The sequence below is a fragment of the Kitasatospora sp. NPDC059747 genome, assembly GCF_042732955.1.
In the GTDB taxonomy this organism is placed as follows: Bacteria; Actinomycetota; Actinomycetes; order Streptomycetales; family Streptomycetaceae; genus Kitasatospora.
Map to the genome: position 1 here is coordinate 20,035 of NZ_JBHWGV010000052.1, position 42,703 is coordinate 62,737.

At 73.9% G+C, this 42,703-nt stretch carries 41 protein-coding genes and 1 pseudogene; 14 read left to right on the top strand and 28 right to left on the bottom strand.

Going from position 1 to position 42,703, the window contains the following annotated elements:
* Positions 1-343: 343 nt before the first annotated feature.
* The 3 genes from ACFV4G_RS22770 to ACFV4G_RS22780 form a co-directional block, all read right to left on the bottom strand.
* Positions 344-1,537: a helix-turn-helix domain-containing protein gene (locus ACFV4G_RS22770; protein WP_380443197.1), complete on the bottom strand. Its 1,194-nt coding sequence runs from the start codon at positions 1,535-1,537 to the stop codon at positions 344-346.
* Between the two features lie 227 nt (positions 1,538-1,764).
* On the bottom strand, positions 1,765-3,213 hold the full coding sequence (locus ACFV4G_RS22775) for an amino acid permease (RefSeq protein WP_380443199.1): 1,449 nt from the start codon (positions 3,211-3,213) through the stop codon (positions 1,765-1,767).
* Between the two features lie 245 nt (positions 3,214-3,458).
* Complete coding sequence (locus ACFV4G_RS22780) at positions 3,459-3,680, bottom strand: hypothetical protein (protein ID WP_380443201.1); 222 nt, start codon at positions 3,678-3,680, stop codon at positions 3,459-3,461.
* 98 nt (positions 3,681-3,778) lie between these two features.
* Between ACFV4G_RS22780 and ACFV4G_RS22785 the strand changes: the two genes are divergently transcribed.
* Positions 3,779-4,762: a Ku protein gene (locus ACFV4G_RS22785; RefSeq protein ID WP_380443275.1), complete on the top strand. Its 984-nt coding sequence runs from the start codon at positions 3,779-3,781 to the stop codon at positions 4,760-4,762.
* Positions 4,763-4,853: 91 nt separating this feature from the next.
* Positions 4,854-5,138, top strand: a complete 285-nt coding sequence (locus ACFV4G_RS22790; RefSeq protein ID WP_380443203.1) for a hypothetical protein — start codon at positions 4,854-4,856, stop codon at positions 5,136-5,138.
* Positions 5,139-5,171: 33 nt separating this feature from the next.
* On the opposite strand, the gene ACFV4G_RS22795 is transcribed toward ACFV4G_RS22790, so the two are convergent.
* Complete coding sequence (locus ACFV4G_RS22795) at positions 5,172-6,560, bottom strand: NADP-dependent succinic semialdehyde dehydrogenase (protein ID WP_380443205.1); 1,389 nt, start codon at positions 6,558-6,560, stop codon at positions 5,172-5,174.
* A 145-nt stretch (positions 6,561-6,705) separates the two neighbouring features.
* On the bottom strand, positions 6,706-6,987 hold the full coding sequence (locus ACFV4G_RS22800) for a DUF6158 family protein (protein WP_380443207.1): 282 nt from the start codon (positions 6,985-6,987) through the stop codon (positions 6,706-6,708).
* Positions 6,988-7,183: 196 nt separating this feature from the next.
* Between ACFV4G_RS22800 and ACFV4G_RS22805 the strand changes: the two genes are divergently transcribed.
* A complete protein-coding gene (locus tag ACFV4G_RS22805) occupies positions 7,184-8,182 on the top strand; it encodes an adenosine deaminase (protein ID WP_380443209.1) in 999 nt (332 codons plus the stop codon).
* A gap of 65 nt (positions 8,183-8,247) precedes the next feature.
* Here ACFV4G_RS22805 and ACFV4G_RS22810 read toward each other — a convergent pair whose 3' ends face one another.
* From ACFV4G_RS22810 to ACFV4G_RS22825, 4 genes are all read right to left on the bottom strand, one after another.
* Positions 8,248-8,862: a vitamin K epoxide reductase family protein gene (locus ACFV4G_RS22810; RefSeq protein WP_380443211.1), complete on the bottom strand. Its 615-nt coding sequence runs from the start codon at positions 8,860-8,862 to the stop codon at positions 8,248-8,250.
* The gene (locus tag ACFV4G_RS22815) at positions 8,859-9,650 is read right to left on the bottom strand and encodes a DsbA family protein (RefSeq protein WP_380443213.1); all 792 of its coding nucleotides are present in this window, start codon (positions 9,648-9,650) and stop codon (positions 8,859-8,861) included. The genes ACFV4G_RS22810 and ACFV4G_RS22815 overlap by 4 nt, the downstream gene beginning before the upstream one ends.
* A gap of 130 nt (positions 9,651-9,780) precedes the next feature.
* Positions 9,781-10,443, bottom strand: coding sequence for a hypothetical protein (locus ACFV4G_RS22820; protein ID WP_380443215.1), 663 nt, complete (start codon positions 10,441-10,443; stop codon positions 9,781-9,783).
* 129 nt (positions 10,444-10,572) lie between these two features.
* Positions 10,573-11,016: an SRPBCC family protein gene (locus tag ACFV4G_RS22825; RefSeq protein ID WP_380443217.1), complete on the bottom strand. Its 444-nt coding sequence runs from the start codon at positions 11,014-11,016 to the stop codon at positions 10,573-10,575.
* 148 nt (positions 11,017-11,164) lie between these two features.
* On the opposite strand from ACFV4G_RS22825, the gene ACFV4G_RS22830 reads away from it, so the two are divergent.
* Positions 11,165-12,034: an Fpg/Nei family DNA glycosylase gene (locus tag ACFV4G_RS22830; protein ID WP_380443219.1), complete on the top strand. Its 870-nt coding sequence runs from the start codon at positions 11,165-11,167 to the stop codon at positions 12,032-12,034.
* An 83-nt stretch (positions 12,035-12,117) separates the two neighbouring features.
* On the opposite strand, the gene ACFV4G_RS22835 is transcribed toward ACFV4G_RS22830, so the two are convergent.
* Complete coding sequence (locus ACFV4G_RS22835; RefSeq protein ID WP_380443221.1) at positions 12,118-12,978, bottom strand: SAM-dependent methyltransferase; 861 nt, start codon at positions 12,976-12,978, stop codon at positions 12,118-12,120.
* A 346-nt stretch (positions 12,979-13,324) separates the two neighbouring features.
* Between ACFV4G_RS22835 and ACFV4G_RS22840 the strand changes: the two genes are divergently transcribed.
* The 4 genes from ACFV4G_RS22840 to ACFV4G_RS22855 all read left to right on the top strand — a co-directional run bounded on the left by ACFV4G_RS22840 (position 13,325) and on the right by ACFV4G_RS22855 (position 17,314).
* The gene (locus tag ACFV4G_RS22840; RefSeq protein WP_380443222.1) at positions 13,325-14,143 is read left to right on the top strand and encodes a polysaccharide deacetylase family protein; all 819 of its coding nucleotides are present in this window, start codon (positions 13,325-13,327) and stop codon (positions 14,141-14,143) included.
* Positions 14,144-14,305: 162 nt separating this feature from the next.
* A complete protein-coding gene (locus tag ACFV4G_RS22845) occupies positions 14,306-14,629 on the top strand; it encodes a hypothetical protein (RefSeq protein ID WP_380443225.1) in 324 nt (107 codons plus the stop codon).
* A gap of 131 nt (positions 14,630-14,760) precedes the next feature.
* Entirely contained in the window at positions 14,761-15,633 is an 873-nt protein-coding gene (locus tag ACFV4G_RS22850; RefSeq protein WP_380443227.1) for a sulfurtransferase, read from the top strand.
* Between the two features lie 142 nt (positions 15,634-15,775).
* Entirely contained in the window at positions 15,776-17,314 is a 1,539-nt protein-coding gene (locus tag ACFV4G_RS22855) for a M1 family metallopeptidase (protein WP_380443229.1), read from the top strand.
* Positions 17,315-17,528: 214 nt separating this feature from the next.
* On the opposite strand, the pseudogene ACFV4G_RS22860 reads toward ACFV4G_RS22855, so the two are convergent.
* From ACFV4G_RS22860 to ACFV4G_RS22915, 12 genes and pseudogenes are all read right to left on the bottom strand, one after another.
* A pseudogene (locus ACFV4G_RS22860) lies at positions 17,529-18,311 on the bottom strand (aminoglycoside N(3)-acetyltransferase); the annotation flags it as partial.
* A gap of 59 nt (positions 18,312-18,370) precedes the next feature.
* Entirely contained in the window at positions 18,371-18,844 is a 474-nt protein-coding gene (locus tag ACFV4G_RS22865; protein WP_380443277.1) for a GNAT family N-acetyltransferase, read from the bottom strand.
* Positions 18,845-18,855: 11 nt separating this feature from the next.
* Positions 18,856-19,149, bottom strand: coding sequence for a hypothetical protein (locus tag ACFV4G_RS22870; protein ID WP_380443231.1), 294 nt, complete (start codon positions 19,147-19,149; stop codon positions 18,856-18,858).
* Positions 19,146-19,865, bottom strand: coding sequence for a hypothetical protein (locus tag ACFV4G_RS22875; protein WP_380443233.1), 720 nt, complete (start codon positions 19,863-19,865; stop codon positions 19,146-19,148). The genes ACFV4G_RS22870 and ACFV4G_RS22875 overlap by 4 nt, the downstream gene beginning before the upstream one ends.
* A gap of 34 nt (positions 19,866-19,899) precedes the next feature.
* Positions 19,900-21,000 (bottom strand): alkene reductase, encoded by a 1,101-nt coding sequence (locus tag ACFV4G_RS22880; RefSeq protein WP_380443235.1) that lies wholly within the window; start codon positions 20,998-21,000, stop codon positions 19,900-19,902.
* 50 nt (positions 21,001-21,050) lie between these two features.
* Complete coding sequence (locus tag ACFV4G_RS22885; RefSeq protein WP_380443237.1) at positions 21,051-22,400, bottom strand: condensation domain-containing protein; 1,350 nt, start codon at positions 22,398-22,400, stop codon at positions 21,051-21,053.
* A gap of 126 nt (positions 22,401-22,526) precedes the next feature.
* Complete coding sequence (locus tag ACFV4G_RS22890; protein WP_380443238.1) at positions 22,527-23,474, bottom strand: PfkB family carbohydrate kinase; 948 nt, start codon at positions 23,472-23,474, stop codon at positions 22,527-22,529.
* Positions 23,475-23,541: 67 nt separating this feature from the next.
* Positions 23,542-24,309 carry a CPBP family intramembrane glutamic endopeptidase gene (locus ACFV4G_RS22895; RefSeq protein WP_380443240.1) on the bottom strand — a complete coding sequence of 256 codons (768 nt, stop codon included), beginning with the start codon at positions 24,307-24,309 and terminating at the stop codon, positions 23,542-23,544.
* Between the two features lie 7 nt (positions 24,310-24,316).
* Positions 24,317-26,869, bottom strand: a complete 2,553-nt coding sequence (locus ACFV4G_RS22900; protein WP_380443242.1) for an MMPL family transporter — start codon at positions 26,867-26,869, stop codon at positions 24,317-24,319.
* On the bottom strand, positions 26,866-27,801 hold the full coding sequence (locus tag ACFV4G_RS22905) for a class I SAM-dependent methyltransferase (RefSeq protein WP_380443245.1): 936 nt from the start codon (positions 27,799-27,801) through the stop codon (positions 26,866-26,868). The genes ACFV4G_RS22900 and ACFV4G_RS22905 overlap by 4 nt, the downstream gene beginning before the upstream one ends.
* Positions 27,802-27,896: 95 nt before the next feature.
* A complete protein-coding gene (locus ACFV4G_RS22910) occupies positions 27,897-28,502 on the bottom strand; it encodes a hypothetical protein (RefSeq protein ID WP_380443248.1) in 606 nt (201 codons plus the stop codon).
* On the bottom strand, positions 28,499-29,749 hold the full coding sequence (locus tag ACFV4G_RS22915; RefSeq protein ID WP_380443250.1) for an aminotransferase class I/II-fold pyridoxal phosphate-dependent enzyme: 1,251 nt from the start codon (positions 29,747-29,749) through the stop codon (positions 28,499-28,501). Before ACFV4G_RS22915 ends, ACFV4G_RS22910 begins: the two co-directional genes overlap by 4 nt.
* 638 nt (positions 29,750-30,387) lie before the next feature.
* On the opposite strand from ACFV4G_RS22915, the gene ACFV4G_RS22920 reads away from it, so the two are divergent.
* The 3 genes from ACFV4G_RS22920 to ACFV4G_RS22930 all read left to right on the top strand — a co-directional run bounded on the left by ACFV4G_RS22920 (position 30,388) and on the right by ACFV4G_RS22930 (position 31,980).
* A complete protein-coding gene (locus ACFV4G_RS22920; protein WP_380443252.1) occupies positions 30,388-30,960 on the top strand; it encodes a TetR/AcrR family transcriptional regulator in 573 nt (190 codons plus the stop codon).
* 215 nt (positions 30,961-31,175) lie between these two features.
* A complete protein-coding gene (locus tag ACFV4G_RS22925; RefSeq protein ID WP_218200045.1) occupies positions 31,176-31,508 on the top strand; it encodes a multidrug efflux SMR transporter in 333 nt (110 codons plus the stop codon).
* 28 nt (positions 31,509-31,536) lie between these two features.
* Entirely contained in the window at positions 31,537-31,980 is a 444-nt protein-coding gene (locus ACFV4G_RS22930; RefSeq protein WP_380443254.1) for a DUF5360 family protein, read from the top strand.
* A 55-nt stretch (positions 31,981-32,035) separates the two neighbouring features.
* Here ACFV4G_RS22930 and ACFV4G_RS22935 read toward each other — a convergent pair whose 3' ends face one another.
* From ACFV4G_RS22935 to ACFV4G_RS22945, 3 genes are all read right to left on the bottom strand, one after another.
* Positions 32,036-33,382, bottom strand: coding sequence for a hypothetical protein (locus ACFV4G_RS22935; protein WP_380443256.1), 1,347 nt, complete (start codon positions 33,380-33,382; stop codon positions 32,036-32,038).
* 280 nt (positions 33,383-33,662) lie between these two features.
* Complete coding sequence (locus ACFV4G_RS22940; protein ID WP_380443258.1) at positions 33,663-35,231, bottom strand: hypothetical protein; 1,569 nt, start codon at positions 35,229-35,231, stop codon at positions 33,663-33,665.
* A gap of 293 nt (positions 35,232-35,524) precedes the next feature.
* The gene (locus ACFV4G_RS22945; protein ID WP_380443260.1) at positions 35,525-36,337 is read right to left on the bottom strand and encodes a class I SAM-dependent methyltransferase; all 813 of its coding nucleotides are present in this window, start codon (positions 36,335-36,337) and stop codon (positions 35,525-35,527) included.
* Positions 36,338-36,545: 208 nt separating this feature from the next.
* Between ACFV4G_RS22945 and ACFV4G_RS22950 the strand changes: the two genes are divergently transcribed.
* On the top strand, positions 36,546-37,055 hold the full coding sequence (locus tag ACFV4G_RS22950) for a DinB family protein (RefSeq protein ID WP_380443261.1): 510 nt from the start codon (positions 36,546-36,548) through the stop codon (positions 37,053-37,055).
* Positions 37,056-37,241: 186 nt separating this feature from the next.
* Complete coding sequence (locus ACFV4G_RS22955; RefSeq protein ID WP_380443263.1) at positions 37,242-38,384, top strand: NADH:flavin oxidoreductase; 1,143 nt, start codon at positions 37,242-37,244, stop codon at positions 38,382-38,384.
* A gap of 160 nt (positions 38,385-38,544) precedes the next feature.
* Here ACFV4G_RS22955 and ACFV4G_RS22960 read toward each other — a convergent pair whose 3' ends face one another.
* The gene (locus ACFV4G_RS22960; RefSeq protein WP_380443265.1) at positions 38,545-39,153 is read right to left on the bottom strand and encodes a hypothetical protein; all 609 of its coding nucleotides are present in this window, start codon (positions 39,151-39,153) and stop codon (positions 38,545-38,547) included.
* A gap of 154 nt (positions 39,154-39,307) precedes the next feature.
* The gene (locus tag ACFV4G_RS22965; RefSeq protein WP_380443267.1) at positions 39,308-40,963 is read right to left on the bottom strand and encodes a CehA/McbA family metallohydrolase; all 1,656 of its coding nucleotides are present in this window, start codon (positions 40,961-40,963) and stop codon (positions 39,308-39,310) included.
* Positions 40,964-41,390: 427 nt separating this feature from the next.
* Here ACFV4G_RS22965 and ACFV4G_RS22970 point away from each other — a divergent pair, with 427 nt between their 5' ends.
* Positions 41,391-42,104: a polysaccharide deacetylase family protein gene (locus tag ACFV4G_RS22970; RefSeq protein WP_380443269.1), complete on the top strand. Its 714-nt coding sequence runs from the start codon at positions 41,391-41,393 to the stop codon at positions 42,102-42,104.
* 49 nt (positions 42,105-42,153) lie between these two features.
* On the opposite strand, the gene ACFV4G_RS22975 is transcribed toward ACFV4G_RS22970, so the two are convergent.
* Positions 42,154-42,537 carry a barstar family protein gene (locus ACFV4G_RS22975; protein WP_380443271.1) on the bottom strand — a complete coding sequence of 128 codons (384 nt, stop codon included), beginning with the start codon at positions 42,535-42,537 and terminating at the stop codon, positions 42,154-42,156.
* Positions 42,538-42,703: the final 166 nt, after the last annotated feature.

Consider the following 42,703-nt stretch of genomic DNA (forward strand, 5'->3'; position numbering starts at 1 on the left):
CGAGACACACACACCTCGCCACCCCCCCCCCCCCAGCGCGCGGCCCCCCGCCCCCCCTCGCACGGGGGGGGGGGCCGCCGGGCGGGCGCCCGCCCCCCCCCCCCCGCGCCCCCGGCGCGTGCGGAAGAAGGGGAGGGAGTGGGCCAAGAGGGGGTGCGGGCCCGGCGGTCTGCCGGGGCGGTGAGGGCGTGGGTCTGGTCGGGTGCGGCCCGTTGGCGTGGGTGGTCCCCGAGCGGGGCGTGCGGGCGTGGTGGTCTGCCGGGGCGGTGAGGGCGTGGGTCTGGTGGGGCGCGGCCCGTTGGCGGGGGTGGCCCCCGGGCGGGGCGAGGGCGGGCACCCCGGTTCAGTGGGTCGGGACGCGCGACAGCAGGCTGCGGGCCTGTCGGGCCTCGTGGGCGGTGCGGCCCATCGGGGTGGGCGGCAGGTGGGCGAGGAGGGCGGTCGCGGCCTCCGGCTCGCCCGCGTGGGCGTGGGCGGTGGCCAGGCGGGCCGTGACGAGGGCGTGGTCGTGGGGGTGGGTGGAGGGCGGCAGCTGGGTGAGCGCGGTGCTCAGGTGGGCCGCGGCGCTGCGGGCGTGGGACGGGCGGCCGAGGCTCGCGGCGAGGTCGCGGTGGCACGTGCCGTGGGCGACGGTCAGGACGAGGTGGGCGCGCGCGAGCCACGGGCTCGGTTCGCCCGCGCGCAGGGCCGCCGCGGTCAGCCGCTCGGCGTCGGCGAGGGCGCGCAGGGCGTCGGGGGCGGCACCGGCGCGGCCGTACGCGTGGGCCTCGGCGAGGGCGGCCCAGGCCTGGACGCCGGGCCGGGCGGGCAGGAGGAGTGCGGCGGAGCGGGCGGCGCCGGCGAGGGCCAGGGCGGTCGTGGGGTCGCCGTTCCACCAGTGCACCGAGCTCTGCCGGGCGAGCAGGTCGGCGACGGCGGCCCGGTCGTCGGCGGCGCGGGCCCAGGCGAGCCCGCGGCCGTACCAGGCGAGGGCGCGGGTGGGGCGGTCGCCGTCGAAGTGGGCCCAGCCGGCGAGCTCGGCGTAGCGGGCGGCGAGGGCGAGGACGCGGGCGTCCGGCCGCCAGCCGGCCAGGATGCGGGCGTGGTGTTCGAGGACGGCGGTGAGGTCCTCGCCGCCGATGTGGCCGAGGGCGGCGCGGTAGACGGCCAGCAGGCCGCTCTGGACGTCGAGGGCGGCCGCGTCGGGCCGGACGGCGCCGGCGGCCCCGGGCGCGCCGAGCGGGCCGAGTGCGCCGAGGTGTTCGCGTTCCTGCCGCACGGGCTGCCAGAGCTCGGTGAGTTCGCCGCCGGTGCCGAGCAGTGCGTCGGCGCGGACGGCGAGTCCGGGCGGCGGCCAGCGGCGGGCGTTCTCGATCCGGCTGATGAGGGAGTCGTCGTAGCCGAGCCGGCGGCCGAGTTCGGCCTGGCTGAGGCCGTGGACCGCGCGCCAGTGCCGCAGCCGGTGGCCGAAGCGCAGCCGGGCGGAGACGGGGATGGGGACCGGGATGGGGACAGGGGAGGGGGAGGGAGCAGGCGAGGGAATGCGGGGGAGCGGCACGGGGCCTCCCGGTGACGGTGGGGGTGCGCTCCGAGGGGGAAGCGCCATGCCGGGGTATCCCCATTGACGTAGACCCGTCAAACGAGTCGCCGTTCAACGCTGCCGTTCAAGGCCGCCGCTCAGGCCGCCACTCAAGCGAGGGGCGGAGCCCCTGGAACGCGGACCGGGCCCGGGAGCCTCCGCAACGGCTCCCGGGCCCGGCGTTCGTCACGCGCGGGGCGGACGGCTCAGGAATCCGCCGCCACCGCGGCCCGCCGCCGACGGCCCACCACGGCCGAGGCCGCGAGCACGATCGCCGCGGCGACCAGCGACAGGTACATCTGCTTGCGCCCGTCGGAGTCGGTGAACATGTACGCCATCACGAACCCGATCATGCCGATCGCGGTCCAGGTCAGGTACGGGTACAGCCACATCCGCACGGTCAGCCGCTCGGGCATCTCGCGCTCGATGATCTTGCGCATCCGCAGCTGGGTGCCGCAGATCACCAGCCAGACGAAGAGCGCGACCGCGCCGGAGGAGTTCAGCAGGAACGCGAACACCGTGTCGGGGGAGGTGTAGTTGAAGAAGACGGCGATGAAGCCGAACACCACCGAGGCCAGGATCGCGACCCGCGGCACGCCGCGCTTGGTGACGGTCGCGAACGCCTTGGGCGCGTCGCCGCGCTGGCCGAGCGAGAAGGCCATCCGGGAGGCCGTGTACATCCCGGAGTTGAGGCAGGACAGGACGGCCGTCAGCACGATCACGTCCATCACCTGGCCGGCGTGCGGGATGCCCACGTGGTTCAGCACCGCGACGTACGGGCTGGCCTTGACCTCGGCGGAGTCCCACGGCAGCAGGGTGACGACGAGCAGGATCGAGCCCAGGTAGAAGACGCCGATGCGCCAGATCACGCTGTTGGTGGCCTTGGTGACGGCCTTCTCCGGGTCCTCGGACTCGCCGGCGGCGAGCGTGACGATCTCGCTGCCCATGAACGCGAACACGACGGTGAGCATGCCGGTGAACACCGCGCCGACGCCGTGCGGCAGGAAGCCGCCGTGGCCGGTGAGGTTGCTGGTGCCGACCGAGTGGGTGCCGGGCAGCAGGCCGAACACGGCGAGGATGCCGATCACCAGGAACGCGGCGATCGCGACGACCTTGATCCCGGCGAACCAGAACTCGAACTCGCCGTAGGACGACACCGAGGCGAGGTTGGTGGCGGTGAGCACCGCCATCACGATCAGCGCGAACGCCCACTGCGGCACGCCGGGCATCCAGTGGTTGAGGATCTTCGCGCCGGCGGTCGCCTCGACCGCGAGCACCACGACCCAGAAGAACCAGTACAGCCAGCCGATGCTGAACCCGGCCCAGCGGCCGAGCGCGCGGTCCGCGTAGGCCGAGAACGAGCCGCTCTGCGGGTCGGCCGCGGCCATCTCGCCGAGCATCCGCATCACCAGCACGACCAGCAGGCCGGCCAGCGCGTAGGAGAGCAGGATGCCGGGGCCGGTGGCCGCGATGCCCGCGCCGGAGCCGACGAACAGGCCGGCGCCGATCACGCCGCCGATGGCGATCATCGACAGGTGGCGGTTCTTGAGCCCGGCCTTCAGGTGGCCGTCGCCGCCGTGCCCGCCGTGCCCGTCCGGTCCCGCCTGGTGGGGGACCTTCGCCGTCGTCGCCGGCTTGGTGGTGTCCGCACTCATCAAGGGTGCCCTTTTGCCTTTCCCGCGCGGTGTGACCCTCGGCTCGTCTCGCCGGAGGGTTTGTGGGGACAGACCCGCGCATTGCGGTGCAACCTAACTTCTACGCCCGAGTATCGGAACAAGGCCTCGATAACTGTTCGGTAAGCGGACGAGAAAGCGCAGGTCAGAGGGGGTGCAAAGGTGACGTGGAAGCCTCAAATCTGACGCAGCGTCAGATCGCGTGAGAGCGTTCCGGGATGGGAGGTCTATGCCTCTCGCAGGTCCAGGACGACGATCCGGCGCGCGTCCGCCGGCCGTCCGGTGAGGCGGGCCGCGAGGATCCGGGGGATGTCGCTCTCCTGCGCGTGGCCGGGGAGCAGGGCCACCTCCGCCCGTCGCACCCCGGGCTCCCCGTGGACGGCGTACGCCACCCGGTACGTCGTCCGCTCCGGCGGTGGCGTGCAGTGCTCCCGCCCGTCGACAGTCATCGGCACCCGCCTCCTCCGGGCCATTGTCGACCCGGTGTGGCCGAACGGGGCAAATCCGGGCAGAGTGGGATTCTCCGGAAGGGGTGGCCCTCATGCCCATGCAGACCACCTGGAAGGGGACGATCAGCTTCGGGCTGGTCAGCATCCCCGTTCACCTGTACTCGGCGACGCAGGAGCACGACGTCGCACTGCACCAGGTGCACGCCAAGGACGGCGGACGGGTGCGGATGAAGCGGTACTGCGAGCGGGAGGAGAAGGAGGTCCCGTACGCGGAGATCGCCAAGGGCTACGAGTCCCCCGACGGCCGGACCGTCACCCTCACCGACGAGGACCTGGCCGACCTCCCGCTGCCCAGCAAGAAGATCATCGACGTGCTGGCCTTCGTCGACGCCACCGAGATCGACCCGCTGATGTTCTCCAAGGCCTACTACGTCGGCGTCGCCGACAAGGGCGCGGCCAAGCCGTACGCCCTGCTGCGCGACGCGCTCGTCGAGTCCGGCCAGATCGCCGTCACCAAGATCGCGCTGCGCACCCGGGAGTCGCCCGCGGTGCTGCGCGTGCACGACGGCACCCTCGTGCTGCAGACCTGCATCTGGCCCGACGAGGTGCGCCCGGCGGCCGGGATCGCGCCGGAGGAGGACGTCAAGGTGCGGCCGCAGGAGCTGAAGATGGCCCGGTCGCTGATGGAGACGCTCTCCGAGGACTTCGACCTCTCCCAGCTCCACGACGACTACCAGCTGGCCCTGCAGCAGGTCGTCCAGGCCCGCCTGGAGGGCGTCGAGATCCCGCACGAGGAGGAGCCCGGCGAGGCGCCCGACAACGTGATCGACCTGATGGAGGCGCTGCGCAGCAGCCTCAAGCAGGCCAAGGTCGCGCACGGCGGCGACGGGCCCGCGGGGGAGGGGCCCGCGCCGCCGCGCAAGCGGGCCGCCCCGGCGAAGAAGACGGCGTCCGCGCAACCCGAGGCCGCCGCGACGAAGACCACCACCCGCAAGACCACCGCCCGCAAGGCGACGACCGGCGAGACGACGACAGGCAAGACGACCACCCGCAAGACCGCGGCCCCCCGCAAGGCCTCGTAGGCCGTGCGGGAAGGTCCGCGGACCAGGCAGTCCCCCTTTCCCGACTTCCCCCCTTTCCGACTTTCCCGACCGACGACGGGAGGCGATCCCCATGGACCTGCTGACCTACAAGGAACTCGACACCGGCCCCGACGCCCCGGCGGACCCGAGCTGGGGCCACCGGGCCTGGCACTGGCTGCTGAGCCTCAGCCCGACCGCCGTGACGATCATGGTCGCGCTCTCGATCGGCTTCTGCATGGTCGCGGTGCAGGTGTCCCAGGAGGTCGTGCTCGCCGTGCTGGCCGTCTTCTGGGGCCTGACCTTCATCGCGCTGGTGGGCGTGGTCGCCCGCTGGATGACGACGCCCGGCCGGGGCAGGCACCGGATGGCCGCCTGACCCCGGCCACGCAGGCGCGGGATCCGGGCGGGCTCAGCCGATCCACACCGTGGTGACGTTGCAGAACTCCCGGATCCCGTGCCCCGACAGCTCCCGCCCGAACCCGGAGCGCTTGACGCCGCCGAACGGCAGCGCCGGGTGGGAGGCGGTCATGCCGTTGAAGAACACCCCGCCCGCCTGGATGTCGCGCACGAAGCGTTCCTGCTCCGCCGCGTCCGTCGTCCAGACGTTGGAACTCAGGCCGAACGGCGTGTCGTTGGCGAGTGCGACGGCCTCGTCGAGGTCGGCGACGCGGTAGACGGTGGCGACCGGCCCGAAGGTCTCCTCCAGGTGGATCCGCATGGCCGGGGTGATGCCGGTGAGCACCGTCGGCTCGTAGAAGTACCCGGTGTCCCAGCCCTCGGGGCGCCCGCCGCCGCACTCGACCCGGGCGCCGTGGGAGCGCGCGTCCTCGACGAGTTCCTCCAGGTCGTCCCGGCCCTGGCGGCTGGCGAGCGGGCCGACGTCGGTGGCCTCGTCCATCGGGTCGCCGACCCGCAGGGCGCGCATCGCCTCGCTGAAGCCGGCGGTGAAGGCGTCGTAGACGTCGGTGTGGACGATGAAGCGCTTCGCGGCGATGCAGGACTGGCCGTTGTTCTGCGCCCGGGCCCGGACGGCGGTGCGGACGGCCGCGTCGAGGTCGGCGGACGGCATCACCACGTACGGGTCGCTGCCGCCGAGTTCCAGCACGGCCTTCTTGACCTCGTCGGCCGCGGTGGCGGCGACCGCCCGCCCGGCCGGCTCGCTGCCGGTGAGGGTCACCGCGGCCACCCGGCGGTCCCGGATCACGCCCTCGACCGCGCCGGAACCGATCAGCAGGGTCTGGAAGCAGCCCTCGGGGAAGCCGGCCCGGCGGAACAGCTCCTCCAGCGCGACGGCCGTGCGGGGCACGTTGGAGGCGTGCTTGAGCAGGCCGACGTTGCCGGCCATCAGCGCGGGCGCGGCGAACCGGATCACCTGCCAGAACGGGAAGTTCCACGGCATGACGGCCAGCACTGCGCCGATCGGGCGGTAGCGGACGTAGGCGCGGGCGGCGCCCGAGTCGGCGACGTCGGCCGGGGCCGGGTGCTCGTCGGCGAGCAGCGCCTCGGCGTTGTCGGCGTACCAGCGCATCGCCTTCGCGCACTTGGCGGCCTCGGCCCTGGCCGCGGTGAGCGGCTTGCCCATCTCCTCGGTCATCGTGCGGGCGATCGCCTCCTGGTCCTGGTCGAGCAGGTCGGCGGCCCGGCGCAGCAGCGCGGCGCGGGAGGCGAAACCGGTGGTCCGGTAGCTGTGGAAGGCGGCCTCGGCGAGGGCCAGGCGCCGGTCGAGGCCGGCCGCGTCGAGGGGTTCGAAGGTCTGCAGGATCTCGCCGGTCGCGGGGTTGACGCTTGCGATGGGCATGCGGGGGGCTCCCAGGGTGTCGGGGAAGGGCCTGTGCCCAAACCTGCCCGACCGACCGTCCCCGGACACGCCACCGCCGCCCGGCGTGTCCTGCCGGGCGGTGGGCGGGGACGGCCGGGCGGTGCGTGGGGACGGCCGGCGCGGGCTACTCGGGCAGCGACTCGACCCGGGCGGCGGCCTCGCGCGCACGGGCCCCGGCCCGGGTGCGGCCGGCCGTCACCAGGCGGTTCGGGAAGCGGTGCAGGTACTCGGCCTCCAGCTGGCCGGTGCGCAGCGTGTGGCGCTTGAGCGCCTCCTCGGAGCCGTACAGGAACGTCTCGTGGCGTGTGCGGTGCAGCTGTTCCAGCTCGTGCAGCAGGATGTCGTTGCCCAGCGCGTGCGGGGAGACGCCCTCGGGCCTGAGCTGCGGGGCGGTGGCGTGCCGCATGTCCGTACCTCCTCGGCGAATGCCCCCCTTGTACCCGGTGCCCGGCTACCCGCTCCAGTACACGCGTTCGGGTGACGGGCGGCATCTCGGGGTGGGCGCCGCGCCGCGGGTCCGGGCAGGCTGTGATCATCGAGCCTCGACATGAGACGTAGGATGAATCCTTCGTTTCCACAGAAACCGCGCGGACGGATCGCTCATGCCCCTTCCCAAGGCCGAACTCCACCTGCACATCGAAGGCACGCTGGAGCCCGAGCTCGCGTTCGCCCTCGCGGACCGCAACGGCGTCGCACTGCCGTACGCCGACACCGAGGAGCTCCGCGAGGCCTACTCGTTCAGCGATCTGCAGTCCTTCCTGGACCTGTACTACGCGCTGATGGCCGTGCTGCGCACGGAGGAGGACTTCGCGGACCTCGCCGACGCCTACCTCGCCCGCGCCGCGGAGCAGGGGGTCCGGCACGCGGAGATCTTCTTCGACCCGCAGGCGCACACCGCGCGCGGCGTGCCGATCGGCGTCGTCGTGGACGGGCTCACCCGCGCGCTCGGACGCAGTGCGGAGCGGTACGGCATCAGCACCCAGCTGATCATGTGCTTCCTGCGGGACGAGTCCGCCGACTCGGCGCTGGAGACCTTCGAGGCCGCGCGCCCGTACTTCGACCGGATCGCGGGGATCGGCCTCGACTCGGCCGAGGTCGGCAACCCGCCGGCCAAGTTCCGCGAGGTGTACCGGCGCGCGGCCGAGGCCGGGCTGCGCCGTGTCGCCCACGCCGGGGAGGAGGGGCCGGCCGGGTACGTCACGGAGGCGCTGGACGTGCTGGGCGTCGAGCGGATCGACCACGGGCTGCGCTGCCTGGAGGACGGCGAGCTGGTGGCCCGCCTGGTCCGCGAGCAGGTGCCGCTGACCCTGTGCCCGCTGTCCAACGTCCGCCTGCGGTGCGTCGACACGCTCGCCGACCACCCGCTGCGGGAGATGCTGGACGCCGGGCTGCTGGTCACCGTCAACTCCGACGACCCGGCCTACTTCGGCGGCTACGTCGACGACAACTTCCGGGCCGTCCAGCAGGCCCTGGCGCTGGAGCCGGAGACCCTGCGGCTGCTCGCCGCGAACTCCTTCCGCGCGTCCTTCATCGACGACGACCGGAAGGCCGAACTCCTGGCCGAGGTGGCCGCGTTCACCTTCCCGCCGGTCGAGTTCTGACGGCGGGTCGCGCCTGCGCCCCCTCCGGGCAGTGCTTGGGGTCGAGGGGGCGGAGGCGCGGCAGGTCAGAGCAGGGTGCTCCAGTAGTACCAGAACCGGTTGAGCACCAGCAGCGCGATCACCGCGTACCAGAGCACCGGCACCACCCAGTGGTAGCGCGCCGCCTCCCGCACCACCGGCCGCAGCCCGCGCCCGACCGGGATGATCCCCGAGCGCAGGTTGTGCAGCGTCGTGTACCAGAACAGGGGGATCATCGTGGCCCACACCACCATGCAGTACGGGCAGAGCGCGCCGATCCGGTAGAGCGCCTGGTACATCAGCCAGGTCACGAAGCCGATCCCGAACAGCGTCCCGGCCTGGAGGCCGAGCCAGAACCAGCGCCGGTACGCCGCCCCCGCGAGCAGGCCCGCGCCGATCGCCGCCACGACGGCGAAACCGGCCAGGCCGAGCAGCGAGTTGGGGAAGCCGAAGGCCTCGGCCTGCTCGCTGCGCATGATCGAGCCGCAGCTGATGATCGGGTTGATGTTGCAACTGGGGACGTACGACGGGTCCTTCAGCAGCCGGAGCTTGTCCAGCGTGAGGACCGCCGAGGCGAACAGGCCGACCGCGCCGCCGATCAGCAGCAGCCAGGCGAACGGCCGGCCCGCGCCGTACGTCCGCCCGGCGGGGGCGGCCGTCACCCGGTCACCTGCTTGACCATGGCGGTGAACTGCTCGGGGCTGACGGCCTTCCCGCCGGTGAGGACGTCCAGCTTCTTGCCGTCCAGCTTGACGGTCGGGGTGCCGGTGACGCCGCTCTTGTTGAACTCCTCGTTCACCTTGGCCGCCCACGGCGCGTAGGTGCCGTCCTGGACGGCCTTGACGAAGGCGTCGGTCTTCAGGCCCGGCACCTGGCCGGCCAGGTCGAGGATCTTGTTGGTGTCGCCGAAGCCGTCGGTGCGCTCGTCGGGCTGGTTCTTGTAGAGCACGTCGTGGAAGGCCTTGAACTTGTCCACGCCCTCGTTGAGCGCGGCGCCGGCGGCGGCCAGCGCGGTGCGCGAGCCCTTGCCGCCGAGGTTGCCGTCCAGGAACGTCGCCAGGTGGTACTCGATCTTGTACGTGCCGGCGTCGGCGAGCTGCTGGATCGCCGTTCCGGTGGTGGTCTCCAACTGCTCGCAGAACGGGCAGCGGAAGTCCTCGTAGATCTCCAGGGTGTGCGGGGCGTCGGCCTTGCCGTAGGTGATCACGGTGCCGTTGGTGCCGCCGGCGTTGGCCGGGACGACCAGCGGGCCGCTCGCGGAGCCGCCGGAGGAGCCGGAGGAGCCGTTCACGGCGAAGGCCACGCCGCCCACGATCGCGAGCAGGGCGACGGAGGCGGCGCCGACCACGACGCGGCGGCGGACCCGGTCCGCGCGCTCGGCCTGCTCGCGGGCGGCGCGCATGCGGTCGGTGGCGGAGGTCCTGGTGCTGCTCTTGCGGGAGTTGCTCATGGGGTGTCGTCCTGTGCTCTCGGGTGCTCGCGGGCCTGCGGAAGAGGGCGCGCGGGCGTGCGGAAGGGCGGGCGCGCGCGGGGATCCGGCGCGCGGTGAGAGGACCGGCCGCGACCGTGGGAGGGGTCGCTCAGCCGGCCGGGGCGAACACCGGCGGACCGCGCCGCACGGCGGGGCCGAGCACGACGTCCTCGGCCGGGACGCGGACCCGGCTGGCCCGCGGGAAGGGCACCCGGACCACCGGACGGGCCGGGACGGGCGCCGAGAGCAGCGGCAGCAGACGGGCGGCGGCCGGCAGGTGGCGGTGCAGGAACTCGGCCGTCATCCGTGCCGAGCGCGCCAGGCCGGCCAGCGCGGCGTCCGCGCGGCGCAGCCAGAACGCGCCGGCCAACCCGATCGCCGTGTGCAGCAGCAGGAGCAGCGCCAGCCCGGTGTGCGGGGAGACTCCGTGCCCGAGCAGGAGGCCACCCAGGGACCCGCCGCCGCACAGCAGCGGCTCGAAGCCGCGGGTGGCGCCGGGCGGCAGCGACGGACAGCTCGCCTGGGCGTAGCCGAACAGCGCGCTCACGCCCAGCTCCAGCGGCAGGAACACCGCGGCGACCGCCGGGTAGCCGCGCTCGCGGCCGGCGAGCGCGAAGGCCACCGCGAAGACGGCGGCGGAGGCGACGGCCAGCGTGCCGGCGGGCAGCGGGCGGCCGGTGACGAGCACCTGGCCGAGCCCGGCGAGCAGCACGACCAGCGCGGCGAAGACCGCCGCGCGGAGTGTCCTGGTGACCGGGCCGGAGTAGTGCATCGCACCCGAGTCTGCCACAGGTTGAAACCCGAACGGTCCGGCCGACAGCCCCCTGTGGGGAGCCTCACCATGGCCGCTGAGCTGGGCTTATGTCGTCCTTACGCGATCGCGGGGGGCGCGGCGCGGCGATCACCGGGCGGCGGCGACCCGCGCCTCGACCAGGTCCCGGAAGTGTTCGAGGTCGCCCCGCACGGCCCGCTCGATCGCCCCGGCCTGGGCGAAGCCGCGCGGCCCGCCGAAGGCCTCGTGGACGGCGTCCGGGTCGTACTCCACCCGGATCTGCAGGCGGGTGTGCCCCGCGTCGATGGGCAGCAGGGCGAACGCGCCGCGCAGCCGGACCCCGTCGAGCGTCCGCCAGGCCATCACCCGGCCCCGGCCGCGGTCGGTGATCTCGGTCTCGACGTCCCGCTCGGAGCCCCCGATCGCCACCCCGAGGTGGGCGAGGTTCCGTCCGTGCGGGTAGGCGCTGCGCACCCCGTCGACGAACTGCGGGTAGTCGTGCACCCGGTGCAGCTGCTCCCAGGCGGCGAGGACGGGGGCTGCTATGTCGATCTGCTCCTCCAACATGGTCATGACTGGACCGGACCTCCTGCGGTTGGTCGCTCCGCCGGTTGATCGTGGAGTGGTTCCAGCCTGCGCTCCGGAGCGGCCGCGGGCAAAGGGCGCACGGGGGCGCACCCGCCGGGGCGCGGGGTGCGGGGCCGTGCGGGAGACTGGGCGCATGCCGGAGCTGCCCGAGGTCGAGGCGCTGTGCGCCTTCCTGCGCGAACGGCTGACCGGGCGGGTCGTCGCCCGGGTGCAGCCGGTGGCGATCAGCGCGCTGAAGACGTACGACCCGCCGGTCACCGCCCTGGAGGGGCTGACGGTCGGGTCGGTCGCGCGGCACGGGAAGTTCCTGGACATCGAGGCCGGCGGCCTGCACCTCGTCATCCACCTGGCCCGCGCCGGGTGGCTGCGCTGGAAGGACGGCCTGCCCGCCGAACCGCCGCACCCGAGCCCGAAGAACCCGCTCGCGCTGCGGGTGCGCCTGGCCGGCGAGGCCGGGGACGGCTTCGACCTCACCGAGGCCGGGACGAAGAAGGGGCTCGCCGTCCACGTCGTCCGCGACCCGGCCGAGGTGCCCGGGGTGGCCCGGCTCGGCCCGGACCCGCTGGACCCGGGCTTCACCCCGGAGTCCTTCGCCGCGCTGCTGAGCGGCGAGCGGCGGCAGCTCAAGGGCGTCCTGCGGGACCAGACCGTGCTGGCGGGCGTGGGCAACGCCTATTCGGACGAGGTGCTGCACGCGGCCCGGATGTCGCCGTTCAAGCTGGCGTCGAGCCTGACCGACGAGGAGACGGCGCGGCTGTACGCGGCGCTCGGCGACACGCTGCGCGACGCGGTGGAGCGCTCGCGCGGGCTCGCGGCGGGGGAGCTGAAGGCGGAGAAGAAGCTGGGGATGCGGGTGCACGGCCGCACCGGGCAGCCGTGCCCGGTGTGCGGGGACACCGTGCGCGAGGTGTCGTTCGCGGACTCCTCGCTGCAGTACTGCCCGACCTGCCAGACCGGCGGGAAGCCGCTGGCGGACCGGCGGCTGTCCCGGCTGCTGAAGTGAGCTGACGTGAGTGGTGCGGCAGCCGGGACGCGGGTCGGTGCGGGTGCGGGTGCGGTCGCGGGTGCGGTGGCGGGTGCGCTCGCTCAGCGCTTGATCGCGACGCCGCCCCAGTAGTACGCGGCCCACGGGTTGGCCGGCGGCGGGCCGTCCGGGCGCCAGGCGAGGACGGGGGTGACGCCCGGCTCGACGAGGTCCCAGCCGTCGAAGAAGCGCACGACGTCGTCGCGGGTGCGCGGCACGAGGGTCATCCCGCCGGCCCGGGCGGCCTCGGTGACCTGGCCGACGGCCACCGGGTCGAAGTCCTGGGTGGGGGTGGTGAGCGCGAGGCAGCTGCCGGAGGGCAGGGCGTCGCGCAGCGCGGCGACCCGGCCCCACGGGTCGTCCTCGTCGGCGATCAGCATCAGCACGGCGATCATCAGCAGGCCGACCGGCCGGTCCAGGTCGAGAGTCGCGGTGAGCGCCGGGTCGGAGAGCAGTTCCCCGGGCTTGCGCAGGTCGGCGTGGATGTAGGTGGTGCGGCTGGCCGGGGTGGAGACCATCAGGGCGCGGGCGTGGGCGAGCACGATCGGGTCGTTGTCGACGTACACCACGCGGGTGCCGGGGCTGACCTCCTCGGCGATCTCGTGGGTGTTGGGCGAGGTCGGGATGCCGGTGCCGAGGTCGAGGAACTGGCGGATGCCGTGCTCGCGGGCGAGGTGGCGCACGGCCCGGCCCTGGAAGGCGCGGTTGGCCCTGGCCATCTCCTTGATGCTGGGCACGGCCTGCTCGATGGCCTCGGCCATGGCGCGGTCGGGCGGGAAGTTGGTCTTGCCGCCCAGCCAGTGGTCGTAGACGCGGGCCGAGTGGGGAGTGGTGGTGTCGACGCCGAAACGTTCCCACTGGCTCAGCTCGGCGGGCTCGTCCTCGTGCTGCTCCCGGTCCGGGAAGTCCTGACTTGTCGTCATGGCCACGTCCTCTGATGGCAGATCATCACACTGGAGGGGGCCAGCGTAGCGGGCCTGTGTGGAACCTGTGCGTCCGGTGGGGGAAGGCCGGTGCCCTTGGGCCGTCGGAGTGGTGATCAGGTCCGTCGGGGGTGCCGACCGGGAGCCGGGGTTCCGGGCGGGGGAAGCATCCACCATGCTGTCAGATCGTCTGATTACCTCTCGGATTACTACGAACCCTGGCCCCGGGTCCGGATCGGGCCGCCCGTCCCGCCGGCTGCTGCTCGTCGCGGCCGGAATGTCGCTGCTCGGGGCGGCGGGCTGTCAGAACCCCTTCGACGGTGCGGATCCGCCCCCGGCGCCACCTGTGCCGGACGCCGCCGAGGCGGGCGCGGTCGGGGCGGCGCCGATCGGGTCCCCCTCGCAGTGGGCCTCGCCCACGGCCTCGCCCACCGCGCCGCCGTCCGCGACCCCGTCGAGGGCTCCCTCGCCCACTGCGACGGGCTCGCCGAGTGCGCAGGCCACGCAGGCCGCGCAGGCCGCGCAGGCCGCGCAGGCCGCGCAGCCCGTGCACAAGGTGCTCACGCAGGCGGAGAGCAAGCCGGTGTACGAGCTGGACCCGTCACGGAAGGTCGTGGCGCTCACCATCGACGACGGCCCGGACCCGCGGTACACGCCGGCCGTCCTCGACCTGCTCCAGAAGTACGGGATCCGGGCGACGTTCTTCCTGATCGGGGAGAACGCCGTCGAACACCCGGCGCTGGTGCGGGAGATCGCGGACCGCGGCCACCACATCGCCAACCACACCTGGACCCACCCGGACCTGCGGCACATGTCCGATTCGAAGGTCAAGGACGAGCTGGAGCGCACCTCGGACCTGCTCCTGCGGACCACCGGCCGGCAGCCGACCTGGTTCCGCGCGCCCGGCGGGGACTGGTCGGACGCCTCGCTGCGGATCGCCGCCGACCTGGGGCTGCGGAACATGGCCTGGTCGGTGGACCCGCGCGACTGGGCCAGGCCGGGGACGTCGGCGATCATCGACACCATCCTCAAGGACGTCCGGCCCGGCTCGATCGTGCTCAACCACGACGGCGGCGGGGACCGGTCGCAGACGGTGGCGGCGATCAAGGCGTACCTGCCGGTGCTGGTCGACTCGGGGTACTTCTTCACGGCCCCGCCGAACTGAGGGCGGTGGTGGCGGTGGCCGGTGCGGCGGGTAGCGGTTTGCTTGCTTAAACCACTCGAAAAGGTGGATTGGAAGAACCGTTTCTGCGCTTTTTGGGCCCATAGGGTGATCTCGCACCAATTCACCAGGTACCGCCGGGTACCACCTGAAAGGCCCTCAATCATGCGTCTCCGCAATGCCGTACTGGCCTCCGCCAGCGCCATCGCCCTCGTTCTCGCCGTTCCGACCTCCGCCGGCGCCGCCACCGGCGATTTCCTCTACAAGGTCGGCCCCGGGGTGCTGACCGGCCTGGCCGATCCGGAGAGCCGCGTGTGCATCGACCTTCCGGAACTCGGGAACGGCCCGGCCTTCGCGCCGGAGAACCTCACGAGCTCGACGGCCACGGTGTTCCTCGACGCCCACTGCGACGGGGACGTCTTCTACGTCATGAACCCGGGCAAGAAGCTCGGCGACAAGCTGAAGCTGCGCTCGGTCATCTTCTCCTGACCGGCGGCGACGGGTGAGGTGGCCGGGGCCGGGCGGTCGGCGTAGCGTCGAACTGTCCGGCCCGGTCGCCGGCGCCTCGTCGTGCCCCGTGGTCGGGCGCCGCAGCCTGGGCAGAACGAAGGAGGCCTGGGATGACCGGCAACGGCTACGCCCACCCCGAGGCGCTGGTCCGCACCGACTGGCTGGCCCACCACCTGGACGACGGCACCGTCAGGGTCGTCGAGGTGGACGAGGACACCAGCGCGTACGAGCGGGACCACATCCCCGGCGCGGTCGGCTGGAACTGGGCCACCGACCTGCACAGCAGCGTCGGCCGCGACTACGTCGACCGGGCGGGCGTCCAGTACCTGCTGCGCGCGGCCGGGGTGGAGGACGACACGACCGTCGTGCTGTACGGCGGCAACAACAACTGGTTCGCCGCGTACGCGTACTGGCTGCTGCGGCTGCGCGGGTTCGGGCCGGTGCGGCTGCTGGACGGCGGGCGGAAGAAATGGGAGCTGGAGGGGCGCGAGCTCACCCACGAGGTCATGGACTACCAGCACACCTCGTACCGGCTGACCGGGCCCGAGCGGCCGGAGCTGCGTGCGCTGCGGGACGAAGTGCTGGGCAAGGCCGAGGTGTTCGCGAAGCCGGGCACGGACGCGGTGCTGGTGGACGTCCGCTCGCCGGCCGAGTTCCGGGGCGAGCTGATCGCGCCGCCGCACCTGCCGCAGGAGCAGGCGCAGGTGCCCGGTCACATCCCCGGCGCGCTGAACATCCCCTGGTCGCAGGCGGCCAACGACGACGGGTCGTTCCGCTCGGCGGAGGAGCTGCGGGCGCTGTACGGGGGCCGGGGCGTGGGGCCGGAGCGCGAGGTGATCGCCTACTGCCGGATCGGTGAGCGCTCGGCGCACACGTGGTTCGCCCTGACCGAACTGCTGGGGTACCCGCACGTCAAGAACTACGACGGCTCCTGGACGGAGTACGGCTCGCTGGTGCGGGCGCCGGTGGCGCTCGGGGCGTGAGGGCGCCGAAATCCGGCGTTCGGCCGGTTGCATCATTTCGGCTTGTTTCTTTGCATGAACATCTCATAATCCGGGAGTGGATCCGGGGCTGCCGGGACAAGGATCGATCCGACCCTTCGTCCCAGCGATCCTGGAGGACCCGTTGCGCAAGAGGCTGATCGTCTCCGCCGCGAGTGCCATGGCCCTGTTCCTCGCCGTCCCGGCGTCGGCCGCCGACTTCCAGCCGGGCGCCCCCGGCATCGGCGACTCCTACTACCCGACTTACGGCAACGGCGGCTATCACGTCTCCCACTACGACATCCGGCTGAAGTACCAGCCCGCCACCGACGAGCTGGAGGGCACCACCACCATCCTCGCCACCACCACCCAGGACCTCTCGCGGTTCAACCTGGACTTCGCGCTGAACGTCCAGGAGGTCCGGGTCAACGGGCGGGCGGCCACCTTCGCCACCAGTGGGGAGCAGGAGCTGGAGATCACGCCCGCCCGGCCGCTCGCCAAGGACAGCCAGGTCACCGTGGTCGTGCGCTACAAGGGCGTGCCGTCCACCGTGAAGCGCTACGGCTTCACCGCGTGGCAGCGCACCCCGGACGGCGGGGTCGCGGCCGGCGAGCCCGAGGCGGCGTGGTGGTGGTTCCCGAGCAACGACCACCCCAGCGACAAGGCCACCTTCGACGTCTCCGTCCAGGTGCCCGACGGCAACGAGGTGATCAGCAACGGTGTCCTCGTGAGCAAGAGGTCCCAGGCGGGCTGGACCCGCTTCTCCTGGCGCGAGAACAAGCCCCAGGCGACATATCTGGCCACCCTGGCGGTCGGCAAGTTCGACGTCACCCAGGACACCACGGCGAGCGGCATCCCCGTCTACAACGCGTACAGCAAGGACCTCGGCGAGAACGCCGACGCCGCGCGCGCCAGCGTCGAGCGCACCGGCGAGCTCGTCGACTGGCTCAGCGGCTACTTCGGCGAGTACCCGTTCAGCTCCGTCGGCGGCTACGTGCCCAACTCCAAGGCCGGCTACGCGCTGGAGAACCAGACCCGGGTGTTCTACGGCGCCAAGCAGTTCGCCCGCGGCTCCAACACCTCGGTGGTCGTGCACGAGCTGGCCCACCAGTGGTACGGCGACAGCGTCTCCGTCGCGCACTGGAGCGACATCTGGCTCAACGAGGGCTTCGCGTCGTACGCGCAGTACCTGTGGTCCGAGCACGAGGGCGAGGGCACCGCGCAGGAGCTCGCCGACTACGTCTACGCCTCGCACCCGGCCGGCGACAAGTTCTGGACCATCAAGCCGGGCGACCCGGGCGCGGACAACCAGTTCGACTCCGCCGTCTACGACCGCGGCGCGGTGGCGATCCAGGCGCTGCGCAACACCGTCGGCGACGACGCCTTCTTCCGGATCCTGAAGGGCTGGCCCACCGAGCACCGCTACGGCAACGCGAACGTCAAGGACTTCCAGGCGTACGCGGAGACGATCTCCGGGCAGGACCTCGGGGAGCTCTTCACCACCTGGCTGTTCACCCCGTCGAAGCCGGCCGTCGGCCCGGCGCCGAAGGCCGGCGTCGACTCGCAGGCCTCGCTCGCCGCACGCTCGGACGCGGTGGGCGCCGCCGACGAGCCGCAGGCCGTCGTCGAGCCGAAGTCCTGGCAGAAGATCCAGGACAGCCACGCACGCGGCGGCGAGCGCTGACCTCACTGCCGAACCGACCCCGCGCCGTGGGCCCCCCGGCGATGAACCCGGCGGCGGGCGGCGCACGGGGTGTTGGGGCCGCCCCCGCGCACGCGGGCCGGGGGGGGGGGGCCCCCGGCCCCGCCCGGGGCGGCGCGCGCTCACAACACGCCCGACCCGCCCCCGCGCCGTCCGCCCCACGCTGTACACGGGGGGGGGGGCCGGCGAAGGGTATGAGGCGCCGGACCGGGAGCAGGCGGCAGGGTGCGGTGCCGACCAGGGCCGGGCGGATGCCCGCCTGCTCCTCGAACTCCCGGCCCACGACCGGGAAGTGGGTGTCGTTGTCGTTGCCCACGTCGATCGTCTCGATCCAGACGCGCTCGCCCGCGACGGCCATCGGGAAGCGGCGCAGCTTGCGGCGCGGGGCAGGCGCCAGCGACTCGGCGTAGTGCAGGAAGGTGTTCCGGTTGTGGCCGACGCCGAGCAGCAGCACGTGCGCGTCCAGGTCGTGCAGCGCACCGAACGGGGACTCGCGGCCGACCGCGTCGCCGAGTGACTGCCGGGCGGTGATCCGCGCGGCCTCGGCTCCGACGGCCGCGACCGACGCCTGCGGGTGCGGGCTGCGCAGGCTCTCCGGGAGCGCGCGCAGCGCCTCCGCTATGGCGCCCATCGGCGACGGCATGGCGGGGTGGAACAGCGGGACCGCGGCCCGGCGTTCGGCGATCTCGGGCGTCGGGACGCCGGTGTGCTCCGGGTGCGGATCGAGGACGACGGACCCGGTGAAGGCCGGCACCACGACCGTCCCGGTGGGCCCGACGGCCGCGCGCAGGCTCGCGACGACGGCGTCGGCGCCGCCCTCGACCCGGCCGAGGCTGGAGAGCGACGAGTGCACGATGAGCGCCATGCCCTCTCGGACGCCCATCGAGCGCCAGGCCTCGGTGAGCCCGGCGGCGGTGAGCGGCTCGGTGAGCGGCTTGTTGAGCGGTGTGGTGCGCGGCGTGGAGTCGTGTGCGGTCATGGTGCCCCCGTTCGTCTGGTCGTTCGGGGCCGACCATAGCCCGGGGGTCTGACAATCGATCAGTTCACGGCGGGGCTCCGGCGTTCGACGAGGACGACGTCGCGCCAGCGGCCGTTCAGGCGGCCGACGCGTTCGCGGGTGCCGACGGTGCGGAAGCCGGCGCGGTGGTGGAGGGCGAGGCTCGCGCCGTTCTCCGGGAAGATCCCGGCCTGGACGGTCCAGATGCCGGCGGCGTCGGTGGAGGCGAGCAGGGCCGACAGCAGGGTGCGCCCGACGCCGCGCCCGTGGGCGGCGGGGGCGACGTAGACGGAGTGCTCGACGACGCCCGCGTAGGCGCTGCGGGCGGAGACGCGGGACACGGCGGCCCAGCCGAGGAGGGTGCCGTCGTCGTCGAGGGCGACCAGGCGGTGCTCGGGCAGGCGGGAGGCGTCGAAGGCGGGCCAGTCGGGGGCGGCGGTCTCGAAGGTCGCGTCGGCGGTGTCGATGCCTGCCTGGTAGACGGCGAGGACGGCCTCGGCGTGGTCGGGGGTCATCGCCGTGATGTTCACCGGGCGTCCTCGTCGAGCGCGGCGAGGACGCGGGCCTCGTCCTCGGCGGTGAAGCCGTGGCCCAGGGGCGGTGCGCCGCGGTCGCGGTCCCAGGCGAGGACGTCGGCCGCGGTGACCGCGAGCGGGGTGGTGGGCAGGCCGGCCGCGCGGGCTCGGGAGGCGTCGCGCTGCTGGCCGGGCCAGAGCCCCTCCTCGCGGACCAGCGGGAAGAACGGCGGCGGCGCCGTCTCCGGCGGCACCGGGACGACCTCGACCTCGGTGCCGGCGACCGCGGCGCAGGTGGCGATCACCCCGCCCAGCGTGACCGGTTCGGCCGGGCCGACGGCGTGGAACGCGCCCGGCCGCTCGTCCTGGACGAGCCGCAGCACGAAGCGGGCGAGGTCGCGCGAGTCGACCAGCTGGACGGGCTGCTCAGGCCGCCCGGGGAGCGCGATCCGGCCGCCGCCCGCCGCCCGACGCGCCCAGTAGGTGAGCCCGCGCTGGTCGTGGGGGGGGGGGGGGGGCCCGCGCGCGCCCCCCCGCCCCGCGCACCCCCCCCCCCCACCCCACACTCCCGCCCCTCCCCCTCCTGTCCCCCCCCACCGACCTCGTCCTCGCAGGCGACCTTGAGCCGGCCGTACGTCTCCTCGTCCAGCTGCTCGGCCTCCCGCAGCGGTGCCCGGCGCGGGGTGGACTCGTCCGAGCCGGGGGCGAGCCCGGCGCGCTCGTAGACCGCGTGGCTGGAGATGAACAGGTAGCGGCCGACGGAGTCGCCGAGCACGTCCATCGCCCCGGTGACCTGGCGGGGGAAGAAGCCGCTCAGGTCCACCACCGCGTCCCAACCGCCGTGCCGGAGGGCCGAGTAGTCGCCGGCGTCGCGGTCGCCGGTGAGGCGGGTCGCGGCGGGGAACAGGCCGGGGTTCGTCCGGCCGCGGTTGAAGAGGGTGACGTCGGCCCCGCTGCGCAGGGCTTCGTCGGCGATGGTGCGGCCGATGAAGGAGGTGCCGCCGAGGAGGAGAATTCGCATGCGGCCGAGCCTACTTCGGCGGTTCAAGCGGTTTTCAGCGCGCGCCGGCCAGGCGCGGGTAGTCGGTGAAGCCGGCGGCGCCGTGGGTGTAGAGGCGGGCCGGGTCGAAGGCGGTGAGCGGGGCGTCGACGGCGAGGCGTGCGGGCAGGTCGGGGTTGGCGATGAAGGCGCGGCCGTAGGAGACCAGTTCGGCGAGGCCGGAGTCGAGGACGGCCTCGCCGCGGGCGCGGTCGGTGGCGGCGCGGTTCTCGCCGACGTTGGCGATCAGCGGGCCGTGCCAGCGGGGGCGGAGGTCGGCGAGGGCGGGGTAGTCGTCGTTGTCGGTGAGGTGGAGGTAGGCCAGGCCGAGGCCGTCGAGTTCGTCGAGCAGCGCCCGGTAGACGGGTGCCGGGTCGGCCTCGGCCATGCCGAACTGCGGGTTTCCGGGGGACAGCCGCAGGCCGAGCCGGTCCGGACCGATCGCCGCGGCGACGGCGGTGACCAGCTCGACCGGGAAGCGGAGGCGGTCGGCGAGGGTGCGCGGGCCGTACTCGTCGGTGCGGAGGTTGGTGTTGTCGGCGAGGAACTGGTGGATCAGGTAGGAGTTGGCGCCGTGCAGCTCGACGAGGTCGAAGCCGGCCGCGAGGGCGTTGCGGGCGGCGTCGACGTGGTCGGTGACCGCCCGGCGGATCTCGTCGCGGGTCATCGCGCGCGGGGTGACGGCGTCGGCCTTGGCGCCGTCGCGGACGTGCACCGGGCCCGGGGCCGGGACGGCGGACGGGCCGGCCGGGACGTCGCCGAGCAGGCGGTTGAGCGGGTGGCCCTGGCGGCCGCCGTGCATCAGCTGGGCGACGATCCGGCCGCCGGCCGCGTGCACGGCCTCGGTGACGGCCCGCCAGCCGGCGGTGTGCTCCGGCGTCTCCAGGCCGGGCAGGCGCCAGCCGGACTGGCCGGCCCGGCTGGGCCAGATTCCCTCGGTGATGATCAGGCCGGCGCTCGCGCGCTGGGCGTAGTACTCGGCGACGACGGGCAATGGTGTGCCGTCCTCGGTCGCCCGGTAGCGCGTCATGGGGGCCATGACGACGCGGTTCGGCAGGTCGAGCGCGCCGAGGCGGTAGGGGGTGAGGAGCGGGCCGGTGATGGCGGTGGTGGTCATGCCCGCACGGTAGAACCTGACACCGGTGTCAAGTTCAAGCGGTGTCAGGTTCAAGCGGTGGCCGGCGCCGCGGCCTCGTCCAGGACCAACTCCTCGATCCCGTAGAGGAATTCCTCCATGGCCGAGCGTGGCAGCACGGCGGGATCGGCGGTCATGACGAGGCTCAGCGCGTCGGCCGTCCGGACGGCGTCCAGGGCGTAGGTCAGGCCGGGGCGCGGCTCGAAGTCGACGGGCCAGGTGAGAGTGGTGCGGTCGTCGCCGCCCACTGCCTCGGCGGGGACGGGCGGGGCCAGCTCGCGGGTGTCGTTGAAGACGCAGGACCGGTCGGCGAGCGGGACGCCTCCGGCGGCGAGGGCGGCGATCTCCTCGTCCAGGCGCAGTTTGTCGTAGTAGGCGTGGCGGTAGGTGCCGATCGCGGCGGCGTGCGTGCGGCGTACGATCCCGCCGAACTCGCCGGTGGCGTCCGGGAGGTGGAACAGGCCCTCGCCGGCGACGGTGCTGACGGCGTTCGCCAGTTCGGGCAGGAAGCGGTTGTTGACGACGACGTGCAGGACGGCCTCGGAGGAGCCGGAGAGCTTGGCGGTCATCGCGGCCGTGGCGGCGAGGAGGACGGAGGAGGAGCTCACCCGGTGTGCGGCGGCGACGAGTTCGACGGCGGCGGGCAGGGCGGGGGAGCGCAGCACGGCGTTGGGGAAGCGGGTCGCGGCGGGTCCGTTCGGCTGGGGGAACAGGCGGGCCGGGCCGAGTCGCAGCTTGCGCAGGAACTGCTTGCGGGCGCCCGCGTCCCGCCGCCTGCCGCGTTCGGAGGCCTGGAACTCGGCTTCCTCCAGCGGCTGTTGGGCGGGCTCGCGGAGCGCGGCCAGCTCGGCGGGCGCGGTGCCGAGGCAGAGTGCGGTGAGGTCCGCGACGAGGCGGGTCATGCCGTTGCCGTCGACGGCGGTGTGGGCGAGCACCAGGCTGACGTGGCGGGCCAGGCCGCCGTGCTCGACCACGCCGACGCGGATCGGCCACTCGCCGGCGCAGTCGAACGGGCGGGCCGCCAGCTCGTCGTGCAACCTGGCACCGGTGGCGGCGAGTCGGCCCGGGTCGGGGCAGTGTTCGGTGTGCACGGCGAGTCGGCCGTCGGGGTCGACGAGCTGGCGCAGCCGCCCCTCCTCGTCCGGGACGAGCCTGGTGTGCAGCGCGTCGTGGAGGTGGAGCAGCCGGTCGAGGGCGGTGAGCAGGACGGGCAGCGGCAGGCCGGGGTCGAGCGGGGCGGCGGTGGTGATGGTGTAGCGCGGCGCGTCGCCGGGGGCGAGGCGCCGGACGGCGTCCCAGATGGCCTGCTGGCCCCAGGTGGCCGGCCCGGAACCGGACCGGCCGGACGAGAAGGCGATCTCCGGCAGTTGACGAGTGGTCACCGTGTGGCTCTCCGTAAGGGCGTGGATCGGTACGTCCTGGCTGGTGCGGTGGGAGCGCGTGGGCCGTTCGGGGAGAGTGTGGCGCACCGGCCGCCGGGCCGTCGAGAGAGCGGGTGACGAGCGGGCCTAATGGACGTCCGCGGTGACCGCGTAGACGTCGGCGAGGCGGGCGTCGAACGCGGGCCGGGTGAACAGGTAGTCCTGGCTGCCCGCGGACTCCAGGGCGTACGCGGCCAGCACACAGCCGGTCCGGGCGGCCTGTTCGTCGTCGAGGCCGTCGGCCTTCGCGGCGAGGAAGCCGGCCCGGAACGCCCCGCCGCCGCCCGCGCCGTCGGGCAGCCGGGAGATCGGCGCGGCGGGGACGGCGATGGAGGGGCTGGTGGCGTAGTCGATCCAGACGCCCTCCGCGCCGAGGGTGGTGATCCAGGCGCCGACCCGGTTCAGCACGTCGGCCGCCGCCCAGCCGGCGTGCTCCAGGAGGGCGGCGCGCTCGCGGCGGTTGGTGACCAGGTAGGTGGCGCCGGCGAGGACGGCGTCGGCGCCGGCCCGGCCGAGCCGCTCGGTGCGGCCGGCCACGTCGACGAGGTACGGCAGGCCGCGGCGGCGGCACTCGGCGGCCCGCTCGGCGAGCACCTCGGGCTCGGCGGGGCCGAGGAAGACCAGGCCGACGTCCTGCGGCCAGCCCTCGGGGCCGGGCGCGTCGTCCTCGGCGAGGGCGCCGGGGTGGTAGGAGACGATGCGGTTGTCGTCGGCGTCGGTGGTGCGGGTGTAGCGGGCGGTGGCCAGGCCGGTGGAGATCCGGACCCGCGAGGTGTCGACGCCGACCTCCTCCAGCCGGGCCCGGTACTCGCCGAAGTCCTTGCCGGCCGCGCCGAGCAGCAGTGGCGCGCGGCCGAGCCGGCCGAGGCCGAAGGCGACGTTGGCGGCCACGCCGCCGTAGCGGACCTCCAGGTCGTCGACGAGGAACGACAGGGACAGGTGCTGGAGCTGGGCCGGCAGCAGCTGGCTGGTGAAACGGCCGGGGAAGGTCATCAGGTTGTCGATGACGATCGGGCCGGTGACGGCGATTCTCATGGGGTGCCTCACCTGGGGTGAATGGGTGCGAGCGGGACTGTGCCGGGGGAGGCGGGGGAAGGGGATCTCAGAGGGCCCAGAGGACCCAGGCCAGCAGGAGCAGGTTGGCGGTGCCCTGGGCGACGGCGCTCGCGAGCGCGGAGCCCGTCCAGGCGCGGCAGACGCCCAGGGCGACGCCCATCGCGAAGACGGACGGCAGGACGCCGCAGATCACCCGGGCGTTGAGCGGGTTGAGCCCGTAGTCGCCGAGGTGGACGAGGGCCCAGCCGGCCGAGGTGACGGCGATCGCGACGAGCGGGCCGCGGGTGCGGGCGACGGCGTCGTACAGCACGCCGCGGTAGCAGACCTCCTCGACCAGCGGCACCAGGAGGCCCATGCAGAGCACCATGGCGACTCCGGCGACGACCGGCTGCCCGGGGGCCATCTGCCGGAAGAGCTCGGGGACGAGGGAGGTCCAGTTGTCGGCGCCCCGGCCGAACGCGGCCCGGGTGGCGAACACGGTGTTGGCGTAGGCGAGCACCACGAGGCCCGTCCCGGCGAAGGCCGGGAGGAAGCGGAAGCGGCGCAGGCCGGCCGCCGCCCACTCGACCCGGTCCAGGACGGTGACGACGGCCGCGCTCAGGCCGACCGAGAGCACCATCAGCGGCATCGACACCGCGCCGGCGATCCGGACGACGGCGAGCACGGCGAACACCTTGGCGGCGGAGGAGGCCGGCGCCTCGCGGTGGTGCCGCCTGAGCCGGTGCAGGGTGCGCCGGCGCAGGGGAGTGCGAGCCCGCCCGGCGGTGGCGGGCGCGGGGGTGGCGGGCGCCACCGCCGGACGGTCCGCGGTCACGGGTGGCTCACCCCGCCTTCGCGGGGGCCGGGGCGGAGGAGCGGCGCAGGCTGGGCAGCCACCAGTTGTAGCGGCGGAACAGCAGCAGCGTCGCCGGGACGAACAGCATCCGGATGAGCGTGGCGTCCAGCAGGACGGCGAGGCCGAGGCCGGCGCCGTACTCCTGGAGCATGATCGTCGAGGAGAGCGCCATGGTGCCGAGGCTGCCGGCCATGACCAGGCCGGCCGCGTTGATCACCCGGCCGGTGTCGACCACCGCCCCGACGGTCGCGCTCTCCTGGTCGGCCCCGCCGCGCACCAGGTCGCGGACGCGGGTGACCAGGAAGATCTCGTAGTCCATGCCGAGGCCCATCATCAGCACGGTGAGGAAGATCGGCAGGTCGTCGATGATCGCCTTGTCGAGCCAGAAGTGGAAGACCAGCACGGTGATGCCGATCGCCCACACGTTGCTCATCATGATCGTGAGGATCAGCCGGATCGGGATCAGCAGCGAGCGCAGCGCGAACACCAGCATCACGAAGACGCCGACCGAGACGAGCCCGATCATCTGCCAGAAGCTGGAGTCGAGCGCGTCGCCGTACTGCCGGTCGACCTGGGTGGCGCCGCCGACCGCGAGCGGGCCGACGTCGCGGGCCGCGGCCGTGACGTCCTGGATCCGGTCGACGGTGTGCACCGCGGCCTCGGTGTAGGGCTTGTCGGCGAGTTCGACGACGATCCGCAGCGCGCCGTCGTCGGACAGGTAGTCGCGGCGGACGTCGGGGCCGAGCGCGTCGAGGTCGGCGGCGCTCACCGGCGTGCCGAAGGGCCTGGTCACGGCGGAGACCCGGGCGACGCCCGGCACCGCGGCCAGCTTGTCGGTGAGGTCGGTGACGGCCTTGCGCCCGCTGTCGGTGAGGTGGTGCTGCCCGTCCACCGCACCGGGGTCCGGCCGGCCGACGACGAGCGTGGGCAGCACGGAGGCGTCGCCCCACTCGCGGGCCACGAGCTCGAAGCCCGTGCGCGAGTCGGTGGCCGGGCTGAGCGCGACCGGGTCCGCCGTGGAGCGGTGCTGGGCGGTGATCACCGCGAACGGGACCGTGACGGCCGCGAAGAGCAGCACGATCGCCACCTTGCGGCGGCGGGCGAGGTCGGCGGCCCGCTTCAGGTGGCGGCCGAGCGCGCTGCCGTGCTCCAGGTCGGCCAGCGGGTCGCGGCCGAGCCAGAAGAAGCGGTCGCCGAGCAGGACCAGCAGGGCCGGGGTGAGCGTCAGCGCGGCGAGCAGCACGATCGGGATGCCGATCAGGCCGCCGTAGCCGAGCGGCGGGATCCAGTCGACGGGCGAGAACAGCGTGGCGCCGAAGGCCAGCACCACGGCGACCGCGGCGAGCAGCATCGACTCGCCCGCGTGCGCGGTGGCGTGCACGGCGGCGTCCTTGGGCGAGCGGCCGGCCAGCCGTTCCTGCCGGTAGCGGGAGGACAGCAGCATGCTGTAGTCGACGCCGGCGCCCAGCATCACGAAGTTCATGATGGTGATGGTGAACTGGGTGAGCGTCACGCCGTGGCCGAGCGCGAACAGCGCGGCCTGGCTGACGGTCATCGCGAGGCCGATCGCCGCCACCGTGAGCACGGCCGGCACGACGGCCCGGAAGAACAGCAGCAGGACGAGGAAGATGATCGCGTAGGCGACCGTCTCCATCAGCGCGTTGTCGTCCTCGGCCTTCTTGTACGTGTCCTTGATCAGCGCCAGCTCGCCGGTGACGTGGGCCTCGACGTCCGGTCCGGCCCCGGCGGCGCGCTGGGCGCCGGCGATCGCCGAGCGGAGCCAGTCCACGTCCGGGTCGTGCCCGGCGCGCTTGGCGAAGCTGACCGAGACCAGGGTGGCCTTGCCGTCCTTGGCGACCAGCCGGTCGACGGCCTCGGCGGGCACCGGCACCGGGAAGGTGCGCCAGTCCGTCGCCTTGGTGAACGCAGCCGAGATCGGCAGGAGTTGGGCGTCGTCGGTGACGGCGACCGCCTGGCGGGCCGGATCGGCGAGGGCCGCCGGGACCTGGCCGGCCGCGACGGCGGCGTCCACCGCCTGCCGGCGGGTGTCGGGGGTCGCCGGCGTCTGCGCGGCGGCGAGCTGCTGGTCGACCTGGGTGCGCAGGCGCTTGAGGTACTCGGTGGTCGAGTCCCGGTACAGCGTGTACGCCGAGGTGGACTGCTGCACCTCGCCGGTGCGTACGCGGGTGGCGATCTGCTCGTCCAAGTCGGCCAGCATGGCGCGCAGTTGGGAGCTCCGGACGTCCGGCGCGCCGATCGCGACGATGGACTCGCGCTGCGAGCGGGCCGGGAACGACTCCTCGACGAGCCGGTCGGCCCGGGCACTGCTGGTGCCCGGCACGACCTTGGACGCCCCCTGTTTGGTGAGGACGTCGTTCAGCTGCGAGGCGAACGGGAAGCACGCCGCGATGACCAGCACCCAGATCACGAGCACGGTCTTCGGGCGGGCGGTGAGCCCCTCGGCGAGGCGCAGCAGCCGGTGCTGCACCGCGCCGTGGGTGGTCTCCGCCGCCGGTGCGGGTGTGGCGGTGGTGGTCATGCGCTGCGGACTCCCTCGCGGTGCCGGCCGCCCGGCCCGGTTCCGGTGGTGGTGCCCGGGTTGGTCCCGGTGACGACGACGAAGGTGTGGCGCAGCTCCAGTGCGCCGTGGCGGGCGACGTGTTCGGCGAGGCCCTTGCGGATCAGCTCCAGGGCGTGCTCCTCGCGGCTCTGGTCGACGGCGTCCTTGAAGCCGGCCGCCGCGCCGGAGCGCTGGACCCACTCCAGGGCCTCCTCCGGGGTGGTGGCGGGCAGCACCTGGTGGCCGTCGCGCTGGACGTCCACGGTGAGGCCGGCCTTGGTGAACCAGCGGGCCACGGTGGCCGCGTCCTTGGGCAGGTTGACCCGGATCATGCCGGTGAGCAGCGACGGGTCGGCGGTGAACACCTTCTCCAGCTGCTCGATCAGCGTCTTGAGGGCGTCGCCGCGGGTCTCGATGACGACGATCCGGCCGCCGGGGCGCAGGACCCGCTTGATCTGTTCCAGCAGTCTGACCGGCTTGCTGTAGCAGATCGCCCAGCCGACGACGACGAGGTCGGCGCTGTCGTTCGGCCGGGCGCGCAGGAACTCCTCCATGTCCCCCTCCTCCAGGGAGACTTCGAGGTCCGGGGAGCGCATCGCCTCGGGCAGGACCTTGGCCTTGGCGACGGACAGCATGCCGGGGGACTTGTCGACCGCGCGGACGGAGCCGCGGCCCTCCAGCTTCCGGACGATGTCGTGGGTCAGGTGGCCGGTGCCGCAGGCGAGTTCGAGGACGTCGTCGCCGGGGCTGACGGTGACCTCGCGCAGGGCGGCGAGCGAGTGGACGCCCATGACCGGGCTGAAGTAGGTGTCGTAGCTGGAGCTCGCGGCGTCGTAGTCGGGCGTGGTGTCGGCGTTGGTCCGGCTCAGGGTCAGTCGCAGGGCGCGGGCGGCGAGTCCGAGGCGGCTCATGGCTGGCTCCTTGGGGTCGGGACGGGTGCGGGCATCGTGGTAAGGGGTGGTGCTCGGCTCGGTTCCTCTACGGGGCGGGGCTGGTCGCGGTGGGGCTATTCGTGGTGGGGCTGGTCGCGGTGGGGCGTGGTCGCGGGGGTGCTGCTGTGGGCGAACTGTGCGGTGGAACCTGGGCGTTGGACCGGGCGGGACAGGTCGGCGACGAGCAGGAGCCCGCCGGTCCCGGCGAGGGTGCCGAGCACGGCGGCCGTCGCCGCCGGGGCCGAGGCCGCCGCGACGGCCCCGGCGGCCAGTGCCGCGAGGGCACCCGCCGCGACCGCCGCGCGGGGCGCGGTCACGGCGGCGGTGAGGAGCGCGGCCGAGGCGGCCAGGGCCGCGCACCACGGGCTGTCGGAGGTCGCGGCGGCCGGCAGCGCGCCGCCGACCAGCAGCAGCCCGGCGGCCGGCACCCAGGCGGGCCGGTGCCGGCCCGCCCGCCGGTGGAGCGCGGCGGCGAGCACGGCGAGCGCGGCTCCCACCGCCGCGGCGAGGCACCACGGCAGGTCGGGCGCGTGCCCGTCGCCGGGGGCCAGGCCCGCGCCGAGGACGGCGCCGGCCGAGGCCCCGGCCAGAGCCGCGACCGCCGCCCGGAGCGCGGGCGGTGCCGGACGGCCCGCGGTGGCGGGACGGCTGCCGGGTCGCGTGGCGGCCGCGGTGTTCACGGCCGGGCCGCGGCGCCGGAGTCGGCGAGTTCGGCGAGCGCCTCGACCGCGTACCCGTCGTCGGCGTCCGGTTCGTCGTCGGCGAGGAAGTGCTCGGCCCGCGCGCCGAGCGCGTCCAGCACCCGGTCGAGGTGGTCGGTGGTGTGGGTGGCCATGAAGCTGAGCCGCAGCCGCGGGGACGCGGCGGGCGGCAGGACGGGGTTGGTGTAGACGCCGGCGTCGATGAGCTCCCGCCACAGCAGGAGGGTCTCGATGGTGCCGCGGGTGCGCAGCGGGATGACCGGGGTGGCGCTCTCGCCGGCGCTGATGCCCCGCTGGGCGAGGCCGGCCCGCATGTACTCGGCGTTCTGCTGGGCGCGTTCGGCCCGCCACGGCTCCTCGCGCAGGATGCGCAGGGCGGCCAGGGCGGAGGCGGCGCTGGCCGGGGTGGCCGAGGCGCTGAAGATCAGGCTGCGGGCGTGGTGCTTGAGGTAGTGGATGACGTCCTCGTCGCCGACGACCGCGCCCCCGAGGGAGGCGAGCGACTTGCTGAACGTGACGGTGATGAGGTCGACCCGGTCGGTGAGGCCGAAGTAGGAGCAGGTGCCGCGGCCCTTGTCGAGGACGCCGAGGCCGTGGGCGTCGTCGACGATCAGGCGTGCGCCGCGCCGCTCGCACACCTCGACGATCTCCGGCAGGGCGCAGAGGTCGCCCTCCATCGAGTACACGCCGTCGACGACGACGAGCTTGCCGGCGCTGTCGGGGACGGAGGCGAGGACGCGGTCGAGCGCGGCGGGGTCGTTGTGCCGGAAGCGTCTCAGCTTGGCGTCGCTGAGCCTGCCGCCGTCGACGATGGAGGCGTGCGCGTCGCGGTCGGCGAAGACGACGTCGCCGCGGCCCGCGAGCGCGCTGATGGTGCCGAGGTTGGCCTGGTAGCCGGTGGAGATGACGGCGGCCGCGGGCTTGCCGTAGAAGTCGGCGAGTTCGGCCTCCAGCTGGTCGTGCAGGGCCAGGTTGCCGTTGAGGAACCGGGAGCCGGTGCAGGAGGTGCCGAACTGCTCCACCGCCTGGGCGGCGGCCCGCTTGACGCGCGGGTCGGCGGTGAGGCCGAGGTAGTTGTTCGACCCGCACATGACCAGTTCGCGGTCACCGAGCGTGACCGTCGTGCCCTCGTTGCCGGTCAAAGGCAGGAAATACGGGTAGATGCCGGCCGCCATGGCATCGCGGGCGGCCGTGTAACCGGAGACTTTCGAGAATATGTCCACCATATTTCCCTCGAATTCAATGGGCGGTGCCCCGGCGGGCCCGGGCGCCGTGCTTTACCGGCGCGCCGAACACGAAATGTCATGGACACCCGGCCGCGGACGGGCAGGTGAAAGTTCCACGGGTGCGGGAGAGTGGCCCGGGCTGGGGACGGCGCGCCGTTGCGCTGTGCCCGGGCTCGGTGCACCCCGTCGTGCCGATGCTCGGCAGACGATCGACGAAGGATGGGTGTGCGGCGGTCGGCAGGGTCAACGCCCAGCGTGGGATGACTGCTTGGCTGCTCGCCAGTCAGTGCGGGAAGGGTCGTCCGCAGTCGTGCCGACCCTTGCCGGACCCGTGTGGGCGCAGCCGGAACCGCATGGCTCGCAATGATCCCCCGTGGATGTCGAAGAGCGTTCCCCCCGGCCCGGGTGAATTCCCGGGCCGCCTTTTCGATCATCGTGCGCAGCAAACATGAGGCCGCAGACCGGTGGAGCTTCCGCCGTTTCTCCGCCGTCGGCCGAGGAAACGAAAGCATGCGCGATGGAGGCTGTCAACAACCATTCGGCGGTGGCGTGTTGGGGTTTCTGTCTGGTACTCGCCGGTCTGCTAGGCTGCGTCCGACCGTCTGGACGGTTTGTAACACGGAGAGAGGGAACCACCGGTGCGTGATCAACTGCTCGACGCCGTCGAGCGGCTTCTGGTGCGCGGGGGCGTCGACGCGGTGCGCCTGGACGCCGTCGCCGTCGAGGCCGGCGTGAGCAAGGGCGGGCTGCTGCACCACTTCCCCAGCAAGCGGGCGCTCGTACAAGGTGTCGTCGAGCGCCTCGCGGACCGGTTCGAGGCCGTACTGCCCGGTCCGGACGCGCCGGCCGGCGCGTTCGCGCTCGCCTGGCTGGACGCCAGCATCCCGGCGGAGTCGCCTGCCGGGGACACCAGCGGCGCCGACCAGGTGCCGGTCGCCCTGCTCGCCGCGGCCGGCGGGCCCGAAGTGCTGGACGTGCTGCGGGAGCGCTACGACCGGTGGCAGCGGCGGCTCGTGGACAACGGACTGGATCCGGCCGTCGCGACGCTCGTCCGCTTCGCGGTCGACGGCTGGTGGACGTCCCGGCTGCTCGGCCTCGCCACCCCGCACGACGACCTGCACCGACGGCTGCGCGGACTGATCGTCGAACTCACTGGGCAGGGAGACGGGTTCACGCAGTTGGTGGCCCCGGGCAACCGGGATTTCACGTAGCGCACGCGCCGGCTTCACGCCGCACGGCCCGAATCCACCCTTCGCGAGTTCACGGCAACTTAACCGTGGGGCGGACGATTTAACACCGCATCAGCTGAGCACGACCCGAGTTCACACCGCACGGAGCCGGACGATCGAGGGGGTCGCCCGGCCGGTCGACCCGGACGGGACCATCCCGTCCGGCCGAGTCACCACCATGACGGGGGACGGACGGCATGACGGCATACCTTCTGGTCGGAGCAGCGATCTGCGCCGAGGTCACGGCCACCCTGGCGCTGCGCGCCTCGCACGGTCTCACCCGGCTGATGCCCAGCGTGGTCGTCGCGATCGGTTACATCGCGGCGTTCGTGCTGCTCGCGCAGGCGCTCAAGTCGCTGAACGTGGGCCCGGTCTACGCGGTCTGGTCCGGCCTGGGCACGGTCGGCGCGCTCGTCGGCGGGGTGGTCGCGTTCGGCGAACCGGTCAAGCCCGCGTCGGTGGCCGGGGCGGTGCTGGTCGTGGCCGGCGTCGCGGTGATGTACCTCGGCGGGGGAATGAGTCACGAATGACGGTATGACCCGCGACGGAGGAGTCCCCATGCGTGCCACGCCCGCCCCGAGCCCGGTGCTGCGCTTCACGAAGGCGTCGATGCTCGTCACCGACGTCGGCTTCCTGGTCTACTGGGCGGCCACGCTGCTGGCCCTCGTCCCGGCCGAGTACGCGTACAAGGACTACGACAACCCGGTCCTGAGCGACTGGAACTACTCGTTCGTGCTGCTCGACGTGCTCGCGAGCGCCACCGGCCTCACCGCGCTGCGGCTCGGCCGCTGCGGCGCGGCGGGCGGGGCCCGGCCGCTGATGCTGGTCTCGCTCGCGCTCACCAGCACGGCCGGGCTGCAGGCGGTCGCGTTCTGGGCGCTGCGCGGGGACTTCTCGGTGACCTGGTGGCTGCCGAACCTGTTCCTGCTGCTCTTCCCGGTGCCCGGAATCGTGCACCTCGTGCGGCGGATGGCGGTCGAGGCGGGCCGGACGCCGGCCTGAACCCGCCTGCCCGGTCGGCCCGTTGGACATGTTGACGGTGTTCTCCGCGGCACCGTCAGCCGTGCTTCAGGTAGTCGAGGGCGCGACGGATGGGGGGCTCCTTGCCGTGCGGGACCAGGTGGCGGTGGTACTCGCGGGCCAGCGAGGGCGGAAGCGTCCCCGCGATGTCGACGGCGCGCCGGACGGTACGGGCCGCGCCGTCGACGTCACCGGCGGCCAGGTGGGCCTTCACGCCGTCGAGCAGCCAGCGCCCGGTGAAGGTGGACGGGCCGCCGGACGGCGGCGCGGACCCGGACGCCGCCACCGCGTCGAAGTGGTGCGCGGCCTCGTGCGGGCGGCCGAGGAACAGCGAGGCCGTGCCGTGCGCGGCAGTGAGGATGCGTTCCAGGTTCCTGGTCCCGGAGCTCTCGCCCGGCGCCGGACGGCCGCCGGTGGCGATGAGGGCCCGGCCGGCGAGGTACAGCGCCCGGGCGACGTCGTCGGCCCGGCCCAGGCGGGCGAGGGCCAGCGCCTCCTGGCTGTGCAACTGGCTCGCCGCGGCAGGCCGGAGGCCGGGCCCGACGGCGCGGGCGGCGGCTATGGCGAGGAGGGCGTCGGCCGGATCCCCGGCGATGGTGTGGCAGTACGCCAACTGCCGGAAGGCTACGACGAGGAGGGGAGCGTCTCCGGCGGCTCCGGCCGCGCGGATCGAGACGAGGGCGTGGCGCTCCGCGCGGGCGGCCTCGTTGAGGGCGTTGCAGAGCCACGTGCAGAGCTGGGCGGTGCGGGCGGCGAAGCGGTAGAGCCGCCGACGGGTCCGGTGGTCGTGCTGCGCGGTGGCCAGCAGGTGGACGACCAGCCGGTGCTCGGCGTGGGCGGCGGCGTACAGGCTCTCGGCCGGCACGAGGGTGCCGCCGTGGTGCTGTTCGAGGGCGGTGACGCGGGTCTCGATCCACTCCAGTTGCTCGTCGGCCGGTCCGGACCCCGGCCGGTCGGAGTGTGCCGCGGACTCCGTCGAACGGGCGACTGCCGCGCGCAGTTGGGCTCGCAGGGCGGATCCGGTGAGGAGCAGGGCCGACGGCCCGGGCGTGACGGGGTGGTGGACGGAGCCTGCCAGGGCGAGCAGTGCCCCCTCGTCGGTGTGGGGCTGGTGGAGCAGGGCGGCGTCGCCGGTCGCCAGGTGGAGCCAGTGCGGCCAGCCGAGCAGGTAGATCTCGCGGGCCGGAATGCCGTGGATGCGGGCCATGGCCAGCTGGGCGGTGTGCTCGGGCACGGTGCGGCCGGACTCCCAGCGGGAGACCTTCTCCCGGCGGGCGGCCATCTGCCCGAGGCCGAGTGCGGCGTGGGTGCGTGCGACGAGGCCGGCGTACTCGGGCTGGGACAGGCCCAGCGCCGCGCGCAGCACGAACAGAGGGTGTGTCAACGAAGGCGTCCCTCGGAGGGGTCGGGAGCCGCCGGGGGCGGGATACCCCGGGCCGGGCAGTGGATCCTAGGCAGGTCCGTCCGTGCGCTCCCAGGCGTGGAGGCACCCCCGGGGCATGGCCGACGGCCTTGCGGCGCACGGCCGTTGTGTGGCTGGTCGTGTGGCCGGTTGTGCGGCCAGCTGTGTGGCCGGTTGTGCTCGTACGACGCGGGGTGACCGGGCGGTGGCAAAAGGAGAAGGAAGCGAACCGCCGCCGGCGTCCGCAAGGCGCTGTGAAGCGCTACTCGTCGTCGCCGTCGGCCGATTCGATGGGCTGGGCCCCGGCGTCGTCGCGGCCGGTTTCGACTTCGCTCTTCGTCATCGAACTTTCGTGCGGTGCGGTGTCCCGCAGGAATTCGAGGGCGCGTCGGACGGCCGGCTCCCGCCCGTGGGCGGACAGCCGGTCGCGGTATTGACGGGCGAGTCCCGGCGGGAGCGTTCCGGTGACGTGGACGGCGCGGTGCACGGCGACGGCCGCGGAACCGAAATCGCCGACGGCGAGATGGGCGTCGACGGCGTCGAGGAGCCAGGAGCCGGTGTGCGGTGACGGGGCGCCGGCCGGCGGTGCCTGGAGGGAGTCCACGAGGACGCGGAAGTGCGGCTCCGCCTCGTGCGGTGCGCCGAGGAGCAGTGCGGATCGGGCGCGGGCGACGGTGACGGTCAGCCGGTGCGGGGCCGCGCCGAACGGGGCTGCGCCGAACGGGGCCGCGCCGAATGGGGCCGCGCCGAATGGGGCCGCGCCGAATGGGGTGTCGCCGGCCGCCGGGGTGGCCGAGGCGGCCTTTCCGGCGCGGTCCAGCGCCCTGGCGCTGCCGGCGGCGTGCCCCAGCCGGGCGAGGGCGAGCGCCTCTGTGCAGTGCAGGGCCGTCATGGTGCCCGGCGACGGCCGGGTACCGACGGTGCGGGCCGCTCGGACGAGCGCCAGCGCGTCGACCGGGTCGCCCCCGACGACGTGGCGCGCGGCGAGCCGGGCCGTCGCGACCGCCGCGAGGTCGGGCTCCCCCGCGGCGGCGGCCGCGCGGACGGCGGTGAGGTTGTGGCGCTCCGCGCGGGTCTCCTCGCCGAGGGCGCTGCTCAGCCAGGCGCAGACCAGTGCGGTGCGGGCGGCGAACCGGAAGAGCCGCCGGGCGGCCGGGCCGTCGTGGCCGTGGGCACCGATCAGGCGGACGACCAGGCGGTGTTCGGCGTGGGCCGCGCCGTACAGCGCGGCGGTCGGCAGGTACGTGCCGCTCTCGTGCCGTTCGAGCGCCGACGTGCGGGCCCCGATCCAGCGCAGCTGCTCGGCGGACGGGCCGGTGTCGTGCGGGCCGGTGTCGGGCGGGCCGGTGTCGTGTGGGCTGGTGTCGTGCGGGCTGGTGTCGCGTGGGCCGGTGCCATCGGGATTCCGGTCGGCGTCGGTGGTGGCGCGGACGAGTGCGGTCCGGAGGTGCGCGGCGAGCGCCGCGCCGGTGAGGAGGAGCGCCGCCGGGCACGGCGCCTTCGGCAGGTGCAGCGCGCTGTTCAGGGCGAGCGCGGCGCCCGCGGCGGTGTACGGCTGGTCCAGCAGGACGGCGTCCCCGATGACCAGGTGCAGCCAGTGCGGCCAGCCGAGCCGGTGCACCTCGGGGGCGGGGACGCCGTGGTGGTGCGCCATGGCCAGTTGCGCGGTGGGCTCGGGGACCGTGCGGCCCGATTCCCAGCGGTGCACCTTCTCGCGGCGGGCGGCCATCTGCCCGAAACCGAGTTCGGCGTGGGTCCGTGCGACGATGCGGGCGTATTCGGAAGGGGAAAGCCCTTCCGCGGCCCGGATCAGGGCGAGGGGGTGCGCCAAGGATGCAGGATTCAAGTGTTCAGGACCTCGTGGGGGAGCCGCTGCCCGGCTCCGGCAGGGGATTTTAAAAAGGTCCTTCAGGAATTGGCCACGCACCGAGGCAACCCGGAGGCACGCCCCTGGGCATTGCCGCACGGGAGGGGACCGGGTAGTGGAGTCCTCACGAACTGACCGGAATACCGGCCGATGCGATTCGGCCCGCCGCGATTCGACCGATGCGATCCGGCCGGACGCGATTCGGCCGGCAGCGGGCCGGCGCGACCCGGAGTGGTCGGGCCGCGCCGGCCGGGTGCTCAGGAGCGGTCGGCAGTGACGACGTGGTAGTCGAGCAGACCGTCCCGCCAGGCACCGACGAAGTTGCGCGACCAGTGCCCGGCCGGGACGGCGTCCGCCAGGTAGCGGTCGAAGCCCGGCCACACGTCCGCGCCGATCGACTCCGCGGTGACGCCGGTGAACCCGGCCGCCGCGAGGTCCGCCGTGAAGCCGTCGAGCGGGTGGGCCACGTCCAGCCCGTCGGCGAAGCTGCTCAGCAGGAGGCTCAGCCGCTCTGCGGCCTCCGGGCCGGCGGCGGCGAAGAACGTCGTCACCACCAGCCGCCCGCCGGGCCGCAGCACCCGGGCCGCCTCGTGGGCGAAGCCCGTCAGCTCGCGGAAGTGCTGGGCCGCCTCGACGGAGTAGAGTCCGTCCAACGCGTCCGCGGGGAAGGGCAGTTCCTCGGCCGCGCCGAGGCTGTAGGCGAGCCGGTCCGGGTAGGTGGCGAGCGCCTTGGCGTTCACCGTGCGGGCGCGCTCGATCTGGTCCGGGTGGATGTCGACGCCCGTCACGGCCGCGAATCTGAACTCGCGCAGCGCGAGCGCGGCGCCCAGTCCGCGCCCGCAGCCGACCTCCGCCAGCCGCAGCTGGTCGCGGGGTTCGGGGAAGGCGCGCAGCACCCTCCGGTACAGCTGCTCCTGGCTGTGCACCCGTTCCTCCGGCGTCGGCGCGGCGAGGTCGATCCCGTGCCAGTCGCCGAAGTTGATGAAGCCGCCCGCGAAACTGGCGGCTCGGCTCAGGTCGCCCGTGCCGTACGTCCGGTGCACGGTGGGAGGGATCCGGCTCTGGTCCATGGAGTCCTGCCTTCGGTGGGTCGTCGGTCCGCAGGGTCGTTGCGCGCGCCGCTCGTCCGGCGCGCCGCGGTACGTACCCAAACCGGTGCGGATGTGAACACGGTGCAGTCGAGCGGTCACGGAGAGGTGTCGGAGAAATGCGGTGCCCGTGGGGCCGCCGTCGGCTACAGTCCGCCGTGATCTCGCGGACCGAGGAAAGAGTGACGACGTGGACACCGACAACCGCCCCAAGCCCCCACTGGTCGGCGGCGAACGCGAGACACTGCGCGCGTTCCTCGACTTCCACCGCGCGACGCTCGCCATGAAGTGCGAGGGCCTGACCGACGAACAGCTGCGCCTCCAGTCCAGCCCGCCGTCCACCCTCACCCTGCTCGGGCTGGTGCGGCACATGGCCGAGGTCGAGCGCACGTGGTTCCGGCGGGTCATCGGCGGCGAGGACGTCCCCTTGGTCTGGTCGCCGGAGGGCGACTACCAGGCCGCGTACGACGCCACCGGCGCCACCCGCGACGAGGCCTTCACCGCCTGGCAGGCCGAGGTCGAGCACGCGCGCCGGATCGAGTGCGAGGCGGAGTCCCTGGACGTGACGGCTTACCAGCCGCGCTGGGGGGAGACGGTCTCGCTGCGCCTCGTGATGCTCCACCTCATCCACGAGTACGCCCGGCACAACGGGCACGCCGACTTCCTGCGCGAGGGCATCGACGGCACCGTAGGGGCGTAGGGGCGTAGGAGGGAAAAGGCGTAGGGGGGAAGGTGTAGGGGGTAGGGGCGTAGGCGGCGGTTCGCCGGAGTGGCGGGGATCACAGCGGCCTTCGCGTGTGCGGCGAAATGCGGCGGCCGTCGGGATGGTTGGCACGGGCAACCGTTCACGATTCCGTGCACACCCCCGGTACCCACGAGGAACCCCATGACCGTCACCGAGCCCGCCGCGTCCGCCGACCCCGCCGCCCGCGCCGCCGGGATCCTGTCCCGGCCCGTCACGATCAACGGGCTGACCGTGCCCAACCGCATCGTGATGGCGCCCATGACGCGCCGGTTCTCCCCGGGCGGCGTGCCCGGCGAGGACGTGCGCTCGTACTACGCCCGGCGCGCCGCCGCGGGCGTCGGCCTGATCGTCACCGAGGGCACGTACGTCGGCCACGAGTCGGCCGGCCAGGCCGACGACATCCCGCGCTTCCACGGCGAGGAGCAGCTGGCCGGGTGGGCCCGGGTCGCCGAGGACGTCCACGCGGCGGGCGGCACGATCGTGCCGCAGCTCTGGCACATCGGCATGGTCCGCAAGCAGGGCGACCCGCCGGTCGCCGGCGCCCCCGCCGTCGGCCCCTCCGGCATCCGCCTGGACGGTACCGAGGGCACCGGCCGGGCGATGACCCGCACCGACCTCGACGACGTGATCGGCGCCTTCGCCGAGGCCGCCGCGGCCGCCGAGCGCATCGGCTTCGACGGCGTCGAGCTGCACGGCGCCCACGGCTACCTGATCGACCAGTTCCTGTGGGCCGGGACGAACCGCCGCACCGACGCCTACGGCGGCGACCCGGTCGCCCGGACGAAGTTCGCCGCCGAGATCGTCGCCGCGGTCCGCGAGGCCGTCTCGGCGGAGTTCCCGGTGATCTTCCGCTACTCGCAGTGGAAGTCGGAGAACTACGACGCCCGTCTCGCCGGGACGCCGGAGGAGCTGGAGGCGATCCTCGCCCCGCTCGCCGAGGCCGGCGTGGACGCCTTCCACGCCTCGACCCGCCGCTACTGGGTCCCCGAGTTCGAGGGCTCCGACCTCAACCTGGCCGGCTGGAGCCGCAAGCTCACCGGCCGCCCGGCCATCACCGTCGGCTCGGTCGGCCTCGACGGCGACTTCGTCCGCGCCTTCATGGGCGAGGGCGCCCCCGTCCAGGGCATCGACGACCTGCTCGACCGCCTGGAGCGCGACGAGTTCGACCTGGTCGCCATCGGCCGCGCCCTCCTCCAGGACCCGGAGTGGGCCGCCAAGGTCCTCGCCGGCCGCTTCGACGACCTCCGCTCCTACGACGCCGCCGCGGTCCGCACGCTCAGCTGACCTCCGCGCACGGCACGAGGCCCCGACCGTTCGCGCGGTCGGGGCCTCGTGCGTGCGGACGGTCGGGGCTCCGTGTGTGCGGACGGTCGGGGCTTCGTGCGTGCGGACGGTCGGCGCTCCGTGTGTGCGGACGGCCGGGGCCCCGTGCCGCGGGCGGAGCTCACCAGCCGAGGAGGTGGATGCCCTCGCCGAGCGCGGTCAGGATCGTTTCGGCAGCGGCCTCGGGGGTGCCGGGGGCGTCGGCTTCGAGGGCCACGTAGTGCAGGGCGGCGCCGGTCGTCCGGCTCTCGCGGCGGAAGGTGTCGAGGGCCGGCGGCGCGGCCGGGCACTCCACGACGACCTGGTAGCCGCCGGTCGCGTACGCGAACGCCGCCTGTGCGGCGGCCGCCAGCGCGGTCGCGCCCTGGCGCTCGGCCCCCGGCGCCCCGGGGGCGAGCCGGCCCCGGCGGATGACGCGCAGGAAGTCGTCCGTCCGCAGGTGGACGCTCGGGTGCAGCTCCTCGGCGAGCAGCGCGGCCACCCGGCTCTGTCCGGCGCCCGACGGGTCGACGAGGACGACGACACCGCCGGCGCCCCGGCCGCCCCCGAGCTCCGGCCCACCTACGGTCGTACGGTTCACAGCTGCTGATCCCTTCGCGGGCCGGGGACGGTCGGGTAGCCGGGGCGAGGCGGTCGGAGTGCGAGCGGGCCGGTCGGCCCGGATGCGGGTGACCACCCGGATCTGGACGGCCATCCGGATCTGGACGGCCATCCGGATCTGGACGGCCATTCGGATCCGGATGGTGGCCCGGATCCGGGTGGCGACCCGGATGCGGACAGCCGACCGCCTCGTCCCTACGACTGATGCTTTCGGGGATCAACCTAGTCCACCCGGGTGCCCCGAGTCGTCCCCCGTCCGGCCCGGGACCGCACCCGGACACGCCCTAGCGGTCCTCGGCGCGCAGCACGATCGGGTTGGTCAGGGCCGCCATCGGGCCCCACGGCAGGTCCTCGCCCATCGTGTTGCCCCGGCCCGGCGACCCGTCCGCCCTCGGGTGGCGCACCTCGGTCCGGACGTACGCGGCGAGCGAGGCCGTCGTCCGCCACACCACCGTGCCCGAGCCGCCCGCGGGCAGCGACTCCTGGTGCATCTGGCCCTCGTCGGTCAGGAACCGCACCGTCCCGCCCGGCACCCCGGACACGGCGAGCCGCACGTCCAGCGGCGCGTCCGCCGGGACGGCCAGCTCCTCGCCGATGCCGGCCTGCCGGCCGTCCCCGGTGACGGTGAACTCCAGCCGCACGGCCGCCGATTCGGCCAGCCAGCTGCGCCCGGCGCGCAGCCCGTCGAGGACCGCGTCCCGGGTGAGGTCCTCGGCCAGCACCACGTTGTGCGGCAGGCCGATCACCTGCGGGGCGCTGTGCGCGTCGCTGTTGCCCATCGCCGGCAGCCACGACCGGCCGTCCCGGAGGGCGACCGCGAGGCGCGCGTCCCACGTGTCCACGGCCGACTCGTCGTCGTACGTCCAGGGCCCGTTCCACACCTCGACCGCGTCCGCTTGCTCGTAGCCGAACTTCCACTGGCACGCGACGTACGGGCAGTACGGGTGCGCGGGCACCACCAGGCCGCCGGAGCGGTGCACCTGGCGGACGAAGCGGGGGAAGGCCTCGTCGCGCGAGCGGTAGCGCCAGTCGACGAACTCGCCCGCGGGGAGACCGAGCGCCAGCCAGTGGCCGTTGCGCGTGGTGATCTCCTCGCCCGGGACGATCAGCAGGTCGGGGCCGGCCAGCGGGCCCCACACGGCGTGCGAGGAGCTGGTGTTGTGGTCGGTGGAGATGATGAAGTCCAGGCCGGCGGCGCGGGCCCCCGCCGCCACCTCCTCCGGCAGCCTCCGGCCGTCCGAGTGCACGGTGTGCACGTGGCAGTCGCCCCGGTACCAGGCGCGGCCGCGGCCCCGGGCCCGCTCGGCCGGGTACGACGGCGTGAACTCCGGGCCCGGCTCGCCGAACCGGAGGGTGACGTCGACGCGGTAGTCGAGGCCCTGCGGCGCGACCTGGTACGGGCCGAGCACCATGTGCCAGGTGCCCGCGCCGATCGGGCCCGGCAGGTAGCCCGGGGTCGCGGAGTCGCTCGCGATGCGGAACTCCGTGCGGAAGCCGCCGGACCAGCCGCGGAAGCCCGGGCCGCCGAGGTCCGTGCCGCGCTCGTCGAAGACGCCGATGTCGCACGAGTTGCCCGGGGTGCCGGCCGGGACCGGGGGTTTGTCGTAGGTGTAGGACACGGCGATCTCGCGGACGCCGTCCGGCACTTCGACGGGGAGGTAGACGAAGTCGGGGGAGCCGGTGGGGAGGTGGCCGGTGAGGGTGAGGGTCTGATCGGTGGTCCGGGGCGCCTCTGCCGCTGCTGCGGCGGCTGGGGTGGCTGGGGTGGTGGCCGCGGCCGCGGTGGTTAAGCCGAGGGCGGTGGCGGCGCCGGTGGCTAGGCCGGTGGCTAGGCCGGTGGCTAGGCCGGTGCGGAGGACGTCGCGGCGGGCGGGGTGGCGGTCGGGCTCGGGGTGCTGGGGGTGCTGGGGGTGCTCGGGCTGTTCGGGGGTGGCGGGCATCGGGCTCTCCGGTGTCGGGCGGGGTCGGCTTTGCCCACGCCCCTACCCGCGGCGGTGAACCCCGGGTGAGCCGGGCCCCACGGCGGCGGGGCGGGCCGGTGAAAGCGGGCCCGGCCTCGCCCGGCGGGCCGTGTCGCTACGGCGGGGGCGGGTTGCGGCGGGCGAGGATCGACCGGTTCATAGAAGCAGACGGTCAGGCAGTCGGATCATCGTGGAGGTCGGTGTGTCACTCAGTCGGCGGGCCCTGCTGGCGGCGATGGCCGGGAGCACGCTGGCGGGGTGCGGGGCCGCGAAGGGGGGCGTGGGGGCGGCGTCCGCTTCGGTGGGGGTGGGTTCTGTGGGGGTGGGTTCGGCGGGGGCGGGCTCGGCGGGGGTTGGTGCGCCGTCTGCGTCCGTTGCTGTTTCACCGACGGCCACCGCCTCCGCCGTGCCGCACGAGCTCACCAGGGCGGAGGCCGTCGCCCGGTACGGCGGCGCGGCGCCGACCGAGTGGGGGCTGGACGTCGCCGGGGTGACGGGCGAGCTGCCCGCCGGGCAGCAGGCGACCGCGCTCACGTTCGACGCCTGCGGCGGCTCCGGCGGCAGCGGGTACGACGCCGACCTGATCGACTTCCTGCGCGCGCACGCGGTGCCCGCCACACTCTTCCTCAACGCCCGCTGGATCGACGCCAACCCCGCCGAGTTCGAGCGCCTCGCCGCCGACCCGCTCTTCGAGATCGGCAACCACGGCACCGTCCACCGCCCGCTCTCCGTCACCGGGCGCTCCGCCTACGGCATCGCCGGCACCCGGGACGTCGGCGAGGTGTACGACGAGGTCGCCGGCAACGCCCACAAGCTCACCGACCTGCTCGGCCACCCGCCCCGCTTCTTCCGCTCCGGCACCGCCCACTACGACGACGTCGCCACCCGGGTGGTCGCCGACCTCGGGGAACGCGTCGCGGGCTTCACCGTCAACGGCGACGGCGGGGCTACCCTCACCGCCGCCGAGGTCCGGCAGGAGGTGGCGGCGGCCCCGCCGGGCTCGATCGTCATCGCCCACATGAACCAACCGGGCGGCGGCACCGCCCGCGGCTTCGCGGCGGCCCTGCCCGGGCTGCTGGCGGCGGGGCGGCGGTTCGTGCGGCTGTCGGACGTGTTCTGACGGGCTCGTTTTTTGACGGGCTCGTTCTCAGGTTCTGCCGGGCCCGTCCTCAGGCGAGGCGCAGGCCGTCGGGGAGTTCCTCCTCGATGATCCGCACCAGCCAGTCGAACACCGTCGGGCCGCGGCCCGCCCGGGCCTCGGCGAGTTCGGCGGCCACGTGTTCCCGGTTGGTGGGGTGGCAGCGGGTGAGGCGGTGCTCCAGCTGGCGGACGGTCTCGGGGTAGCCGAGATTGCGCCGCGACACCTCGTGGTGCTGCCACTCGATCGCGTAGTCGCCGTCGTCGGGGGTGCCGAAGCCGCCGCGCAGGCAGTCGGCGAAGGCGTCGAGGTTCTTGCCGAAGTAGCCGCCGCAGCCGATGGATTCGCCCACGACCTTCCAGAAGTCGTCGAGGTTGCCGACCAGGGAGCCATCGATCACATAAGTCACGGTCACATGGTGAGGATAGTGCGGGGAGGGGTGGTGGGGGGTGGGGGTTTTCGGGTGGGGGTGGGTTCCGCTGCGCGGGGCTTGGGGTGCGGGGTGGGCTTTCGGGTGGGTGGGGGGTGCCGGGGGTGTCTGCGGGGGCTGTCTCTTATAAACAACACACAACCCACCAAAC

What these genes read in the sequence shown, in the direction of transcription:
- ACFV4G_RS22835 (WP_380443221.1), bottom strand. Translation starts at nt 12,978, where the DNA reads ATGACGACAAGTCAGGACTTCCCGGACCGGGAGCAGCACGAGGACGAG.
- ACFV4G_RS22875 (WP_380443233.1), bottom strand. Translation starts at nt 19,865, where the DNA reads ATGCGAATTCTCCTCCTCGGCGGCACCTCCTTCATCGGCCGCACCATC.
- ACFV4G_RS22900 (WP_380443242.1), bottom strand. Translation starts at nt 26,869, where the DNA reads ATGACCACCACCGCCACACCCGCACCGGCGGCGGAGACCACCCACGGC.
- ACFV4G_RS22965 (WP_380443267.1), bottom strand. Translation starts at nt 40,963, where the DNA reads ATGCCCGCCACCCCCGAACAGCCCGAGCACCCCCAGCACCCCCAGCAC.
- ACFV4G_RS22815 (WP_380443213.1), bottom strand. Translation starts at nt 9,650, where the DNA reads ATGAGCAACTCCCGCAAGAGCAGCACCAGGACCTCCGCCACCGACCGC.
- ACFV4G_RS22905 (WP_380443245.1), bottom strand. Translation starts at nt 27,801, where the DNA reads ATGAGCCGCCTCGGACTCGCCGCCCGCGCCCTGCGACTGACCCTGAGC.
- ACFV4G_RS22820 (WP_380443215.1), bottom strand. Translation starts at nt 10,443, where the DNA reads ATGCACTACTCCGGCCCGGTCACCAGGACACTCCGCGCGGCGGTCTTC.
- ACFV4G_RS22780 (WP_380443201.1), bottom strand. Translation starts at nt 3,680, where the DNA reads ATGACTGTCGACGGGCGGGAGCACTGCACGCCACCGCCGGAGCGGACG.
- ACFV4G_RS22890 (WP_380443238.1), bottom strand. Translation starts at nt 23,474, where the DNA reads ATGAGAATCGCCGTCACCGGCCCGATCGTCATCGACAACCTGATGACC.
- ACFV4G_RS22960 (WP_380443265.1), bottom strand. Translation starts at nt 39,153, where the DNA reads ATGGCCGTCCAGATCCGGATGGCCGTCCAGATCCGGATGGCCGTCCAG.
- ACFV4G_RS22795 (WP_380443205.1), bottom strand. Translation starts at nt 6,560, where the DNA reads ATGCCCATCGCAAGCGTCAACCCCGCGACCGGCGAGATCCTGCAGACC.
- ACFV4G_RS22945 (WP_380443260.1), bottom strand. Translation starts at nt 36,337, where the DNA reads ATGGACCAGAGCCGGATCCCTCCCACCGTGCACCGGACGTACGGCACG.
- ACFV4G_RS22790 (WP_380443203.1), top strand. Translation starts at nt 4,854, where the DNA reads ATGGACCTGCTGACCTACAAGGAACTCGACACCGGCCCCGACGCCCCG.
- ACFV4G_RS22825 (WP_380443217.1), bottom strand. Translation starts at nt 11,016, where the DNA reads ATGACCATGTTGGAGGAGCAGATCGACATAGCAGCCCCCGTCCTCGCC.
- ACFV4G_RS22850 (WP_380443227.1), top strand. Translation starts at nt 14,761, where the DNA reads ATGACCGGCAACGGCTACGCCCACCCCGAGGCGCTGGTCCGCACCGAC.
- ACFV4G_RS22915 (WP_380443250.1), bottom strand. Translation starts at nt 29,749, where the DNA reads ATGGTGGACATATTCTCGAAAGTCTCCGGTTACACGGCCGCCCGCGAT.
- ACFV4G_RS22955 (WP_380443263.1), top strand. Translation starts at nt 37,242, where the DNA reads ATGACCGTCACCGAGCCCGCCGCGTCCGCCGACCCCGCCGCCCGCGCC.
- ACFV4G_RS22865 (WP_380443277.1), bottom strand. Translation starts at nt 18,844, where the DNA reads ATGACCCCCGACCACGCCGAGGCCGTCCTCGCCGTCTACCAGGCAGGC.
- ACFV4G_RS22775 (WP_380443199.1), bottom strand. Translation starts at nt 3,213, where the DNA reads ATGAGTGCGGACACCACCAAGCCGGCGACGACGGCGAAGGTCCCCCAC.
- ACFV4G_RS22925 (WP_218200045.1), top strand. Translation starts at nt 31,176, where the DNA reads ATGACGGCATACCTTCTGGTCGGAGCAGCGATCTGCGCCGAGGTCACG.
- ACFV4G_RS22930 (WP_380443254.1), top strand. Translation starts at nt 31,537, where the DNA reads ATGCGTGCCACGCCCGCCCCGAGCCCGGTGCTGCGCTTCACGAAGGCG.
- ACFV4G_RS22830 (WP_380443219.1), top strand. Translation starts at nt 11,165, where the DNA reads ATGCCGGAGCTGCCCGAGGTCGAGGCGCTGTGCGCCTTCCTGCGCGAA.
- ACFV4G_RS22845 (WP_380443225.1), top strand. Translation starts at nt 14,306, where the DNA reads ATGCGTCTCCGCAATGCCGTACTGGCCTCCGCCAGCGCCATCGCCCTC.
- ACFV4G_RS22785 (WP_380443275.1), top strand. Translation starts at nt 3,779, where the DNA reads ATGCAGACCACCTGGAAGGGGACGATCAGCTTCGGGCTGGTCAGCATC.
- ACFV4G_RS22880 (WP_380443235.1), bottom strand. Translation starts at nt 21,000, where the DNA reads ATGACCACCACCGCCATCACCGGCCCGCTCCTCACCCCCTACCGCCTC.
- ACFV4G_RS22805 (WP_380443209.1), top strand. Translation starts at nt 7,184, where the DNA reads ATGCCCCTTCCCAAGGCCGAACTCCACCTGCACATCGAAGGCACGCTG.
- ACFV4G_RS22800 (WP_380443207.1), bottom strand. Translation starts at nt 6,987, where the DNA reads ATGCGGCACGCCACCGCCCCGCAGCTCAGGCCCGAGGGCGTCTCCCCG.